This window comes from Bradyrhizobium sp. Ec3.3 (genome assembly GCF_000472925.1).
Classification (GTDB): Bacteria; Pseudomonadota; Alphaproteobacteria; order Rhizobiales; family Xanthobacteraceae; genus Bradyrhizobium.
This window is the reverse complement of sequence record NZ_AXAS01000017.1, coordinates 1-56,768: the sequence shown is the minus strand read 5'-3', so window position 1 is coordinate 56,768 and position 56,768 is coordinate 1. Positions and strand designations below refer to the sequence as shown.

General features: G+C 62.8%; 55 protein-coding genes and 1 pseudogene (1 of these 56 running past the window's edge). 12 read left to right on the top strand and 44 right to left on the bottom strand.

Annotated features, from left to right (window positions below):
• From YUU_RS0119040 to YUU_RS0119005, 8 genes are all read right to left on the bottom strand, one after another.
• Positions 1-293, bottom strand: partial view of a YcnI family protein gene (locus tag YUU_RS0119040; protein ID WP_027523836.1) — the 5' portion only. It extends 223 nt beyond the left edge of the window; only the first 293 of its 516 coding nucleotides appear in the window; its start codon is at positions 291-293; its stop codon lies off the left edge, out of view.
• 38 nt (positions 294-331) lie between these two features.
• Entirely contained in the window at positions 332-865 is a 534-nt protein-coding gene (locus YUU_RS0119035; protein WP_027523835.1) for a copper chaperone PCu(A)C, read from the bottom strand.
• A 41-nt stretch (positions 866-906) separates the two neighbouring features.
• Positions 907-3,372: a TonB-dependent receptor gene (locus YUU_RS0119030; protein WP_035662742.1), complete on the bottom strand. Its 2,466-nt coding sequence runs from the start codon at positions 3,370-3,372 to the stop codon at positions 907-909.
• 85 nt (positions 3,373-3,457) lie between these two features.
• Positions 3,458-3,829, bottom strand: a complete 372-nt coding sequence (locus YUU_RS0119025) for a DUF2946 family protein (RefSeq protein ID WP_027523833.1) — start codon at positions 3,827-3,829, stop codon at positions 3,458-3,460.
• Positions 3,830-3,917: 88 nt separating this feature from the next.
• Positions 3,918-4,847, bottom strand: coding sequence for a copper homeostasis membrane protein CopD (gene copD, locus YUU_RS51125; RefSeq protein ID WP_051389789.1), 930 nt, complete (start codon positions 4,845-4,847; stop codon positions 3,918-3,920).
• A 14-nt stretch (positions 4,848-4,861) separates the two neighbouring features.
• On the bottom strand, positions 4,862-5,185 hold the full coding sequence (locus tag YUU_RS0119015; protein ID WP_245288039.1) for a copper resistance CopC family protein: 324 nt from the start codon (positions 5,183-5,185) through the stop codon (positions 4,862-4,864).
• A 39-nt stretch (positions 5,186-5,224) separates the two neighbouring features.
• A complete protein-coding gene (locus YUU_RS0119010) occupies positions 5,225-6,226 on the bottom strand; it encodes a hypothetical protein (protein WP_027523831.1) in 1,002 nt (333 codons plus the stop codon).
• 55 nt (positions 6,227-6,281) lie between these two features.
• Positions 6,282-6,668 (bottom strand): DUF2946 family protein, encoded by a 387-nt coding sequence (locus tag YUU_RS0119005; RefSeq protein WP_035662736.1) that lies wholly within the window; start codon positions 6,666-6,668, stop codon positions 6,282-6,284.
• Positions 6,669-7,138: 470 nt separating this feature from the next.
• Here YUU_RS0119005 and YUU_RS0118995 point away from each other — a divergent pair, with 470 nt between their 5' ends.
• From YUU_RS0118995 to YUU_RS0118980, 4 genes are all read left to right on the top strand, one after another.
• Positions 7,139-7,543 (top strand): globin, encoded by a 405-nt coding sequence (locus tag YUU_RS0118995; RefSeq protein WP_027523829.1) that lies wholly within the window; start codon positions 7,139-7,141, stop codon positions 7,541-7,543.
• Positions 7,544-7,682: 139 nt separating this feature from the next.
• Positions 7,683-8,705 carry a sugar ABC transporter substrate-binding protein gene (locus YUU_RS0118990; protein WP_027523828.1) on the top strand — a complete coding sequence of 341 codons (1,023 nt, stop codon included), beginning with the start codon at positions 7,683-7,685 and terminating at the stop codon, positions 8,703-8,705.
• Between the two features lie 7 nt (positions 8,706-8,712).
• Positions 8,713-10,215, top strand: coding sequence for a sugar ABC transporter ATP-binding protein (locus YUU_RS0118985; RefSeq protein WP_027523827.1), 1,503 nt, complete (start codon positions 8,713-8,715; stop codon positions 10,213-10,215).
• A 12-nt stretch (positions 10,216-10,227) separates the two neighbouring features.
• On the top strand, positions 10,228-11,256 hold the full coding sequence (locus YUU_RS0118980) for an ABC transporter permease (protein WP_027523826.1): 1,029 nt from the start codon (positions 10,228-10,230) through the stop codon (positions 11,254-11,256).
• 81 nt (positions 11,257-11,337) lie between these two features.
• Here YUU_RS0118980 and YUU_RS0118975 read toward each other — a convergent pair whose 3' ends face one another.
• Positions 11,338-12,036 (bottom strand): L-2-amino-thiazoline-4-carboxylic acid hydrolase, encoded by a 699-nt coding sequence (locus tag YUU_RS0118975; protein ID WP_027523825.1) that lies wholly within the window; start codon positions 12,034-12,036, stop codon positions 11,338-11,340.
• 48 nt (positions 12,037-12,084) lie between these two features.
• Positions 12,085-12,471 carry a RidA family protein gene (locus tag YUU_RS0118970; RefSeq protein WP_027523824.1) on the bottom strand — a complete coding sequence of 129 codons (387 nt, stop codon included), beginning with the start codon at positions 12,469-12,471 and terminating at the stop codon, positions 12,085-12,087.
• Between the two features lie 133 nt (positions 12,472-12,604).
• Between YUU_RS0118970 and YUU_RS0118965 the strand changes: the two genes are divergently transcribed.
• The gene (locus tag YUU_RS0118965) at positions 12,605-13,234 is read left to right on the top strand and encodes a LysR family transcriptional regulator (RefSeq protein ID WP_027523823.1); all 630 of its coding nucleotides are present in this window, start codon (positions 12,605-12,607) and stop codon (positions 13,232-13,234) included.
• Positions 13,235-13,321: 87 nt separating this feature from the next.
• Here YUU_RS0118965 and YUU_RS61235 read toward each other — a convergent pair.
• Positions 13,322-13,565, bottom strand: a pseudogene (locus YUU_RS61235) (oligopeptide/dipeptide ABC transporter ATP-binding protein); the annotation flags it as partial.
• A gap of 355 nt (positions 13,566-13,920) precedes the next feature.
• On the opposite strand from YUU_RS61235, the gene YUU_RS0118960 reads away from it, so the two are divergent.
• Together YUU_RS0118960 and YUU_RS0118955 are read left to right on the top strand one after the other, a co-directional pair.
• Positions 13,921-14,139, top strand: a complete 219-nt coding sequence (locus YUU_RS0118960; RefSeq protein WP_027523822.1) for a hypothetical protein — start codon at positions 13,921-13,923, stop codon at positions 14,137-14,139.
• A gap of 171 nt (positions 14,140-14,310) precedes the next feature.
• Positions 14,311-15,147 carry a hypothetical protein gene (locus YUU_RS0118955; protein ID WP_027523821.1) on the top strand — a complete coding sequence of 279 codons (837 nt, stop codon included), beginning with the start codon at positions 14,311-14,313 and terminating at the stop codon, positions 15,145-15,147.
• A gap of 22 nt (positions 15,148-15,169) precedes the next feature.
• Here the strand turns inward: YUU_RS0118955 and YUU_RS0118950 are convergent, their stop codons facing one another.
• The 7 genes from YUU_RS0118950 to YUU_RS0118915 all read right to left on the bottom strand — a co-directional run bounded on the left by YUU_RS0118950 (position 15,170) and on the right by YUU_RS0118915 (position 24,815).
• Positions 15,170-15,859, bottom strand: coding sequence for a bifunctional 2-polyprenyl-6-hydroxyphenol methylase/3-demethylubiquinol 3-O-methyltransferase UbiG (locus YUU_RS0118950; protein ID WP_027523820.1), 690 nt, complete (start codon positions 15,857-15,859; stop codon positions 15,170-15,172).
• Positions 15,860-15,868: 9 nt separating this feature from the next.
• Entirely contained in the window at positions 15,869-19,219 is a 3,351-nt protein-coding gene (locus YUU_RS0118945; protein WP_084801479.1) for an adenylate/guanylate cyclase domain-containing protein, read from the bottom strand.
• A 183-nt stretch (positions 19,220-19,402) separates the two neighbouring features.
• Positions 19,403-20,455 (bottom strand): ABC transporter ATP-binding protein, encoded by a 1,053-nt coding sequence (locus YUU_RS51120; protein WP_035662732.1) that lies wholly within the window; start codon positions 20,453-20,455, stop codon positions 19,403-19,405.
• Positions 20,448-21,428 (bottom strand): ABC transporter ATP-binding protein, encoded by a 981-nt coding sequence (locus YUU_RS0118930; RefSeq protein WP_027523818.1) that lies wholly within the window; start codon positions 21,426-21,428, stop codon positions 20,448-20,450. Before YUU_RS0118930 ends, YUU_RS51120 begins: the two co-directional genes overlap by 8 nt.
• On the bottom strand, positions 21,425-22,246 hold the full coding sequence (locus tag YUU_RS0118925) for an ABC transporter permease (protein WP_027523817.1): 822 nt from the start codon (positions 22,244-22,246) through the stop codon (positions 21,425-21,427). Before YUU_RS0118925 ends, YUU_RS0118930 begins: the two co-directional genes overlap by 4 nt.
• Positions 22,243-23,166: an ABC transporter permease gene (locus tag YUU_RS0118920; protein WP_027523816.1), complete on the bottom strand. Its 924-nt coding sequence runs from the start codon at positions 23,164-23,166 to the stop codon at positions 22,243-22,245. The genes YUU_RS0118925 and YUU_RS0118920 overlap by 4 nt, the downstream gene beginning before the upstream one ends.
• A 59-nt stretch (positions 23,167-23,225) precedes the next feature.
• Positions 23,226-24,815 carry an ABC transporter substrate-binding protein gene (locus YUU_RS0118915; protein WP_027523815.1) on the bottom strand — a complete coding sequence of 530 codons (1,590 nt, stop codon included), beginning with the start codon at positions 24,813-24,815 and terminating at the stop codon, positions 23,226-23,228.
• 326 nt (positions 24,816-25,141) lie between these two features.
• On the opposite strand from YUU_RS0118915, the gene YUU_RS0118910 reads away from it, so the two are divergent.
• A complete protein-coding gene (locus YUU_RS0118910; RefSeq protein ID WP_027523814.1) occupies positions 25,142-26,026 on the top strand; it encodes a hypothetical protein in 885 nt (294 codons plus the stop codon).
• A gap of 58 nt (positions 26,027-26,084) precedes the next feature.
• Here YUU_RS0118910 and mtnK read toward each other — a convergent pair whose 3' ends face one another.
• From mtnK to YUU_RS0118780, 26 genes are all read right to left on the bottom strand, one after another.
• On the bottom strand, positions 26,085-27,374 hold the full coding sequence (gene mtnK / locus YUU_RS0118905; protein ID WP_027523813.1) for an S-methyl-5-thioribose kinase: 1,290 nt from the start codon (positions 27,372-27,374) through the stop codon (positions 26,085-26,087).
• A gap of 32 nt (positions 27,375-27,406) precedes the next feature.
• Complete coding sequence (locus YUU_RS0118900; protein WP_027523812.1) at positions 27,407-27,754, bottom strand: hypothetical protein; 348 nt, start codon at positions 27,752-27,754, stop codon at positions 27,407-27,409.
• Positions 27,755-27,785: 31 nt separating this feature from the next.
• Entirely contained in the window at positions 27,786-28,061 is a 276-nt protein-coding gene (locus YUU_RS0118895) for a DUF1467 family protein (RefSeq protein WP_027523811.1), read from the bottom strand.
• Between the two features lie 9 nt (positions 28,062-28,070).
• Positions 28,071-28,475, bottom strand: a complete 405-nt coding sequence (gene mce, locus YUU_RS0118890; RefSeq protein WP_027523810.1) for a methylmalonyl-CoA epimerase — start codon at positions 28,473-28,475, stop codon at positions 28,071-28,073.
• Positions 28,476-28,565: 90 nt separating this feature from the next.
• The gene (locus YUU_RS0118885) at positions 28,566-30,236 is read right to left on the bottom strand and encodes a ribonuclease J (protein WP_027523809.1); all 1,671 of its coding nucleotides are present in this window, start codon (positions 30,234-30,236) and stop codon (positions 28,566-28,568) included.
• Complete coding sequence (locus tag YUU_RS0118880) at positions 30,236-31,042, bottom strand: biotin--[acetyl-CoA-carboxylase] ligase (RefSeq protein ID WP_027523808.1); 807 nt, start codon at positions 31,040-31,042, stop codon at positions 30,236-30,238. Before YUU_RS0118880 ends, YUU_RS0118885 begins: the two co-directional genes overlap by 1 nt.
• A gap of 2 nt (positions 31,043-31,044) precedes the next feature.
• Positions 31,045-32,481 (bottom strand): NADH-quinone oxidoreductase subunit NuoN, encoded by a 1,437-nt coding sequence (nuoN, locus tag YUU_RS0118875; RefSeq protein ID WP_027523807.1) that lies wholly within the window; start codon positions 32,479-32,481, stop codon positions 31,045-31,047.
• Positions 32,482-32,503: 22 nt separating this feature from the next.
• Positions 32,504-34,012 (bottom strand): NADH-quinone oxidoreductase subunit M, encoded by a 1,509-nt coding sequence (locus YUU_RS0118870; RefSeq protein ID WP_027523806.1) that lies wholly within the window; start codon positions 34,010-34,012, stop codon positions 32,504-32,506.
• Positions 34,013-36,091, bottom strand: a complete 2,079-nt coding sequence (gene nuoL / locus YUU_RS0118865; RefSeq protein WP_027523805.1) for an NADH-quinone oxidoreductase subunit L — start codon at positions 36,089-36,091, stop codon at positions 34,013-34,015. It abuts the gene before it with no gap.
• A gap of 7 nt (positions 36,092-36,098) precedes the next feature.
• Positions 36,099-36,407, bottom strand: a complete 309-nt coding sequence (nuoK, locus tag YUU_RS0118860; protein ID WP_027523804.1) for an NADH-quinone oxidoreductase subunit NuoK — start codon at positions 36,405-36,407, stop codon at positions 36,099-36,101.
• Positions 36,404-37,042 carry an NADH-quinone oxidoreductase subunit J gene (locus YUU_RS0118855; protein ID WP_027523803.1) on the bottom strand — a complete coding sequence of 213 codons (639 nt, stop codon included), beginning with the start codon at positions 37,040-37,042 and terminating at the stop codon, positions 36,404-36,406. Before YUU_RS0118855 ends, nuoK begins: the two co-directional genes overlap by 4 nt.
• Before the next feature lie 9 nt (positions 37,043-37,051).
• Positions 37,052-37,540, bottom strand: coding sequence for an NADH-quinone oxidoreductase subunit NuoI (gene nuoI, locus YUU_RS0118850; protein ID WP_026232873.1), 489 nt, complete (start codon positions 37,538-37,540; stop codon positions 37,052-37,054).
• Between the two features lie 14 nt (positions 37,541-37,554).
• Entirely contained in the window at positions 37,555-38,622 is a 1,068-nt protein-coding gene (gene nuoH, locus YUU_RS0118845; RefSeq protein ID WP_027523802.1) for an NADH-quinone oxidoreductase subunit NuoH, read from the bottom strand.
• Positions 38,623-38,632: 10 nt separating this feature from the next.
• Positions 38,633-40,708 (bottom strand): NADH-quinone oxidoreductase subunit NuoG, encoded by a 2,076-nt coding sequence (nuoG, locus tag YUU_RS0118840; RefSeq protein WP_027523801.1) that lies wholly within the window; start codon positions 40,706-40,708, stop codon positions 38,633-38,635.
• 5 nt (positions 40,709-40,713) lie between these two features.
• Positions 40,714-42,039 (bottom strand): NADH-quinone oxidoreductase subunit NuoF, encoded by a 1,326-nt coding sequence (gene nuoF / locus YUU_RS0118835; protein WP_027523800.1) that lies wholly within the window; start codon positions 42,037-42,039, stop codon positions 40,714-40,716.
• A gap of 15 nt (positions 42,040-42,054) precedes the next feature.
• A complete protein-coding gene (locus tag YUU_RS55120) occupies positions 42,055-42,261 on the bottom strand; it encodes a hypothetical protein (protein WP_027523799.1) in 207 nt (68 codons plus the stop codon).
• Positions 42,261-42,872 (bottom strand): NADH-quinone oxidoreductase subunit NuoE, encoded by a 612-nt coding sequence (gene nuoE / locus YUU_RS0118825; RefSeq protein WP_027523798.1) that lies wholly within the window; start codon positions 42,870-42,872, stop codon positions 42,261-42,263. The genes YUU_RS55120 and nuoE overlap by 1 nt, the downstream gene beginning before the upstream one ends.
• A gap of 12 nt (positions 42,873-42,884) precedes the next feature.
• Complete coding sequence (locus YUU_RS0118820) at positions 42,885-43,847, bottom strand: FkbM family methyltransferase (RefSeq protein ID WP_027523797.1); 963 nt, start codon at positions 43,845-43,847, stop codon at positions 42,885-42,887.
• Positions 43,847-45,043 (bottom strand): NADH-quinone oxidoreductase subunit D, encoded by a 1,197-nt coding sequence (locus tag YUU_RS0118815; protein WP_027523796.1) that lies wholly within the window; start codon positions 45,041-45,043, stop codon positions 43,847-43,849. The genes YUU_RS0118820 and YUU_RS0118815 overlap by 1 nt, the downstream gene beginning before the upstream one ends.
• Positions 45,044-45,045: 2 nt before the next feature.
• Positions 45,046-45,657, bottom strand: coding sequence for an NADH-quinone oxidoreductase subunit C (locus tag YUU_RS0118810; protein WP_027523795.1), 612 nt, complete (start codon positions 45,655-45,657; stop codon positions 45,046-45,048).
• An 11-nt stretch (positions 45,658-45,668) separates the two neighbouring features.
• A complete protein-coding gene (locus YUU_RS0118805) occupies positions 45,669-46,259 on the bottom strand; it encodes an NADH-quinone oxidoreductase subunit B family protein (protein WP_027523794.1) in 591 nt (196 codons plus the stop codon).
• Positions 46,250-46,615 carry an NADH-quinone oxidoreductase subunit A gene (locus tag YUU_RS0118800; RefSeq protein ID WP_008136158.1) on the bottom strand — a complete coding sequence of 122 codons (366 nt, stop codon included), beginning with the start codon at positions 46,613-46,615 and terminating at the stop codon, positions 46,250-46,252. Before YUU_RS0118800 ends, YUU_RS0118805 begins: the two co-directional genes overlap by 10 nt.
• 264 nt (positions 46,616-46,879) lie before the next feature.
• On the bottom strand, positions 46,880-47,089 hold the full coding sequence (locus tag YUU_RS51115) for a hypothetical protein (RefSeq protein WP_035662730.1): 210 nt from the start codon (positions 47,087-47,089) through the stop codon (positions 46,880-46,882).
• Positions 47,086-48,222: a PepSY domain-containing protein gene (locus tag YUU_RS51110; RefSeq protein WP_035662727.1), complete on the bottom strand. Its 1,137-nt coding sequence runs from the start codon at positions 48,220-48,222 to the stop codon at positions 47,086-47,088. Before YUU_RS51110 ends, YUU_RS51115 begins: the two co-directional genes overlap by 4 nt.
• A gap of 22 nt (positions 48,223-48,244) precedes the next feature.
• Positions 48,245-50,506, bottom strand: a complete 2,262-nt coding sequence (locus YUU_RS0118785) for a TonB-dependent siderophore receptor (protein ID WP_027523793.1) — start codon at positions 50,504-50,506, stop codon at positions 48,245-48,247.
• Positions 50,507-50,700: 194 nt separating this feature from the next.
• On the bottom strand, positions 50,701-51,216 hold the full coding sequence (locus YUU_RS0118780) for a MarR family transcriptional regulator (protein ID WP_027523792.1): 516 nt from the start codon (positions 51,214-51,216) through the stop codon (positions 50,701-50,703).
• Positions 51,217-51,390: 174 nt separating this feature from the next.
• Here YUU_RS0118780 and YUU_RS0118775 point away from each other — a divergent pair, with 174 nt between their 5' ends.
• From YUU_RS0118775 to YUU_RS62570, 4 genes are all read left to right on the top strand, one after another.
• Positions 51,391-52,581, top strand: coding sequence for an aromatic ring-hydroxylating dioxygenase subunit alpha (locus tag YUU_RS0118775; protein ID WP_027523791.1), 1,191 nt, complete (start codon positions 51,391-51,393; stop codon positions 52,579-52,581).
• A gap of 45 nt (positions 52,582-52,626) precedes the next feature.
• Complete coding sequence (locus YUU_RS0118770) at positions 52,627-53,922, top strand: MFS transporter (protein WP_027523790.1); 1,296 nt, start codon at positions 52,627-52,629, stop codon at positions 53,920-53,922.
• 125 nt (positions 53,923-54,047) lie between these two features.
• On the top strand, positions 54,048-54,251 hold the full coding sequence (locus tag YUU_RS0118765; RefSeq protein WP_027523789.1) for a hypothetical protein: 204 nt from the start codon (positions 54,048-54,050) through the stop codon (positions 54,249-54,251).
• A 1,912-nt stretch (positions 54,252-56,163) separates the two neighbouring features.
• On the top strand, positions 56,164-56,768 hold a 605-nt coding region (locus YUU_RS62570; RefSeq protein WP_198031776.1), incomplete at its 3' end, for an Ig-like domain-containing protein.

Sequence of the window (56,768 nt, the reverse complement as noted above, 5' to 3'; positions counted from 1 at the left end):
TCCTTCGGCCCGGACGAGACCTTGTTGCCATGGTAATCGTATTCGCCAGTGTATTTGCCCTCGACGACGTCGACGCTCCAGCCGGACTTCGGCATCGGCTTCACGGCGATGACGCCTTCGGGGATCTGCACGCGAATCTTCACTGTCGGTGAGCCGGCGCAGCCATGCGGCACGGTGAACACGGCTTTGTAGGAGGCGCCGACTGTTGCCTGCTTGGTCTCCAGCGAGACATGCGCTGCCGCCGGCGATACGGCCAGCGCGGCAATCAGGATCAGGCAGGATCGCATTGACATGTTCATGTTCGGTCTCCCGAAAGAGCAGATCAAGCTCATCACATCTTCATTCCCGAATGATCCGGCATTTTTTTCATATCCATGTGTCCGCCATGCTCGCCGCCACCCGGTGCCTGCGCGCCGACGGCCTGGACGTCGAGCGTAATGGTCACCTTGCCGGCCTTCTCAAACTGAAGCGTGACCGGGACCCTGTCGCCCTGCTTGAGCGGTCCCTTCAGCTCCTGCATCATCAGATGATAGCCGCCCGGTGCGAGCTTGACGGTCTTGCCCGGTTCGATCGCGAGGCCCTTATCGAGCGGCCGCATCTTCATCACGCCGTTGTCCATCGCCATCTCGTGGACCTCGATCTTGCCGGCGATCTCGGCCGAGACGCCGACCAATTTATCCGGCGCACTCCCCTTGTTCTCGATCGTCAGATAGCCGCCGGCGACCTTTGCGCCGCCGGGCGTGGCACGGCTCCATGCCTGCGTGATGACGAGATCGCCGGCCTTGACGTCGTCGGCGCGGCCGAGTGCGACGAAAGCCAGTGCCGAGAGCGCTGCTAGCGCAAGGATGCGTGAGAGCTTGTTCATGTGGCTAGCCTTTCTTTTCATCGTTGCGTCCATCCCACCCGTCAGAACGTGTACTTGCCGGCAAGAACGAAGGTACGTCCCGGGAACGGATGGAACAGGAAGTACTGGTAGTTGAAGAGATTATCGATGCCGAAATCGAGCGAGAAATTCTTCGTAGCATTGTAGTGGATTTTCATGTCGACGACGAAGAACGGATCGAACGCCTGGTACACGTGGGGAACGACGTCGGTATTGTCGAGGGTCGCATACTGCTTGCCGGTGTAGCGCGCGGCAACGGTGTAGACCCAGCCCTCGTTCGGACGATAGCTGACGCCGACTTTCGCGCGCCAGTCCGGAACATACGGCACGCGCTTGCCGACGACGGTGGTCGTTCCCGTCCAGCTCGGATCCGAGATGATCCTGGAATCGACGTAAGTGACGCTGCCAAAGAGCTGCAGCCCGCTGATCAGGACATTGTCCTTGTCGGCCGACAATTCGACCCCTCGCATGCGAATGGCGGCGACGTTGCTGACCGCCGTCTGGAACGACTGGTTTCCGGCCACATCAGTCACGGTGGTCGTCTGCGAGATCAGCGCGTCGTTCGTGCGTTCGCGGAAGACCGTGAACCTGATCCGGCCGTCCTGCCAATGTCGTTCAAGATTGAGCTCGCCGGTGAAATCCTGCTCGGGCGCAAGCCGCGGGTTGGCAAGGTAAGTAACGTTGCTGACGGAGATGTTCTGATAAAGCTCCGTCACCGTCGGGTAGCGATATGCCTCGCCGAAATTCGCGGTGATGTTCCAGTCCTTGTTGGGATCATACGACAGCGAAGCCTTCGGCGAGAAATTGGTCGACGAGAGCGAGGGCTGATGCCTCGTCGTCACCGAGGTGATGGCGCCGGCGCCCGTCGCCGTCGTGTTGACGTTGAGGCCGTCGAGCGCCTGCCAGGTCTCCAATCGTCCACCGAGGGTCAGCTTGACGTTCGGCGTGATCTTCCAGGCGTCCTGAACCCAGAGTGCCTCGGTCCGCGTCTCGCCGACGCCCGTTGAGTAGAGCAGCCCGTTCCCCGTCGAAGGAGCCGTATACCAAACTGTGGAGGCGTAGACGGGGTTCTCGAGCCTGTAGCGGTCGCCGTGAACGCCGAAGCTGACCTCATGTGAACCGTCAATCCCGTCGGGACGCCAGACGCCCTTGGCATCGGCGTTCTGCCAGTTGGTACCGTCCATCCGCGTGACCTTGCCGTTCAGCGAGTAGCCGAGCCCGGGCGACGCCACGACGGTGTACGGATTGAGAAGAATATCCTGGAGGTAATTGTAGCTCGATGCCGAAAGATCAAAATCAAAGTCGCCCTTGGTATCGCTCCGGAGTGAGAACGCGTTACTCACATGAAGCTCATCCCAGGTGAATTTGTTGGGAGCAAATCCCGAGAGACCTGCAAATGTCGGCTGGCCCGTCACGGTCGATCGCAGATAGGTCTGCGGCTCCGAGGTCTGGTGATTATTCCAGACCGCGAACGAATAGGTCGCCTGCACCAGCGGGGTCAGGTCGTAAGCCAGCCTGATATTCGCTGACGTCTGCTGCGAGTGTGCCACCGCGCCGGCGCCGACGACGTCAGCCACCCCGCCGGTCCGACTCGGTGCGATGAAGGTGCCTGTCGTCTTGGCCGGGACCGAACCATTCGTCACGTAGCTCAGCGGCTGCTGATAGCCGTCGCGATAGTTGGCGCTGATGAGCCACGAGAGCGCACCATCGCGGTTGCCTGCGGCCGCACTGGTCTGGCTGGTGACGTAGGTGCTCTTGGTGCCGTACTGACTCCAAGGCATCACCGAGACCGTTTCCTTGGCTGTCGCAAACGACTTGTCCGGCATCTTCGAGGTCATCAGCAGCACGCCGCCGATCGAATTGCCCGGATAGGCCGCGGCGAACGGACCGTTGAAGTAATCGACCCGGCCGATCGCCTCCGGCACGATCAGATTCCACTTCGGCGAGGCGCCCGAGTTGTTGTTGCCGATCAGCGCCGAGATCAGGAGCTCGTCGTAGTAGACGAGCGTGCGCGCGCTGGAATTCAGCCCCCAGCTTCGAGTCGCCAGCACCGCCTGGTTATCGCCGTCGTGCCGTTTCCGCACGAACAGGCTCGGCATGTATTTGACGGCATCCTCGGGATCCCTGAGGTTGATCGTCTCGTCGATCTCCTTGGCGGTGATGCTGAACGAACGCTGAGGCAGTTGATAACGCACCACTGCCGGCGGGATCTCCAGCGAGGCACGCGCGGTGCCGGCGGCCTGCCCGCTGGTGGCGACGGCCGCAGGAGGCGCTCCCGCGGAGCTTGCAGGTTTCGCGCTCCGGTTTCGCGCTGCCGCGGATTGGACGGCCGGCTTGCGCGGCTTATGTGGTGCCACAATTGGCGCATCGACCGTCACCGGCGGCAGGGCCCTTTCGCTGCTCTGGGCGGAGGCTCCACCCGTCGACGCGAGCAGCGCGACCTGAACGGCAACGACACTCACACCACAGCGGGCATGACGAGGTAACATGGGAATTTCCTGACGCCGGCTTTCTCTCCGGCCCTTCGGCGGCATCAATCGCCGGCGGACGAGCCGCGGCGGTCACGAGGGGTCTTCAGGAAAATTGAGGGGGTGCGCGCGCCTGCGCGTTGGAGCCGGCGTGGGGCAAGGCGACACGATCTGCCACGTCGTGCCACGCCACGCATTCGGCAGGTCGGACAGGTGGTGCGAAGACGGTCTGCGGCGCATCGAGAGACGCGCTCGCCTGCAGGCAGCAGAGCGAGCAAGCGCCAGCATGTGAGCCGGGCACACTGGTCCGGTGGTCAATGCCCGCGCCTGAATCGCCACTAGCGTGGCAGATGACGGCGTTCTGAAGGGGATCGGCGACCGCAATACCGGCTGCCCAGCAGGCGGCGATCGGCGCCAGCACCTGCATCGCCAAGGCGATCAGGACGATAGGTAAGTATTTTTGAAGCCGCGCCCGCATCCGCCGAACCATTCGTTCGCTTACTACCTAGACACGATCCGCCGTGGAGTCGAGATCGCTCTTTCACCAGATTGACGCAGAACAACCATCAGTTCACCAGGTGTATCGCGGGATGCATCGTGCCAAGCATCCCAACAATGGTGAGGATGGCAAGGCCGAGAGCAAGCTCGATCGTGCTACTGCCCGTAAGCCAGCGCAACGCGTGCCCGTCCTGGACAAGCCGCGGCGTCAGCACAAGCCGGTTGACCAAAGCAAGCACCAGCATAATCGCGAACAGGACAAGCTTGAGCAGCAGCAGCCGTCCATACTCGGTGACGACCAGTGCGTGCACCGAGCCCACCAGGATGGCAGCATTGATGAATCCCGTGAGCAGCAGCGTTGCCACGCTGACCATGCCCATGATCGAAAATCGGCTCACGACGTCGCGGGCGAGCGCAATCGCCTTCTTTCGGCAGGCCGCAGCCAGGAACAGGATGAATGGCGCCAAGCCACCGATCCAGGCCGCGCTGGCCGCCAAATGCAGCGCATCCGCGGCAAGATGCAGGTACCCTGCCTCGCCGGTGGTCGAGCCGGCATGGCCGCTCCAGGCGAGGCTTGCGGCAAATGCGAGCGCAGCGGCAAATCCACCCCACCGCGCGATCGCCATGCGATCATAGGTCAGGCAAGCCGCCAGACAGATCGCAAGACCTGCTCGAAGCGTCGTCACCAGGCCAAATTGCGTTTCGTTGATCACCGTCGACAACACATCCGCCGACATTGCTTCATCGAGCGGCATCCCGCTCATCGAGGCAGCCTGAAGCAATAGCCAGATCGCGCCGGAGATCACCGCGAAGCCAAGACCGAGCCACGAAACCCACAAGGTGGGAGCCTCGAACGACACGGCCGCGGCCCGCTCCGAGCGGGCGACGGGCGCAACGATGACGGTCCGAAACATGACGTCTCCAACCGTGATCGCGGTTGCCGCGAAGTGCACGGCGCGCGTCGCGACCAACGGTGCTTCCGCTGCTGACCAGTCCATCGGCGGTCAGGCCTTCATGGACCGACCTGGAAGGTGAAGCTGCCGTCCGTCGTGTGGGCGTCCACGGACAGCACGCGCCAGTTCACGTGGTACGTGCCTGCCCCTCCAGACTTCAGCGGGATCGACATCTGGTTACCGCTGACGCGCGCCTTGCCGGCTTCGACGCGTTGACCGGAGGGACCCGTGACGCTTATCGAGCTGAACGCGGCCTCCAGCTTCTGCGTGAACCAGAGCGTGACCTCTCTCGGGGGACTTGCCACCTTGTTGCCGACGCGCGGCTCGGCGTGGTCGAGTTCGGCATGGGCGCTTGCTTGGCCAGGCGTCAGCAGGAGGACCATGAACACTATCATTGAACTGAAAGATGAGCGTCGCATCGGTCAATTCCTTGCGAAGGGGTTGGCAGATTGGACCGGGCCACCGAAAAGCGGCTTGCCGATGCCGCGAGGATCAATGTCGTCGAGATAGAAGTGCAACTGTCCGATCACGCCGACATGCGTCCCACTTTGCCGATTGATCGGAATAAGCGCCTCAATACCCACCTGATACTTGTTGCCGATCCAGAGCACGCCGGGATTAATGGTGCCTGTCGTCATCGTACCCGAGGTGAGCGTGTTCGCCACCGGCGTTTGCAGGTTGAACTCGACTAGCGGGATCAGATGATTGATGAATTCCGGAAGACCGAGATCGATGACCGAAGATTTCAGGTACGGCATGCTGTACTGGATCGTTCCGCCCCAGTTCAAAACGCGGGGGTGGAATTCGGTATCGGCTGTCAGGTCGCCCGTATCGGGGTCGATCCCGAACGTCGTCGTAAAATTCCTCGCCGGAATCGCGTAACCGAACTGGCCGGTGATAGCCACCGGGCGCAGCCACGAGAACGTGTCCGGCAGGTCGCCAAAGCCTTTGCCGAACCACAGCATCGGCGAGTAGGTGTGGAACGGATCGGCGCCGACGTTTTGCGCGCCGGTGCCGCCCCATTCGACGCTGAGGCCGACCGACATCACGAACTCATGGGTGGGATCTCTGAAGACTCGATATTTGAACGTCGTCTCCAGGTTCTGAAAGCCATTGGCTCCGGGGATAGTTGGATCGGTAGGATTCAGGAACGTGTAAGTCGAGCCGAACGAGATCGCGAAATCTTCGGTGATGCGTTTGGAGAACTCGCCGGAGATGTCGTGCTGCCGAACGGGCGGGACATCGCCGGTCTTGAAGCTGTCGACCGTCGGAATCGACAGTTCATCGTTGACGCCGGGATCATCGATGCCCAGCGTTGCCGGAAAGAAGCGATTGCCAACGATCTCGTGGGCAACGCTTCCCGAATGAGGGACGAGCGCAAGGGCGAGCCCCAGAAGGCCCGCACGCGTATGACAGGTGGACATTTGAGAACCTCCGCGATGCTGACGTGCGAATTCGGCGGCCGGTTGGCCGCCAGGCTCACGTCAATTGCGGAGGCGCTCGTGCGCGTGCGTTGGATCCGCCGTGCGATGTGACCGCGGGTGCAGCCTGCTCATGCCACACCACAGTCTCAGCGAGCCGGAACGGATTTGCGAACGTGGCCTGCCGCGAATCAAGCGACGCATTGGGCTGCGCCAGGCAGCAGATCGAACAGCTTCCGGCATGTGTCGCCGGCACATTGGTTTGGCCGGCCGCGCCTGCGCCCGATGCATCGGTGCTGTGGCAGATCACCGCATTCTGGAGCGGATCGGCGACTGCAAGACCCGCGGCCCAGCAGGCGGCAATCGGCGCGAGCACCTGCATCGCGAGAGCCAGCAGGACCAGGGGCAGGAATTTTTGCAGCCGCGCGCGCATTTGCCGAACCATTCGTTCGCCTAACAACTAAACACCGCGCCGATCCCGAGTCGAGGTCACTTCGCCGGTCTGCTTGCGCGATCACAAATTTCTGGAAAACTGTGTTCGCTCCGCCCGCCCGACGGGTGACGGTCGGGCATTTGGGGCAGAAGCGAGGCCGCCCTATATCCACAGATTTCATATAGTTGTCATATACTTAGGGGGCAAAAAGCCCGATCATTTCGTGAACTGCTCGAATTTTGAACAATCGTTGCCGAAAATGATGACAAGTGAGAAAAGTTGATCTAGCATCTCTTTGCTCAGGCTGGCCGCGAGGTCGAAGTCTGGTGGTCCAAGTCTCGGGAGGAGCCCCTGGCGCGCAAAACGCAGCGTCGCCCCGTCAATCAAGATCAAATCTCAGAGATCGGGGATAATAGGGTCGACACAATTTTTGAGCGGGGCTAGGGCCCCGCTCTCTTTTTTTGTGCGGGCACCCAACGCGGATGAACGCTTCAGCCAGTCCGATCGAGAGAAGCTTCGAACTTGCAGCGACGCGCTGCGACGATCTGACACCACTCGTCTATCAGCGGCTGTTTGCCGAGCATCCCGAAGCACAGGCGATGTTTCGCAAAGACGGCGGCGACCTGGTCCGGGGATCGATGCTTGCGCTCACGATCGAGGCGATCCTCGATTTCGCCGGCGAGCGCCGTGGACATTTCCGCATGATCCAGTGCGAATTATCCTCGCACGACGCCTACGGCACACCCCAAGAGTTGTTCATCGAGTTCTTTCGCGTGATCCGTGATGTGCTGCGCGAGCTGCTGGGCAACGAATGGTCCCCTGATACGGATGAGGCCTGGAAGAAACTACTCTTGGAGATCGCGGGCCTTGTCGGCAGTCCCGCGTAACTCTCTTTGCGTTGCACCAAGGCAGGCGTCGCTGTCGCCATTGCAGAACGGGTAGCGTGAACTCGTCGATTGTGAGACACTGCCTGCCTTGGTAGCGCAAACAATGACGCTGCCAACGATAAAGTCATGGGAGCGAGCGATGTCCGAGACGAAAGATTTCTCGACAACCAGGCGCGATCTTCTTCAGGCGGCAACGACCGCCGGCGCCGCGGCGGCCATCCTCGGCGGCATGGGGATCAACCCTGCACTTGCAGCCGAGATGGGACGTTCGGAGAAGCCGTTGAAGGCGGCATTCTCCAATGCAGGCCTGCAGGCCACATGGTGTGCGCAGGGCAAGCAGGCAGCGGAATTCTGGGGCAAGCTGTTCAACGTCGATGTGACCTGGTTCGACGGTCAGCTCGATGCGGTGAAGCAGCGCGCGGCGATCGACAACATGGCCTCGCAGAAGTGGGACTTCGTGGCGATCCAGGCCTTCGGCATCGGCACGCTCACCCAGCCCGTGCAGAAGATGATCGATGCCGGCACGCCCGTCATCGACATGGACACGCTGATCGCCCCGCTCGATCAGATCAACGTGCATTCCTTCCTGGCGCCGGACAACGAGTTCATGGGCGCATCCGTGACGCAGGCGCTGTGCAACGCCATGGGTGGCAAGGGCAAGATCATCATGACGCAAGGCGCGCTCGGCCATACCGGCGCGCAAGGCCGTGCCAAGGGTTTCAACTCGGTCGTCAAGCAATTCCCCAACATCGAGGTGCTCGACACCCAGCCGGCCGATTGGGACGTCTCCAAGACCGCGCGCCTGTGGGAGACGTATCTGACGAAATACCCGCAGATCGATGCGGCCTTCTTCCACAATGACGACATGGCGCTCGCGGCCGCCAACATCATGAAGGCGCACAACCGTGCAAACATCCTGATCGGAGGCGTCGACGCCATGCCGCCCGCGATCCAGGCGGTGAGCGAGGGCCGCATGTTCGCGACCGTGCGCAATCCCTCCTGCCGCATCCATGGCGGCGCCATCATCGCTGGCGTCGCCGCGGTCGTCGGCGGGGAGAAGAGCGGCCAGGGCATTCCGAAGAGCGTGGTGACGGATGGCCCGGTCGTGACCAAGGCGAATGCCGCCGGCATGCAGTGGATGGAGGATCACTTCCTGATCTGATTCCTCCATGCCTCAAGGCCGTTCGCCGATTCTGGAACTACAGGGCATCACGAAGAGCTTTGGCGGCGTCGAAGCGCTTCGTGGTGTCGACTTCGCGCTGTACGCCGGCGAGATCCATGGTCTCGTCGGCGAGAACGGCGCCGGAAAAAGCACGCTGATGAAGATCATCGCCGGCGTGCACCCGGAATTCTCGGGGCGCTTCCTCGTCGAAGGGAAGGAGACCCGGTTTCGCTCGGCCCGCGACGCGCACGCGGCCGGCATCGCCATGGTGCATCAGGAGCTCAGCGTCGCACCCGACCTGACGGTCGCCGAGAACGTCTTCCTCGGCAACCAGCCCACCAGCCGCCTTGGCCTCGTGCAATGGCGGCGGATGGCGCGCGAGGCCGGCGAGCAGCTCGCCCGCTTCGGCATCGACGTCGACCCGATGTCGCGGCTCGGCGACCTCCCGATCGGCCTCCAGCAGCTCATCGAGATCGCCCGCGTGCTGTTCTCCGGCGCGCGCATCGTCATCCTGGACGAGCCAACCTCCGCCCTCTCCCCGCCCGAGGTCGAGCGCCTGTTTGCGACACTCCGCCGATTGCGCGACGAGGGCACCGGCATCGTCTTCATCTCGCATTTCATCGAGGACATCTTGCGCGTGTCCGACACGGTGACCGTATTCCGCAACGGACGGAAGGTCGCCGAGACTCCGGCTTCAACAACCACCAAGGGCGCCCTGATCGAAGCGATGATCGGCCGCGGCGGCGAGGCACTCGAGCACAGCTATACCGACGATCTCATGTTGCCGGCCGCGAACGGGGGCCCGGTCGTCCTGAAGGTCGATCAGCTTTCGCTGGCGCGCAGCCTCCAGGACGTCTCGTTCGAGGCGCGTTCAGGCGAGGTGCTCGGCATCTACGGCTTCATGGGCTGCGGACAGCAGGAGCTGTCGCGCATCCTGTTCGGCAAGCTCAAGCCGGACTCTGGCGCGCTGATCGTCGACGGATCGCAAAAATCGTTTGCCTCGACCGCGGCCGCGCGGCGCGCGGGCGTGGCGCTTGTGCCCGAAAGCCGGCGCGCCATGCTGTTCCACCAGGAGCCGGTCTACAAGAACATCTCGATCAGCATTCTGGATCGCATTTCGGCCATGCTGCTCAAGCCCGCGCAGGAGCGCGACATCGCTCAGCGTCAGGTCGAGCAGTTGCAGATCAGGCCGCCGGTGGTCGGCCTCGACCTCGGCATGCTCTCTGGAGGCAATCAGCAGAAGGTGGCGCTGGCAAAATGGCTGACCTATCCGCCGCGGCTCCTGGTTCTCTGCGAACCAACGCGCGGCATGGATGTCGGCGCCAAGAACGACGTCATCAACATCGTGCGCGACCTTCGCGCCAAGGGCCTTGCTATCATCGTGCTCTCGACGGAGCCGGAGACGGTGCTGTCGCTGGCCGACCGCATCCTCGTGCTCAAGCGCGGCGCGGTGGTGCGCGAATTCAAGAACGAGCCGGTCAGCAAAGACCGCCTTTTGGAGGCGGCGTGACGGAGAAGCACAATGGCGAGCAGTGAAGCAGTTTCCGGAGCGGCCCGCCGGCCTCGCGGCATTGGCTCCTTCCTGCGCTCGCAGATGCGCAACATCGCGCCGTTCCTGACGCTGATCTTCCTCAGCCTGTTCTTCGCCTTCGCGAGCCCCTCCTTCGCCACGCTGGACAATCTCGGCAATATCCTCACGCAGGTCTCCGTGACCGGCGTCATCGCCGTCGGCCTCACTTTCGTGATCCTCTGCGCCGAGATCGACCTCTCGATCGCCAGCATCGCCAACGTCACGGGCATTGCGGTCGCCTATTTCACCGTGCAGGAATCCTACGTCAACATCGCCAACATCCCCCTCCCCGGCGCAGCCGCAATCCTCCTCTCGCTGCTGCTCTGCGCGACTCTCGGGTTCGTCAACGCGCTGGGGCTGACCGTGATCGGCATCCCCTCCTTCATCATGACGCTTGCGATGATGCAGATCGCGGCCGGCATCTCCGCGCTTCTGGTGCGCGGCCAGATCGCTTACAAGGTGCCTGACCTGATCGCTACCCTCGGCTCCGGCTCGATCGGCGGCATTCCCTGGATCGTCATCGTCGCCGCGGTGATGCTGCTCGCCGGACACCTCGTGCTGACCTACACGCGCTTCGGCCGCTACGTCTACATGGTCGGCGGAAACCGCGAGGCGGCCGAATATTCCGGCCTCAACGTCAAGCTGATCCTGGGCGTCGTGATGGTCATTTCGGCGGTCTGCTCAGGGATCGGCGGCATGCTCGGCGTCGCCCATTTCGGCAGCGCGCAGCAGAACGAGTTCGACACCTATCTGCTCGATTCCATCGCCGCGGTCGTGGTCGGCGGTACCAGCCTGTTCGGCGGGCGCGGCGGCATCGGCAACACCATCGTCGGCCTGTTCGTGCTGGGCGTGCTCAACAACGGCCTCGACCACGTCAACATCGACAGCTTCCTGAAGATCCTGATCCGTGGCCTGATCCTTCTGGCGGCGCTCATCATCAACGTCTACGCGCAGCGGCTCAGGGAGAAAGCGGCGGAGTAGCGGCGCGATCGGCGTCACTTCAAAATGTCGAAAACAACCCCATGCAAAGTAGCGAGTGACGGTAGAGGCAAATTTCGTATTTTACGAAATAATTTGACACGTCAGCCGGGAGAATCGGAAATTGCAGTGGTTCGCGCCGCCAGCCAACGTTTGTGTCCTTTCCAGGCGGATGCCACGCGTTGCATAGGCGTCAAAATCAAGCCCACAAATGTTCGGCAGAATTTCTGCATCTCCATGGCGAGCCGCGAATTTGCAAAAGCCGCAAACTTTGTAGTTGATGCCGAATTCAAAGTTGTCGCCCGGGCCCGGCTCGACGAAATCGTAGACGAAGTCTTCCGGAAACTCTTCCTGATGGCTATTGGTGGTGCTTTTTGTCGCCTGCTCGCGCAGCAATGCCTGATTCTCTGACGACATGAACTGACGCCCTGAGGCGAGGCGTTCCGCTTCGGGTACGGTGAGCAATTGAGCCTTGTAGGTTTCCCGCTCGATTTCGCCGATCACGGACAGCGGCACGCCGTGTCGCCGGAGCACTCGGCTGATGGCCATAAAGCCCATGAGACGCATGAAAAAATCGCTCATGCGACTTGCCGCGCCTCCGACATAGGGCATCTGGGTGAGCACGATCTCGAATTCGTCCATCACCTCCTGCCTAATCCCATCGATATTGGATAGATGCGCACGCTCGCACAACATCGCTTCGGCAAGATCGAGGCGATGGCGCATGGCGGCCTCCATTGCACCGCGATGCGACTCGTAAAAAGGATGAATGATCTCAGTCATCGGACACCTGACACAATTGGCCTATTGCAAAGTCGGCGAGAGCTGGCTTCATTCCGCAGCAATCGCCTCGATCTCCAGCAACCATTTGCTGTCGACGGTTTCAGCGATCATGACCGTCGACGCGGGTTCATGTCCCTTGAGCATCTTGCGGCGAACCGTGCGGTTGGCCACCACCTGATCCCGGTCGGTCAGAAACGTATTGATCTTCACCAGATGCTCGACGCCGAGGCCGGCGGCGGCGAGTACCTCGATGACGTTGCGCCAGGCTTGCTCACATTGCGCCTCAAAACCTTCAGGCACGGTGCCTTCGGATGTCTCAGGCACCTGGCCGCTGATGAACAGCAGGCGGCGATGCTGCTTCAGTTCAAGTCCCATGCTGTAGCCACCGGCGGGAGCGTGGACCGTTGCGGGATTGTGGCTGACGATATGAGCCATGTCAGTTTGCCTCCTGTTCGACGAATTCCAACCTATTCGGCGACATCGCCGCGGGGCAAAGCATTGTTGCTGCGGTTCAGCACTAGAAAATCTATTGCAAGGCCACAGCTCATCCGTGTCAAACTGCAGCGCGATGACCTACGCCCTTCCGCCGCTTAACGCGCTCCGCGCATTTGAGGCCGCCGCGCGGCACCTCAGCTTCAAACTGGCCGCGCATGAGCTGCACGTCACGCCCGCCGCCGTGGGGCAGCAGGTGAAGGCGCTGGAGGCGCGCCTCGGCGTACGGCTCTTCGAGCGATTGCATAAGCAACTCATCCTGACCGCGGCCGGTCAGGCCTATCTGCCCGGGATATCCGATGGCTTTCGTCGCATTGCGGAGGCAACCTCGCAATTGAAGCCGGCAGGCGCGGTGCTACTGCAGTTGGGGGTCCATGGCAGCCTCGACCTGCGCCGCCTCGAATTGGCGGAGTTTCGCAACGCGCATACGGACATCGGTTTGCAGGTGCTGCAGCCTGCCGGCTTGCACGAGTTGGTCGAGGGCAAGATCGACCTGCTGATTGCTCGCGGTCTCGGCCACCATCCGGGCTATCGCTGCGACCGTGTCAATGAGGGATCCGGTCTGGGCGATTGGCTGATCGCCCCTGAAGGCACCGCGGATTGTCCCGAGATCGTCAGCTTCCGCGAATGGCTGCGCGCCCTGCCAGCCAAGGCCCCGCTCGCAAACCACCGCGGCCCTCGTCTCGTGGGCGTTGTCGGAAGTTGAGACGATCGCCAAGCAGTAGGAATTCGGCATCGAAGATCCGGAAGTGCACCACAACGGACGCCCCTCTTTCCCACGGACGTCCCCCTCGCTCGAAGCCAATGCCGTCTGACCAGCATTCTCCTCACTTCGCCAACACCTCACCGAATGCCCGTCGGGACGCGTTTCAAGCGATGGGCCGAGCTCGCGACGACACACGCCTTCGGCGCAACGACAGCGAGGGCTGAACGCACATCCGTCCGGCGGGCTGAGCGGATTGGGAAGGTCGCCCCCCTGTCGTCGCGAGCGGTGCATGGCGCAGCGGATCGGGGATGGCGGAGATCAGGGCTTGCGTGGACATCGGCCACGACCATTCCACAATATCCGTCAGGCTCTCAGCGCTCCCACCGTTCGCCAGGCCGAGACAACGTCGTCATTTGAATCTCCCTCAAACTAGCATATTATCGCTCAAGGGTTGCGAATGTATTCGCTTCTCGCATAGCATGACGCACAAAGATAGATCAACTTATACGTGCTCACCTTTCCACTGTGAGGAACCCCCGCACTATCGATTGTACGGCTCAGGCGACGAAGACGGAGCTGGGCCACGACTACCTTTGCGGCGCAGCGAACGTTAGGTCGACGACGGGGTATTCCTCTGCGAGCAGAGGTCATAGTATCTTTAGGCGACATTCAACCATGAGGGGAATATGGCGAAGGTAAAAGACGAGGGCGGCAGCCCCCTAGCCAAGGATTTCGTTGCAGTTCGTGTCAATGTGACCTCGTCTCAACTGGACCAGGTCCTGACGGCGCTCGGCATTGCAAAGAAGCATAGGGCCAATTTTGCTGCTGGCAGCGTGTTCATCGTGCAAAAGAGGAAGGCGGCGGCGAGAAAGAAATCGCAACGGCGACCAGCAAAAAAGAAGTAGGCGTGACCGAAATTGACGAGTGACTGGAAGCTTACTTCGGTTCTTAGACGCTCGGGATCTCTCAAACGGTCTCGATGGATAAAGTCTCCAGCCTTTGAGGGAGATGTTGGCGCGTTCAAGCTGCTATCGAGTGAAGCGCCCATCTCTTTGGAGCATCCATCCGGCAGGTCGATGGCAATCCTGCCGGGTGACATTTTTCTTGCGACGCCAGGCCATCGAGAGTCGACCCGATGGGTCGTGGGCGGCGTTCCCAAGGAAGGGCTTCTTCCAGACAAGGAGTATTCGATACTATCGAGCTGCGGAATTATCGGCGAGCTCGTCGGCTCGTCTTCACAAAGGAAAAACCCCCTCGGTAAAGTCGAATTTCTTGGAACGTTGGGATCGAACAAAGCAAATATTCGGGATTTCTCGGCAATCAGCAGCGAGGAAAGCTCGGACAAAGGCGCCGAGCTCTACCTGATCGTCGGCACTTCCGCAGAAGTCGGAAAAACGACGGCCGGGCTCACGATCTTGCGGTCGCTTCTTCATCAGGATTATTCAAAGGTCGCAGTCCTCAAAGCCACCGGGACCTCGTCCATCGTCGAGCTCCTGACGTATCGGGATTTCGGCGCTTACAGCGCACTGGATTGCGTCGACTTTGGCCTTCCGACGACCTACCCCTCCGAGAGAAAGGACATTGCACCGGTATTCGATCGCGCAATTCAGTACATGCTCGGATTGCCCGCTCAAGCCGTGTTGATTGAGTGCGGTGGAGACATCCTGGGCGCAAACGTTCCGATCTTCCTCGAACGTCTCAAGCGAACGCGGGCCGTTGATAAGCTCGTGCTCGCCGCGCCGGACTCATTGGCGGCGTTTGGCGGGCTCCGTATCCTGGATAAACTGGGCTTCGCGGTGGATCTGCTGACCGGCCCCTGCACCGACACGCCGACTCTGCTGGAGAGGACACAGAAACTGTGTGGGATTAGAGCGATGAACATGTTGGGCCACGTCTCTGGCGGCGCTCTTTGATGTCGGCTCAGGCTCCTCGGGCCTACTGACGCACCTTGACGCGTGCACTGATCGCCCAGAAATGTCTTAGTCGCGTGATGCGTACTTGGTCGCAATGATCTGAAAGTGCGCGCTTCAGATCATCATCGGCAGGATAGTTCTTAACAATTTCGTAGAGAACATCGTCCTTACCCACCCTTATCTCGTATCTATCTCCGAAGCGATCAAGCCTCGAGATTGGGTTCTTCGCCGTACCTCTGCGGTAGACTTCATCAACCAGCAGGAGCTTTGCGCCCGGCGCAAGCCGCGACAAGAATTGCGCAATGAACTTTTCTTGCTCCCGTTGCTTCAGATGCGACCACCAAAGGACGGCCATTCCGACCTCGAATCTGGTCTCGAATGCGGGCAAGCGAAATGCATCGGCGGTTACAAACGAGACCTGCGAACCGAGGCGCCGCCCAGCTGCAACGGTCAATGTATTGGCGTTGTAGTCGGTGGCTACCACCTGCCTGGCCGATCGAGAACACACTTGCGTCCAATAGCCCGTGCCTGCAGCTACCTCCAACACGGTCTTCCCCTTGACGTGCCGCGTGACCCATCTCCGTAGCCAGGCAAGATCTGCCTGACGCCGGCGCAGTTTGTAAATGTCATCGTACTCAAACGCTCGATGCTTGTAGTACGTCTTGATTGCGTCTGTGCCGCTGCGGATCATGACTCCTGTCGATTTCAGCATGGGAATGCCTCAATCCTCGGCAGGATTTCTGGACAAGCGCGGTGCGCCAATGACGGCCGTTATATCTGCGAGAAGCTTTGAGGCCGTTTTGAAATCCGTCGTCGATTGACCTTCGGTCAGGCCGGATAGAGCCGGCAAAAGGACGTTGTACGCGGCGTCGTCTTTGCCTTCCGCATGCCAGCATGTTGCCTGGGCGGCGGCGGCCCTCAACTCCCAGAGCCTTGCTCCCTGCTTCCTGGCCATCGCTGCAGCTTCGGCAAGCCATTGGTCTCTTTCACCGGCATTTGCGGAGCAAACCAGAGCCCGCATCCGCATGATTTCTGACTTGCACCAGATCTCACCCGTTTCCTCCGCCAGCTGGAACGCTCTCTCCAACAGCATGAACGCTTCGGCACCCTGCCCCTGCTCGTGGTGCACTTCCGCAGCTGCTGCCATGAAGAACGGCAGGATCACCGAGTGACCAGCCTCATGCAGCTCCTCAATATGGCTCCTCATGGCTTCCAGGTGACTTACAGAGGCTTCAGCCCGCGACAATGCCCACGAGTGAAAAAAGCCACCTTCACGCGTCCCCAGAAAGGTCTCGTGGTCTCTGTTTACTTCCAGAAGTCGTCCGGAAAGCGCTGCGCAGCCTTCCACGTCTCGCCACATGATGCGCTGTACGCAAGCCCTCCTTAGGGCAAGCACCAGCGTTATGACATGTTTGAGCGATTCCGCATGCCTTACGCCTTTCATTGCCGTTTCGCAGCCGGATTCCGGATAGCCCATGGCGGTCTGCGACATTCCGACTATCGTATACATGGACGCCTTCATGTCCCTGCTGGCCAAATTGGCATCAGGGCCATCCCGATCGACTTCGTAGTCGGTCAGCAACCTGGAGAGGATGTCGCAGGTTTCGCCAAACTGTCCACGAATGAAATGCGCCAATCCGGCGGCCCGGAACGACATCATTTTCGATTGGGAGTCGGCTAGTTTTGCATCCTGGTGAAGCTCGCGAATATCAGCGGCGCAGCGAGACAAGCTCTCTGCATCCGAGTGAGTGAAATGATAATTGATCAGACCGTCATAGACTCTCAGGAGAGATACGGTGTCACCGGTATGCAGGCTCAGTGTGCGAGCTCGCTCATAACAGGTCAGGACCTCTTCGCTGCCCGATCCTCGAAGATCTATGAGTGCCCGCCCGAGCTGCAATCGCAAAAACAGCTCTCGCTCAGCGCTCTCTGCCCCCGATGGAAGCAGGTCTTGCTGACGAAGCGCATTCTTCAAATGGCTGGCTTTCTCGGCCAGCGCGGAGCGACCGGATGCTTTTTCCGCGGCGAGCAAGCAGTATTTTATCGATCGGTCCGGCTCACCGGCCTCTTCAAAATGAAGCGCCAGAACCTCGGCGTTGGTCATCGGACTATGTTCAGCGGCTCTTTCCAAAAGCGTAGCAAGGCGTAGATGCAGGTGGCGTCTGCGGTTACGCAAAATGGAGTCATATGCCGCATTCTGAACCAAAGCGTGCTTGAATGAATACGAGCTGTCGGGCGCGCGCCCGCGACCATTCACAAGCCCCGCCGCCGTCAGCTCGTCGAGCGCCGCAATCAGAATGCTCTCATCCAAGTCACTAATGCTTCTTAGAACTTCGAATGAAAACTCCCGTCCTATGACCGATGCCGTCTGAGCCACTTCTTTGGCATTTGGATGACGATCCAATCGCGCTGTCAAAGATGCATGGAGCGACGGAGGGACCAGCGCCGAACGCCTCACACCAACTTTAAGCCAGTCTAGTTGGCTTTCCAAAACTGACTTGGTCAGCTCCTCAATATGCAACGGCACGCCATCAGAGCGGGATATGATTTCATCGACCACCTCTGCCGATAGAGCATGCTCGCCAGATACGGCATCGACGAGCAAAGCTGCGTGCCGCCGATCAAGCCCCGTCAGGATCAAGTCGGTTACCTGTGGACGGGTAATCCAGGGCGGCCGGAACTCCAAACGACTGCTGGCGATCAACATCAGAGGAAATTGGTCTATTTCATCGATCAGCCTGTCTATCAGATCCAACGTAACTTGATCCGCCCAATGCAGGTCTTCAAAGACAGCCAGCCTGGCGGATTGAGACGTCTGCATTCTTAGCAACCGAATAATCGAAGCCAAGGTCATGTCTCTTTTCCTGCGCGCCGATAAATCGAGCGGCAGGCCTGGCGTTGGCATGGCAATCGAAAGGAGATCACCAATCAAGAAACCATCAAGCTCCGTAGCACCGTATTCCTCGAGGAGAAGCGCCAGTTTCTCCGACCTTACCGGCATGGAATCTCCGCCTTCAATCTTCGCTGCGAGCTCGATGTGGCGGATGATTGGGTAAAGCGGCGCGTCCTGCTGGTGGGCTGAACACGAAAACTGCAGCGGAGGAAGTCGATCTCCTCCCTGACTTGCATCTTCAAGGACTGAAATGAGCCTGGATTTCCCAATCCCTGCTTCACCGATCAAGAAACACACCAGCCCTTGACCGGCGATAACCCGCTCCCATCGACGCAGAAGCAGGCCCTTCTCTTCCGCGCGGCCGATCAGAGGCGTCTCACTCGAACGAAGAGCTTTGAAACGACTCTCGATGATATTTTCCTTGGTCACCGCCCAGGCAGTTACTGGCCCCTTCAGACCTTTCAGATCCAAGGGGCCCAGGCGTCGGTACTGAAACATCTCACCGGTAAGTCGACGTGTCGCCTCGTCGATAACCACCACGCCTGTCTCGGCGATGGATTGCAGTCGCGCTGCGAGATTCGGAGTTTCGCCGACCGCAGTTTGAGAATCCCTGTCCCCGTCGACGATAGCACCGATAACGGCGATACCCGTCGCGATTCCGACACGACAGTTAAGCGAACCGGGAGGCCCCGCCGGGCTGCTCAGACGATGAACGGCCTCAACCGCGAGCAAGCCACTTCGCACGGCGCACTCGGCGTCGTCCTCGTGTGCGCGTGGATAGCCAAAATACGCGAGTATGCCATCGCCAATGTAGCGAGCGACATATCCTCCATTTTTTGAGACCAGATTCGTAACACATTGGTGGTGAGCGGAGATCACTTCGCGCAGATCTTCTGGATCCAATCTCGTTCCAAGCGCGGTCGACCCGACCAGGTCGACGAACATGACCGTTAGCCGACGCCGCTCAATCTGGGGCTTTGCGCCGTCTTCGGGAGCACCGGCTGCACCGCGTTCTTCGGGGAATTCTTTGGCGCTCGTCTGACCGCATTCAGAGCAAAATCGCGCGCCCGCAGCGTTTTGGTGTCCGCATGAACCGCATTGCCATGAAAGGGGCATACCGCAGTCACGGCAAAACTTTGAGCCAGTAGCAACACGCAATCCACAGCGGGAGCAGAGCATATCCACCTGCTAATCCGGACCGTGCTGTGCCCAGTTTGGTCCTAGCCGAAAGTCTAGAGTCCTGCTGACCTGCTGTCACGTGCCAGTAAGGGCGCGGGGTGCAAATCATTGCGCCTCGGCAACACCGCATCCAAAGTGGTGGGACTGGCCTGACAATGGCCTCAGACCGGCGAGCCGCGCAGATCAGGATGCTCCGTGCTCAGCATGTCCGCTTTCGCTCGAGGCCAAAGCCGTCTGACCGGCAATCTCGTCACTCCGCCAGCACCGGACCGAGTGTCCGTCGGGACGCGTTTCAAGTGACGGACCGGGCTCACGGCGACACACGGCTTCGGCGTGACGACAGCGCGGGCTGAAGGCGCATCCGTTCGGCGGATTGAGCGGATTGGGAAGGTCGCCGCCTGTCGTAGCTAACGGTGCGTGACGGAGCGGATCGGGAATGGCGGAGATCAGGGCTTGCGTATAGGGGTGCGCCGGCCGTTCGAAGATTTCGCGCCAATCGCCGTTCTCCACAATGCGGCCGAGATACATAACGGCGACCCTGTCGCTCATGTGTTCGACGACGCCGAGGTCGTGGCTGATCATGATGTATGAGAGGCCGAGAGTTTCCTTCAATTCCAGCAGCAGATTGATGATCTGGGCGCGGATCGAGACGTCGAGCGCCGACACCGGTTCGTCGCAGATGACGATCCTGGGATTGAGGATCAGCGCGCGCGCAATGCCGATACGCTGGCGCTGGCCACCCGAGAATTCATGCGGGTAGCGGTCGGCCTGTTCGGGCCGCAGGCCCACATGCCGGAGCATCGTCGCAACACGGTCCTCGATCTCGCTTGCGGCGGTCACCCCATGCACGCGCAGGGGATCTTCGAGCGTGCGACGAACGGTCTGGCGTGGATTGAGAGAAGCGTAGGGATCCTGAAAAACCATTTGCACGATGCGGGCGAGCGCCTTGCGATCGCCGGATTGCCGGCCGGTCACGACCTGTCCGTCCACCACGATGCGGCCGCGCGTCGGCCTCAGCAGACCAAGGATCGAAAGCGCGACCGTCGACTTGCCCGAGCCGGACTCGCCGACGAGGCCGAGGCATTCGCCTCGCCTCAAGCTGAGATCGACGCCGTCGACGGCACGGAGCAGCCGCCGGCCGCGGCCCAGCAAGCCGCCTCCCACCGGAAAATGGACCGCGAGATCCTCGACGCTGAGAACGATATCGTCGTTCGGCCTGCCCCGTGGCTCATGCATGGTGATGGCACCTGACGAAACCGCCCGCTTCCAGCAATGTCGCCTCCGGCGCGACTGTCCGGCAAATATCGGTCGCCTGCGCGCAACGCGGATTGAAACGGCACCCGGCCGGGAAATTCGTGATGGCCGGAACGACGCCCGCGATCTCCTTGAGCCTGTTACGGCCAAGCGCCGCGCGGCTGCCCAGCCGCGGCAGCGAGTCGACCAGGCCCTGCGTATAGGGGTGCGAGGGCGCCCGGAAGATATCGGCCGAGCCGCGCTCCTCGACAATGCGGCCGGCATACATGACGGCAACGCGGCGACAGACGTTGGCGACCAGGCCGAGATCGTGGCTGATCATCAGAATAGCCGTTCCTCTCTCGGCGCACAGATTGCGCATAAGCTCGATGATTTCCGCTTGCACGGTCACGTCGAGCGCGGTGGTCGGCTCGTCGGCGATCAGAAGATCCGGACCGCATGCGAGGGCGATGGCGATCATCACGCGTTGCCGCATGCCGCCCGAAAGCTGGTGCGGGTAATCGTTCACGCGCCGCTCCGGCGCGGGGACGCGGACACTTGCCAGCGCTTCGACGGCGAGCTGGTTGGCCTCGCGCCAGCTCTTGCCCTTGTGGAGCACGAACATCTCGGCGATCTGCCGTCCCACCGGCGAGACCGGATTGAGCGCCGTCATCGGCTCCTGGAAGATCATGGCGATGCGATTGCCACGCAGATCCCGTTGGGCGGCGGCCGAAAGGTGCTGAATTTCTCGCCCGTCGAACCGGATGACGCCACCTCCGATCTGCAGCGGCTGCCGCAGCAGGCCGATCAGGGCCAGCGCCGTGATGCTCTTGCCGCAGCCGGATTCACCGACCAGGCCGAACGTCTCGCCGCGATCGATGCGGAAGGAGATGCTCTCCGCCGCCGCAACGCGCCGCGATCCATCGTCGAGATCGATGCGGAGGTCTTCGACCTCGATCAGCGGTGTGCCGGTCATGTCCGCCGGCTCCGCGATTGGGGATCGAGGATGTCGCGCAGGCCGTCGCCGAGCAGATTGAGCCCGAGCACCGTCAGGAAGATCGCGAGACCCGGAAAGACCGAGAGCCATGGCGCCGTCGTGATCTGGTCGCGGGCATCCGACAGCATGCTGCCCCAGCTCGGAAACGGCGGGCGGACGCCGAGGCCGAGGAACGACAAGGCGGCCTCAGAGAGGACCGCGCTGCCCATGCCAAGCGTACCAATGACGACGATCGGCCCGAGCATGTTCGGCAGGAGCTGCGTGATCATGATGCGCAGATCGCCGTAGCCGAGCACGGTGGCGGCCTGCACATAGCCCTGGCTTCTGAGCGACAGTGCTGAGGCGCGTGCGATCCGGCAGGTGAAGGACCAATTGGTCAGCCCGAGTGCGATCAAGAGACTGGTCAGGCCCGGTCCAAGCACCGCCATGATGGCGAGCGCGAAGATCAGCGAGGGGATCGCGAGCATGACATTGGTCAGTGCGTTGACGAAATCGTCCCACCAGCCGCCCCAATAGCCGGCGCTCAGACCCAGCGCTACGCCAATGACGCTGTTGATGAGCTGCGAGGCGATGCCGACCGTCAGCGAGACCCGCGCCCCGTAGACGACGCGGGAATAGATGTCGCGCCCCTGGTCGTCGGTGCCGAACCACCAGGTCCAGCTCGGCGGTTCCTCCGCATTCATCAGATTGGCGTCGAGGACGGGATCGGTGTGCGCGAGCCAGGGCGCCAGTACCCCGACCACGATCGCGAGCGCGAACAACGCGCCACCGATGATGAGATTGGCGCGGAGCTTCATGCGTATCTGATCCTGGGATCGATCACGCCGTAGAGCACGTCGACCAGCAAGTTGATCGCGAGAAAGGCCAGCACCACCACGAGAATGGAGCCCTGGACTGCCGGAATGTCTCGCTGCAAGACGCTGTCTACCAGCAGCGAGCCGATGCCCGGCCAGGAGAATAGTTTTTCGACGACGACCGCCTGCCCCATCAACCCGCCGAACTGGAGGCCGACAGTGGTGAGAATGATGACAAGCGCGTTGCGCATCACGTGCCACTTCACCACCCGGGTCTCGCTCATGCCTTTGGAGCGCGCGGTGCGGACGAAATCAGCCGTCATGATCTCGAGGACCGCAGCACGCGTCGTCCGGGCAAATAACGCCATAGGTGAGACGCCGAGTGTCACGGCCGGCAGCAGCAGATATTTCAGGCCGCCATCGCCATAGCCGAAACTCGGCAACCAGCCGAGCTTCAACGCAAACAGATACATCAGCACCAGTCCGAGCCAGAATTTGGCGATGGATAGCCCCGACACCGCCACGACCATTGCCGCGCTGTCGACGAGACCGCCCGGCCGCAATGCAGCGATGAAGCCGAGCGGCACGCCGACCACAACGGAAAACGCCATGGCCGTGAAGATCAATTGCAGCGTCGGCCATGCTCGCTTGGCGATCATCGTCGTCACAGGCTCGCGCGTCCGGAACGACGTGCCGAAGTCGCCGGTCGCGAGCTTGGCGATGTAGTTGCCAAAGCGCACATAGACGGGATCGTTCAGGCCGAGTTGCTGCTTCAGGCGCAGCTCGACCTGGGGATCGACGTCGTCGCTCATGGTCGAGGCGATGCTGCCGGGAACAACGCTGAACAGCACGAAGACCAGCAGCACGACAGCGAGCACCGTCGGAATGGTTTGCAGGAGGCGACGGATCAGGAAGGAGAGCATCGGCACTTTCTTCCCTCCCTCCATCGCTCATCGCGACGGAGGGAGCACGAGAACGCGTGTCACTTCGCGGGCGAGGTCTCGTCGACCCAGACGTCCTCGACGTTCTGGTGGGTCAGCTCTGTCGCGTTCAGCTGAATTCCGTGCAGCCAGGGCTGCACGGCCATAACAGCCTTGTTGTAGTTGAAGAACCAGACCGGTGCCTCGTCATAGAGCAGCGCATTGGCCTTTTGCAGCAGCTGGGTGCGCTTGGCGGTGTCGTCGGCCTGCCCGGCCTCGTCGAGGATCTTGTCGAAGTCGGCGTTTTTGAAGTTCATGTAGTTGCAGGCCGATTGCGGCGTCGACGAATGGAAGCATTTCAGCGCGGCCTGGGGATCCGGGCCGGTCTGCTGGGAATAGATGAAGGCCTGGTAGTCGCCGGAGCGAACCACCTCCGCCAGCACCGCGGCCTCGACCTGCTTGACCTTGGCCTTGATGCCGACCTTGTCCAGCATCGGGATCACGGCCGCGACGATCGGCAGGCCCCAGCTTTCATTCTGGCTGGTGGTCCATTCGAATTCGAAGCCCTGGGGATAGCCTGCCTCGGCGAGCAGCTGCTTGGCCTTGGCGGGATCGTAAGCGTACGGTTTCATCTTCTTGTCGTAGGCCGGCGAAGTCAGCGGCAGCCAGCTTGTAGCGCGATAGGCCTTGCCCTTGACCAGCTTGTTGATGATCAGGTCGGTATCGATCGCGTAGTTGATCGCCTGCCGGACACGCTTGTCGGCGAACGGCTTGAATGCCGGATTCATCCCCATGTAACGGGTAAAGACCTCGGCGACCTCGGCGATGGTGCCCTTGAGGTTGGGATCGGCCTGATAGGCGACATATTGCGCGGGCCCGAGCACGGAGGTGTCGATCTCCTTGTTGCGGAAGGCGACGTCGCGCGCAGCCGCCTCGGCCATGATCGACACGACGACCTTGTCGGCATAGGGCTTGCCCGGCTTGTAGAACTTATCCCACCGCTCCATGACGATGCGCGATCCCGGCACGTGCTCGACGAACTTGAATGGCCCAAGGCCGATCGGATGCTGGATGAAGCTGTCCTTGGCGGCCTCGTCGGCGGGATAGATCGACGTCAGTGCGGTGAAGAAATAGAAGCCGGGATCGACCTTCTCGGTCAGCTTCATCTCGACGGTGAAGTCGTCGATCTTCTTCAGACCGGAGATCTCCTTGGCCTGCCCCTTCTCCAGCGCGGCCGCGCCCTCGATGATGCGGACATAGCGCGCGCCGGGATAGGCCTTGGCGCCGTCCATGATGCGATTGAAGGACCAGATGACATCGTCGGCCGTCATCTTGCGGCCGTTATGGAAATAGGCGTCGTCGCGGAGCTTGAAGGTCTGAACGAGACCGCCGCCCGAGACGATGACCTCCTTCGCAAGTTCAGGAACCGGCTTTCCTTCCGCGGAGTCCCAGATGTAGAGCGAGCGATGCAGGGCCTTGGCGTAGATTTCGTCCTGGGCGCGCTGGGTGGTGTGGATGTCGAGGCTGGTGAAACTCGAACCGTAGGGCGCGGTCATGCGGATGGTTCCGCCCTTGCGCGGTGTCTGGGCCTCCGCCGTGGCGGCGAGCGCCAGCCCTAAACCCGCGACGATTGCCATTATCCTGAACATCATATTCCCCTCCGACACTGCAGGCCTATTCCGAGTTGACCATTCGCGGCACGCCAAACGCAAGCTCCTCTTTTCGTCTTGATCGAGACCAAACCTTGCGCAGTCGCGGCACGCGCTCCGTCCTGAATTCCTGAAGCCGGAGCTCGGGAGACAAATGACAGTCGCCAGGAGCGACGCCGGTTCCGAACGACGGCCCGGGCCGGGCGCGAACTCAAAATCAGCTGAAAAAACAACGCTATACGAGCAGTGAACGTCTTCCGAGATCGATGCGACCAAGCTCAGGACGAGGGCCATTAGCCCAGGGATCTCGTAGAGATGGAAATCCGGAGATGAAAAGCCGAACGCTGGGCATTTTGCTCGTCGGCAGCTTGGTCGCGGCGACGGCTGTGCTGGCAATCCCAGTCACGCCAAGCCCTGCCGGGGCGAGTCCGACGGGCGAAATCCACACGGGCTGGACCCGCACATCGGGGTCGGACGACCACGGCGACGTGACGTGGTGGGCGGTCAAGGGCCGTTGCACCCCGGAATACGTCGCCCAGCGCCTGCTCTGCGCCGCCATTTCAGTCCTGACAGAGGCCACAAGCCGGGGGTTCGAGGCCAAGGTTTCCGCAGACACCGGTCTGCCGCTGCCCGAGGGCTGGGTCCTCACGACGGCGAAGAATTCGCCGCAGATCAATTCGGTCTACGCCGAGACGCCGCGCGATCTCGCCGCCGTGCTCGACTTCTACCGCGACGCACTCGGCAAGCGTGGCTGGGCCGAGAATGACGGAGCGGTCGTCGCACCTGATAGGGCGGTGATCACCTTCACGACGGCCGCACGACCGGTCCTGCTCCGGCTCTCCCGTCAGAATGACAAGACAGTCGCAGAGCTGTCGAGGCGCAAATTCGCCCCGGCGACTGCCGGCCTTCTGCCGAAGCCGGGGCAAGTGAGGCTGCTGCTCGGCAACAAAACGGATGAAGCGGCAGTCATCACCGTTGCCGAGCAGGCGATCAGGCTTGCGGCGCACGCCGGCGAGAAATTGACTGACTCCGACGCCGCTGCAGGCGAATTGCCGGACGGCCAAAGGATCGACCTGCCGCCCGGCAAGTACGAGGTCACCCTCAAGGTCGAGGGCGGCAAGGTCCAGAGCCGGGAGTTCGAGGTCGCGGCCAGTGAGACCTGGGGTCTGCTGGTCGGCACGGACGGCGCCCTGCTGCCGATGCGCCTGTATTAGCGTTCCGCAACAGCCCCTCCCGTCATTGCGAGCGGAGCGTGCGCCTCGCGCGACGTCTTTAGCCTGACAATTCCGCCTGCCAATCGCGCAGCTTTCGCGCAGCGCCGGTAACGTCCGCGATAGCAGGAAACGCTGCCGTCTCCACCATCATTCCGCGCGCGAGACGGACGGCGCGGGCTTCGCTGATCGCACGCCGCTTCGGATCCTCGATCAGCTCGAAATCGATGTTGTGGGCAAGACCGAAGATGCGGCGAATGGTTTTTGCGGCGGCGAAGCCGACGGTGTCGGCGAACAGGCGCTGCATGTAGGTTTGCCGCTCGGCCTCCAGCCGCGCGGCGCCCTGCTCGCCAGCGAACAGCGAGACGGGATAGGCATCGCCCGTGGCGCCGGCGCGCCAGAGGTCGAGGAATTTGCGGGCGAACCCGTTCCAGACGCTTTCGACCGTCTCCAGCACCCAGGCCTCGAAGGCGGCGCGCTCGCCAGGCGCGCGCTCGTGGCCGGCGGAGGCAAAATAGGCCATCAGGAGATTGGCCAGCACGGCGCCGACGTCGAACCCCATCGGGCCGTAGAACGCGAATTCGGGATCGATCACCCGCGTCTCGCTCCCCGTCACCATGATCGAACCGGTGTGGAGATCGCCATGGATCAGCGCCTCCGGGCTCGCCATGAATTTCAGCTTCAGCCGGGAGATCGCGACATGCAGCTCCATGTCATCGCGCAAGGCCGCGGCCGTCGCGTCGAGGTAGGGCGCGGTCCATCGGTTCTGCTCGGCCACGCGATAGGGATCAGTGAAGATGAGGTCTTCGGTGATCTTGCAGAGCGCGTGATTGCCGGCAAAGGCCGCGATGCCCTCCTTCTTCTCCGCGGCGGTAAGCGCGAGATCGGAGGTGAAGAACAATGTTTGCGCCATGAAGGTGGTGACGTCATCGACGAAGCGCGGATATTGCGTGCCGGCGATCAGCCCTTTGCGCATGATGATGTGCGGCTCGAGCAGCTCCATCACCGTGAGCGCAAGCGCGTCATTGTGATGCAGCACCGACGGCACGAGGCCAGGCGCAAGCTCGGCCTGTCGCGTCAACGCCAGGTATTCGTAATGCGCGCGGGACAGCGGCAGCGGCCAGCTTTCCCCGACCAGGCGGACATAGGGCAGCGCCTGCTTCACGGCAACGCCACCGCGCGCTCCCTTCACGATGAAGACGAGATTGAGATTGCCGTCGCCGACTTCCGTGATCGACCAGTCGCCCGGTGCGCCACCCAGCACCGTCACCAGCTTCGGACGGCCCGCGAGATAGTCCCGCAGATCCACCTCATGCAGAATCCGATAGCTCTCCGCCTGCCCCTGCGTCATGACGATTCCTGCCCATGATTTTGGCCGGATCGTCAGTCGCGCTCCAGGAAGCTCGAACCGATATCGGCCTTTCTTTTGATCGGATCGTAATCGCAATAGACGCCGTCCGCTACCAGCGTGTAGCTCGCAACGACCGTATATTTGTCGAGCTTGATCGAATGCAGTCCGGCGATCGCGGTGCTCTTGCCGCCGTTCCATTTGAACGGCGTCGAGCTCTGCGCCTGCTCACAAGCCATCACCGCCTCGTTGAAGACGTAGCCCTCGACGAAGGCCTTCATGGTGCGGACCTGCACGGCCATCCTCCATTCGAAATAACCTATCGCGGCAAGCCCTGCGACGATCAATATCAAGAGCGCAATGACGATCCGTTGAAATGTCATTTTCTTCCCCCAAAGCGTCGTCTCGAAAACTCTAGAACGGCATTCCCATCAATTTCGACAAGCGTTCGATCGAGAGATAGCCGGCATGATAGGCGGCCATGCCGATCGCAAAGACGACCGCCGAGATCAGCGTGGTCCAGATCAGCTTGCGGCGCATCCCGGTCAGGATCGGCGCGCCGGGATCGGTGCCGGGGGCGCCGACGCCGTCCTCGTGTTGGCTGCGCACGCCGAACGGCAGGGTCACGAACAGCGTGACCCACCAGAGCACGAAGTAGATCGCGAGCGCGGTGGAGATCTGGTAGGCCATCGCCCTGCCCTACGCCTGTTCGATCTCGACCAGCGCGCCGGAAAAGTCCTTCGGATGCAGGAACAGCACCGGCTTGCCATGCGCGCCGATCTTCGGCACGCCGTCGCCGAGCACCCGCGCGCCCTCCTTCACCAACACGTCGCGCGAGGTGATGATGTCGGCGACCTCGTAGCAGATATGATGGATGCCGCCGTCGGCATTGCGCTCAAGGAACTTTGCGATCGGCGACGCTTCGCCCAGCGGCTCGATGAATTCGATCTTGGTGTTGGGGAGCGTCACGAATACGGTGGTCACGCCGTGCTCGGGCAGAGCCACGGCCTCGGAAATCTGCGCGCCGAACGCCGCGCCATAGATCTTTGCCGCCTTGGCGGCGTCCTTGGTCGCGATCGCGACATGGTTGAGCCGGCCCAGCATGGTTCTCTCCCTTAGAGCATGATCCGGACCCGAAGGGCCGCGTTAGCGCAAAGTGTGACGCGGTTTTGCGAAGGGATCTGCTCAAAAAATTCAGACTGTCAGTACATGTACCAGACAGGGGGGCTTTTTGCCCCAATGTTCATTGATCACGGCCCGGACCGCCCGTCGCACCGACTCGCCCAATGCGTCCGGGTCGCGGCGGCGCGGCTTTGGCAGGCCTTCGATCGTCGAGACCACGGCGTCGAAGACCAGGTCGTCGAACAGCTCGCCCGCCTTGTTCTTCTCGGGGATGCCGACGAGATCGACCTCGGGTTCGTCGGCAAGCTCGCCCTGCGCGGTCATGGCGATGGCGACGAAAGCACAACCGGAGAAAGCCATCCGCCGCCGCTCGACCACCGCGCGCGACTTGGAATCCTCCAGGATCGTACCGTCCTTGTAGAGGCGGCCCGAAGGCACCTCGCCGACGATGCCGGGGTCGCCCGGGCCGAGCTTGACCAGATCGCCGTTGCGGCAAACCAGCACCCGCGGCACGCCGGCGGCGCGCGCGAGCTTGGCGTGCTCGTGGAGATGCAGGGCCTCGCCATGGACGGGGATCAGGAGCTGCGGCCTGGTCCAGGCGATCATGTCGCGCAATTCGTCGCGGCGGGGATGGCCGGAGACGTGGACCAGGTGGTCGCGGTCGGTGATGACCTCGACGCCCTGGAGGACCAGATTATTGATGATCGAGCCGACCGCCTTCTCGTTGCCGGGAATGGTGCGCGAGGAGAAGATCACGCAGTCGCCACGGTTCAGCGTGATCTCGGGATGGTCATCATTGGCTATGCGCGCCAGAGCCGCGCGCGGCTCGCCCTGGCTGCCGGTGCACAGCGCCAGCACCTTGTTCTGCGGAAGATGGCCATAGACCTCGGGCGAGCGGAAGTTCTGGACGCCCTCGAGATAGCCGGTCTCGCGCGCGACCTGCACGACGCGGTCCATGGCGCGGCCGACCACGACGACCTCGCGGTCGGCGGCGCGAGCCGCCTCCGCCACCGCCTTGATGCGCGCGACGTTTGAAGCAAAGGTCGTCACCGCGACGCGGCCCTTGGCTTCCTTGACGAGCTCGATGATGGTCCTGGCGACTTCGGCTTCCGAGGGCGAGCGGCCCTCGCGCACCGCGTTGGTGGAATCGCCGATCAGGGCAAGCACGCCCTCCTCACCCAGCTGGCGCAGCCGCCGCTCGTCGGTGGGACGGCCGATGATCGGGGTCGGATCGATCTTCCAGTCGCCGGTGTGCAGCACCGTGCCGGCCTCGGTGTGGATCGCCAGCGCATGAGATTCCGGAATCGAATGCGCGACCGGGATGAACTCGACGTTGAACGGGCCGATGTCGACGCGACCGCCGGAGGGGATCACGGTGACCGGGATCTTTGGCGGATTGCGCTCGGCCGCGCATTTGGCCTCGAACAGCGCTGCGCTGAACTGCGTCGCGTAGATCGGACATTGCAGCTTCGGCCATAGATCGATGATCGCGCCGAAATGGTCCTCGTGGGCATGGGTCAGCACCAGACCCATCAGGTTCTTGCGTTCCTTCTCCAGGAAGCTGATGTCGGGCATGATCAGATCGATGCCCGGCAGGTGCTCCTCGTCGCCGAAGGAGACGCCGAGATCGATCGCGAGCCAGGCACGCTGGTGGCGGTTACCGAGGCCGTAGATCGACAGGTTCATACCGATCTCGCCGACGCCGCCGAGCGGGGCAAACACCAGTTCGTCGGGCCTTGCCATCATGCCGCTCCCATGGATGCGGCCGCGCCGAAGAACACCTCGCCGGCGGCCACCGGCACGCGCCGGCCGTCGGCGGTGCGGACGATCAGGCAGCCGGTCTCGTCGATGGTGTCGAAGATGCCCTCGAGCGTCGCTTTCCCGGTCTGGATCGCGACCTTCTCACCGAGGCCGGCGGCGCGCTCCAGCCAGAGGCGGCGGATCTCCGCAAAGCCGCGGCCAGCGTCCCAGATGCCCCGGAATTCAACCCAGGCGTCCGACAGGGCGGCGAACAGCTCTTCCGCGCTGATATGGATCCCGAGGGCGGCCAGCGATACCGCAGGCGTCGGCATGCCTTCGGGGGCCGCGACGACGTTGGTGCCAATGCCGACCACGATGGCAAGGCGGTTGTCGATGGCCTCGGCTTCGAGGCCGATGCCGACGAGCTTCTTGCCGCCGGCAAGCACGTCGTTCGGCCATTTCAGGGTGTATCGGGGCCGGTCGGGACCCAGGCGAAGCGCGGCCTCGACGCTGACCCGCTCCAGCGCCGCCTCCTCCGCCAGCCCCGCCGCAAAGCCGAGCGTGGCGGCAACGGCCGGCGCGACGTCCATCACCTCGAGGATGCTACAGGCGAGATTGCCCCGCGGCGCGAACCAGGCGCGCTGGCGGCGGCCACGCCCCGCGGTCTGCTCTGAGGTCGCGAACCAGATCGGGCCGCGCTCGCCTTGGCGAGCGCGCTCAAGGGCTTCCGTATTGGTCGAGCCGATCTGGTCGAAGGCTGCGAGGCGGTAGCCCGCGTTGAGAGCGCGATGACCGAGCGCGAAGCCCATCCCTAGAACAGCGACTTTGCCGCTGCGCTGGCGACACTCACGACGGGTCCCGCAAACAGCGCAAACAGGATGGTGAACAGGCCTGCCACCGCCAGCACGGCCCTCACCTCGATGCGTACCGGATCGATCTGCCCGGCAGGCTCGTCGAAGTACATCGTCTTGACGATGGCGAGATAGTAGTAGGCGCCCACCACGCTCGTCAGCACGCCGATGACGGCGAGCGTGAACAGGTTGGCCTTGATCGCTGCGACAAACACGTACCACTTGGCGAAGAAGCCGGCGAGCGGCGGAACGCCCGCGAGTGAGAACAGCAGCATCGCAAAGAAGAAGGCGAGCAGCGGGTTGGTGCGCGAGAGGCCGGCGAAATCGCTGATCTGCTCGACCGCCTGGCCGTTGCGCTTCATGGCGAGAATGACGGCGAAGGAGCCGAGCGTCATCGCAATGTAAATCACGAGGTACATCAGCACACCCTGCGCGCCCTCGACCGTGCCGGAGGCAAGGCCGACCAGCGCAAAGCCCATATGGCCGATCGAAGAATAGGCCATCAGGCGCTTGATGTTGGTCTGGCCGATCGCGGCAAAGGAGCCGAGCGCCATCGAGGCGATCGCCACGAACACCAGGATCTGCTGCCATTGCGAGACGATGCCGGGGAACGCCGTCAGCGTCGCGCGCGTGAAGACGGCCATGGCCGCCACCTTCGGCGCCGACGCGAAGAAAGCGGTCACTGGCGTCGGCGCGCCCTCATAGACGTCGGGCGTCCACATGTGGAACGGCACCGCCGAGACTTTGAAGCACAGGCCGGCGAGCAGGAAGACGAGACCGAAGACCAGGCCGACGCTGGCGGTCGTCGCAGATGCCGCGATGCCGGTAAAGCTGACCGTGCCGGTGAAACCGTAGATCAGCGAAGCGCCGTAGAGCAGCATGCCGGACGACAGGGCGCCGAGCACGAAGTACTTCAGGCCGGCTTCGTTGGACTTTGCGTTGTCCCGGTTCGAGGCCGCCACGACGTAGAGCGCCAGCGACATCAGCTCGAGGCCGAGATAGAGCGAGATCAGGTCGCCGGCCGAGATCAGCACCATCATGCCGAGGGTGGAGAGCAGGACGAGGATCGAATATTCGAAGATGCGGCGCGACGGATCGGACAGGAACTCCGTCGACAGGATCAGCGTCACCGCCGAGCCGATCAGCGCCAGGATCTTCAGGAAGCGCGCGAAGTCGTCGACGATGAAGCTGCCGCCGAAGGTCACCTGCTTGCCCGCTGGCACCAGCAACACCAATATGCCGGTCACGATCAGGAGGAGGATCGCGAGCGTAGTGACCGCCTTCGTGGTCCCCTGCCCGCGATACGCACCCAGCATCAGAAGCGCCATGCTGCCGACCGCGAGCACAAGCTCGGGCACGACCGGCGCCAGTTGATAACCTGCAGTCTCAAAGCTCATGGCGATATCCTGACCTGCCCGCTCACTGGAGCAGAGCGGCGGCCTTCACGGCCGTCACCGCGGTGTTGTAATTGTTGACGAGTTGCTGGACCGAGGCGGCCGACATGTCGAGCACCGGCTTCGGATAGACGCCGAACAGGATCGTCAGCGCGATCAGTGGAAACAGCGTCAGGCACTCCCGGAAGGTGAGGTCCTTGATGGTCGTCAGCGACGGCTTCACCAGCGCCCCGAACACGACCTTGCGGTAGAGCCAGAGCGCATAGCATGCCGACAGGATCACGCCTGTCGTGGCGAAGAACGCGGTCGGGAGCGAGACCTTGAAGGTGCCGAGCAGCGTCATGAACTCGCCGACGAAACCGCTGGTGCCGGGCAGACCGACATTGGCCATGGTGAAGACCATGAAGGTCAGCGCGTAGAGCGGCATCCGGTTGACGAGGCCACCATAGGCCGCGATCTCGCGGGTGTGCATGCGGTCGTAGACGATGCCGACGCAGAGGAACAGCGCGCCGGAGACGATGCCGTGCGAGATCATCTGGAACACGCCGCCTGCGACGCCCTGCATGGTGCCGGCGAAGATGCCCATGGTGACGAAGCCCATATGCGCGACCGAGGAGTACGCGATCAGCTTCTTCATGTCCTCCTGCATCATCGCCACCAGCGAGGTGTAGATGATGGCGATGGTCGAGAGCGTGAAGATCAGCGGCGCGAAGTCATGCGAGGCCAGCGGGAACATCGGCAGCGAGAAGCGCAGGAAGCCGTAGCCGCCCATCTTCAGGAGGATCGCGGCCAGGATCACCGAGCCCGCGGTCGGCGCCTCCACGTGCGCGTCCGGCAGCCAGGTGTGCACCGGCCACATCGGCATCTTCACCGCGAAGGAGGCGAAGAAGGCCAGCCACGCCCAGGTCTGCAAGCTGCGCGGCACCGCGGTATGCATCAGGGTCGGGATGTCGGTCGTGTTGCCGTTCCAGTACAGCGCCATGATGGCGAGCAGCATCAGCACTGAGCCGAGGAACGTGTAGAGGAAGAACTTGAACGAGGCATAGACCCGGCGCGGACCGCCCCAGACGCCGATGATCAGGAACATCGGGATCAGGCCGCCCTCGAAGAACAAGTAGAACAGCACGAGATCGAGCGCCGAGAAGGTGCCGATCATCAGCGTTTCCAGGATCAGGAACGCCATCATGTACTCGCGCACCCGGTTCTGGATCGCCTTCCAGCTCGCGATGATGCAGAGCGGCATCAGGGCGGTGGTCAGGATCACGAAGGGCAGCGAGATGCCGTCCACACCCATGTGATAGGTGATGCCGGCGGCGAGCCAATTGGCCTTCTCGACGAACTGGAAGTCGGCGATCGAGGGATCGAAGCGGGCGACCAGGAGCAGCGAGACCGCGAAGGTGATCAGCGTGGTCCACAGCGCGATCCAGCGCGAGTTGCGCTTGGCCGCTTCATCCTCGCCGCGGACGAGGTAGACGAGCAGCGCGCCGACCAGCGGCAGGAAGGTGGTGACGGAGAGGATGGGCCAGGTTGTCATTTACTGGCCTCCAAAGCCGAACATGAACCAGGTGATCAGGCCGGCGACACCGATCAGCATCGCGAATGCGTAGTGATAGAGATAGCCGGTCTGGATCTTCACGACATTGCGGGTGACGTCCAGGACGCGCGCGGAGACGCCGTCCGGGCCGAAGCCGTCGATGATGAAGCCATCGCCCTTCTTCCAGAGCTGGTAGCCGATCCACTTCGCCGGACGAACGAAGATGGTGTCGTAGAGCTCGTCGAAGTACCACTTGTTGAGCAGGAACTGGTACAGCATCGGCTGGGTGTTCGCGAGCTCGACCGGCAGATAGGTCCAGCGGATGTAGAACAGGTAGGACACCACGAAGCCGCCCACCATCATCACGAAGGGCAGCCATCCCAGCAGGGGCGGCATGTGCTCCATGTCCTCGAGGATATGCGGATTCATCTTCACGGATTCGCGGAAGAACTCTTCCACGCCGTGAGGTCCGGTGAATATCTCCTTGAACGGGAAGCCCGAAAGGATCGAGCCGGCTGCTAGGACACCGATCGGGACCAGCATCCACATCGGGCTCTCATGCGCCGCCTCGTAGTGCTTCTCGTCGTGCGGCTCGCCGAAGAAGGTCTTGAAGATCAGGCGCCAGGAATAAAAAGAGGTCAGGGCCGCGGCTGCGACCGTCAGGAGATAGGCATAGGTCGCGAACGGGTTGTGCGAGGCATAGGCGGACTCGATGATCGCATCCTTCGAGAAGTAGCCCGCGAACAGCGGGAAGCCGGTCAGCGCCAGCGTGCCGACGGTCATCACAGCGAACGTATACGGGATCTTCCGCCACAGGCCGCCCATGTTGCGGATGTCCTGCTCGTGGTGCATCGCGTAGATCACCGAGCCAGAGCCCAAGAACAACAGCGCCTTGAAGAAGGCGTGCGTGAACAGGTGGAACATGCCGACCGAGTAGGCCCCCGCCCCCATCGCCACGAACATGTAGCCGAGCTGTGAACAGGTCGAGTAAGCGACGATGCGCTTGATGTCGTTCTGAACGAGGCCGATGGTCGCGGCGAAGAACGCCGTCGTCGCGCCGAAGAACATCACGACGGCCTGCGCGTTCGGCGCCAGCTCGAACAGCGGCGACAGCCGCGCCACCATGAAGACGCCCGCCGTCACCATGGTCGCGGCGTGGATCAGCGCCGACACCGGGGTCGGGCCTTCCATCGCGTCCGGCAACCAGGTGTGCAGCAGGAACTGCGCCGACTTGCCCATCGCGCCCATGAACAGCAGCACGCAGGCAAACGTCAGGGCGTCGGCGTGCCAGCCGAAGAAGTTGATGGTCTTGCCGGTGAGGCCGGGCGCCGCATGGAAGATGGTCTCGAAATCGGTCGAGCCGACCAGCGCGAACACCGCAAAGATGCCGAGCGCAAAGCCGAAGTCGCCGACGCGGTTGACGACGAAGGCCTTGATCGCCGCCGCGTTTGCCGACGGCTTCTGGTACCAGAAGCCGATCAGCAGGTAGCTGGCGAGGCCCACGCCTTCCCAGCCGAAGAACAGCTGCACGAGGTTGTCGGCCGTCACCAGCATCAGCATGGCGAAGGTAAACAGCGAGAGATAGCCGAAGAAGCGCGGACGGTACGGATCCTCGTCCATGTAGCCGATGGAATAGAGGTGCACGAGCGAGGACACGGTGTTGACCACCACCAGCATGACGGCGGTGAGCGTGTCGACCCGCAGCGCCCAGTAGACCTGGAGGTCGCCGGAGAGAATCCAGGGCAGCAGCGGAATCCGCGCGTCGTGGTGCATGAAGCCGACGTCGACCAGCGTGAACCAGGACAGGGCCGCCGAGACGAACAGCAGCCCGGTCGTGATCAGCTCGGCCGCACGCGAGCCCTGAGCCGGCGGCTCGGAAACGTGGTGGTCGTCGTGGCCGTGATCGTCGTGGGCGTGGTCATCGTGGGCGGCCGCAGCATGGGCGTCGCCATGACCGTGATCGTCACCGTGATGCTCGACCGTATCGCCACTGGGGTTGCGGGCATGCGCGCCGAAAATGGCGATCAGGCCGGCGAGAATGGCGCCCAGCAGAGGCAGAAAGACAATTGCCTGGACCATAGCTGGGTTAACCCTTCATCAGATTGACGTCCTCAACCGCGATCGAACCGCGGTTGCGGAAATAGACCACCAGGATGGCGAGACCGATCGCGGCTTCGGCAGCTGCGACCGTCAGCACCAGCAGCGCGAAGACCTGGCCGACGATGTCGCCGAGGAAGGTCGAGAACGCCACGAAGTTGATGTTGACCGAGAGCAGGATCAGCTCGATCGACATCAGGATGACGATGATGTTCTTGCGGTTCAGGAAGATACCGAGGATGCCGAGCGTGAACAGGATCGCGCCGACGGCAAGATAGTGTCCGAGCCCGATCGTCATTTCACCCACTCCGCCGCATCGGCATCCTGGAGCCCCTGCCCCGGCGCCACCTTGCGCAGCGCCATCGCCATGTCGGGCGTGCGCGCGTTCTGAACGTTGATGTCCTGCCGCTTGACGCTGGCCTTGTGGCGCAGGGTCAGCACGATGGCACCGATCATCGCGACCAGCAGCACCATGCCGGCGAGCTGGAAGTAATGGATGTACTTCGTATAGAGCACGAGCCCGAGCGCCTCGGTGTTGGAGACGTTGGTCGGGATCGCCGCCGTGATCGTCTTGGACACGGTCGGGTTGATCACCCAGGCGCCGACGACCAGCAACAGCTCGAACATGAAGATGCCGCCGATCACGAGGCCAACCGGCAGGTACTCGATGAAGCCCTCGCGCAGCTCGAGGAAATCGACGTCGAGCATCATGATCACGAACAGGAACAGCACCGCGACCGCGCCGACATAGACGACGATCAGGATCATCGCCAGGAACTCGGCGCCCATCAGCACGAACAGGCCGGAGGCGTTGACGAAGGCCAGGATCAGGTACAGCACGGAGTGCACGGGATTGCGCGAGACAATCACCATCACCGCCGAGGCGACGCAGATGCCGGCGAACAGATAGAAGAACAGCGCGGGAAGGATCATGCCCTCACCTCACCGGTACGGCGCGTCGAGCTCGATCGCTTTCGCGATCTCGCGTTCCCAGCGATCGCCATTGGCGAGCAGCTTGGCCTTGTCATAGAACAGTTCCTCGCGGGTCTCGGTCGCGAACTCGAAGTTCGGGCCTTCGACGATGGCGTCGACCGGGCAGGCCTCCTGGCAGAGGCCGCAATAGATGCACTTCACCATGTCGATGTCGTAGCGCACGGTGCGGCGGGTGCCGTCGTTGCGGCGCGGACCGGCCTCGATGGTGATGGCCTGCGCAGGGCATACCGCCTCGCACAGCTTGCAGGCGATGCAGCGCTCTTCGCCGTTCGGATAGCGGCGCAGCGCGTGCTCGCCGCGGAAGCGTGGCGAGATCGGGCCCTTCTCGAAGGGGTAGTTCAGCGTCGGCTTCGGCTGGAAGAAGTAGCGCATGGCGAGGAAGAACGCCGAGACGAATTCCGACAGCAGAAGCGAGCGCGCGGTGGCGTTGATGTTGATACCCATGGCGGACCTCACTTCGGCGCGATGCCGGCGAAATGCAGCACGCCGGCCACCACGACCACCATCGCGAGCGACAGCGGCAGGAACACCTTCCAGCCGAGGCGCATCAGTTGATCGTAGCGGTAGCGCGGCACGATCGCCTTTGCCATCGCGAACAGGAAGAACATGAAGAACAGTTTGAGCGAGAACCAGATGATCCCCGGCACCCAGTTGAACGGCGGCAGATCGACCGGCGGCAGCCAGCCGCCCAGGAACAAAATGGTCGCCATCGCGCACATCGTGACGATCGCGACATACTCACCGAGCATGAACAGCAGGTACGGCGTCGAGCCGTACTCGACCATGAAGCCGGCGACGAGCTCGGACTCGGCCTCGACGAGGTCGAACGGCGGGCGGTTGGTTTCCGCCAGTGCCGAGACGTAGAACACCACGAACATCGGGAACAGCGGCCACACATACCAGTTCAGGATGGTGAGCTGCGGCAGGCCGATCAGGCTCGCAAAGCCGTGCAGCTTCTGCGCCTCGACCACGGCCGAGAGGTTCAGCGTGCCGGCGCAGAGCAGAACGGTGATGATGACGAAGCCGATCGAGACCTCGTAGGACACCATCTGCGCCGCCGAGCGCAGCGCAGCCAGGAACGGATATTTCGAGTTCGACGACCAGCCGGCCATGATGATGCCGTAGATCGACAGCGACGAGATCGCGAAGATGTAGAGGATGCCGACGTTGATGTCGGAGATCACCCAGCCGAGGTTGGTCGGGATCACCGCCCAGGCCGCGAGCGCGAGCACGCACGATACCAAGGGAGCAAGGAGAAAGACGCCCTTGTTGGCGCCGGCCGGGATGATCGGCTCCTTCAGCACGAACTTCAGGAGGTCGGCGAAGGACTGGAACAGGCCCCAGGGGCCGACCACGTTCGGGCCGCGGCGGATCTGCACCGCCGCCCAGATCTTGCGGTCGGCGAGCAGGATGTAGGCGATCGCGACCAGCAGGACGACGAGCACCAACACGCTCTCCGCGACCATGATGATCAGCGGCCAGAGGAACCCGGTCCAGAATGCGCTTTCGAAGAATGCCATCAGATCACGCTTACTCCGCTGCGGTCAGCATCTGCCCGGAGGCAAGCCGCGAGCATTCCGCCATCACGGCAGACGCACGCGCGATTGGGTTGGTCAGGTAAAAGTCCTCGATCAGGGCCTTGAACGGCGCCTTCTCCGGCGCGCCGCCCTTGCCCGCGAGCGCCTTGACCTGGTCGGCACTGCCCGTCTCGATCTGGTCCAGACGGATCAGATGCGGCACCGCCTTGAAGATCGCCTGGCGCAGGGCTGCGAGCGAGTCATAGCCAAGCTTCTTGCCGAGCGCTTCTGACAGCGCGCGGACGATCGCCCAGTCCTCGCGGGCCTCGCCCGGCGGGAACGCGGCGCGTCCCGTCATCTGCGCGCGGCCCTCGGTGTTGACGTAGATCGCCGACTTCTCGGTGTAGGCCGCCGCCGGCAGGATCACGTCGGCGCGATGCGCGCCACGGTCGCCATGGGTGCCGATATAGACCACGAAGGTGCCGTCCGGCGCCTTGATCTCGTCGGCGCCGAGCAGGAACAACAGGTCCAGCGTGCCGAAGGTCGTCATCTGCGCGGCGTTCAGGCCGCCAGCGCCCGCCGAGAAACCGATATCCAGCGCGCCGACGCGCGACGCCGTCTCATGCAGCACGCCAAAGCCGTTCCAGCCGTCCTTCACCGCGCCGACATCGAACGCGATCTTGGCCGCCTGCGCGAGGATCGCCGCGCCGTCGTGACGCGAGGTCGCACCCGCGCCGACCAGGATGACCGGATGCTTGGCGTTCTTCAGGACGTCGGCGAAGGAGTGCTTGCCGGCTGCGAGGTCGGCGAGCGTCTCTGTACCGGCACCGAGATGATCGTAGTCGTAGGTCAGATCGGCCTTGGCGCCGATCAAGCCGATCTTGAAGCCGCCCGCGCGCCAGCGCTTGCGGATGCGGGCGTTGAACACGGCCGCCTCCTTGCGCGGATTGGCGCCGATGATCAGGAGCGCGTCGGCCTGCTCGATGCCGACCAGCGTCGGATTGAAGATGTACGAGCCGCGGCCGAGCGCGGGATCGAAGCCATCGCCGCCCTGCACCGCCAGATTGGCCGAGCCGAACTTGGCGAGCAGATCCTTCAGCGCGAACATCTCCTCGACGCCGGCGAGATCGCCTGCGATCGCACCGATGCGCTTGCCGTCGGTGCGGCCCGCCTTGGCGGCAATCGCGGCGAAGGCTTCGGTCCACGAAGCCGCACGCAGCTTGCCGGCCTCGCGGATATAGGGCCGGTCGAGCCGCTGGGTCCGCAGGCCATCGACGACGTGACGGGTCTTGTCGGAAATCCACTCCTCGTTCACGGCCTCGTTGACGCGCGGCAGGATGCGCATCACCTCGCGGCCACGGGTGTCGACGCGGATCGCCGATCCGATGCCGTCCGTCACGTCGACCGACTGCGTCTTGCCGAGCTCCCACGGCCGCGCCGCGAAGGCGTATGGCTTCGAGGTCAGCGCGCCGACCGGGCAGATGTCGACGAGATTGCCCTGAAGCTCGGACGTCAGTGCGTGCTCGAGATAGGTCGTGATCTCCATGTCCTCGCCGCGGCCCGTGGCGCCCATCTCGGGGGCCCCGGCAACTTCCGCCGAGAAGCGGACGCAGCGCGTGCACTGGATGCAGCGGTTCATCGATGTCTTGACCAGCGCACCGAGATATTTGTCCTCGACGGCGCGCTTGTTCTCGGCGAAGCGGCTGGTGTCGACACCATAGCCCATCGCCTGGTCCTGGAGGTCGCACTCGCCGCCTTGGTCGCAGATCGGGCAGTCCAGCGGATGGTTGATGAGAAGGAACTCCATCACGCCTTCGCGCGCCTTCTTCACCATCGGCGAACGCGTGGAGATCTCCGGCGGCTCGCCCTTGGGACCCGGACGGCAATCGCGCACGCCCCAGGCGCAGCTCGCGACCGGCTTCGGGCCGCCCTTCACCTCGACGAGGCACATCCGGCAGTTGCCGGCGATCGACAGCCGCTCGTGATAGCAGAAGCGCGGAATCTCGGCGCCCGCAGCCTCGCACGCCTGGAGCAGCGTGTACTCCGGCGGGACATCGATCTCTTTGCCGTCGATGATGAGCTTTGTCATTCTTCCTACTCCGCCGCGACCATGTTCACGGGATCGCGGACGCCGGCATCGTCGATGTCGGCCTTGTGCGAATACTGGTCGATGCGCGCTTCGATCTCATGACGGAAATGCGCGATCAGGCCCTGGATCGGCCAGGCGGCTGCGTCGCCGAGCGCGCAGATGGTGTGGCCTTCGACCTGCTTGGTGACTTCCAGCAGCATGTCGATCTCGCGCTTGTGGGCGCGGCCCTCGGCCATGCGGGTCAAGACGCGCCACATCCACCCCGTGCCCTCGCGGCACGGCGTGCACTGGCCGCAGCTCTCATGCTTGTAGAAATAGGAGATGCGGGCGATCGCGCGGATCAAGTCGGTCGACTTGTCCATCACGATCACGGCCGCGGTGCCGAGACCCGAACGCAGCTTGCTTAAGGAGTCGAAATCCATCGGCGTGTCGATGATCTGCTCAGCCGGCACCATGCGAACCGACGAGCCGCCAGGAATCACGGCCTTCAGATTGTCCCAGCCGCCGCGGATGCCGCCGCAATGCTTCTCGATCAGCTCACGGAACGGAATCCCCATGGCCTCTTCGACGTTGCAGGGCCGCTCGACATGGCCGGAAATGCAAAAGAGCTTGGTGCCGACATTGTTGGGACGACCGATGCCAGCGAACCACGCCGCACCGCGCCGCAGAATGTCTGGCGCCACCGCGATCGACTCGACGTTGTTGACCGTGGTCGGGCAGCCGAACAGGCCGACATTCGCCGGGAACGGCGGCTTCAGCCGCGGCTGGCCCTTCTTGCCTTCCAGGCTCTCGAGCAGCGCGGTCTCTTCGCCGCAGATATAGGCACCGGCGCCGTGGGCGACGTAGAGGTCGAACGGCCAGCCGTTGACGTTGTCCTTGCCGATCAGCTTGGCGTCATAGGCCTGGTCGATCGCGGCTTGCAGGTGCTCGCGCTCGCGAATGAACTCGCCACGGACATAGATGTAGCAGGCATGCGCGTTCATCGCGAAGCTCGCGATCAGGCAGCCCTCGATCAGGAGATGCGGATCGTGCCGCATGATCTCGCGATCCTTGCAAGTGCCGGGCTCGGACTCGTCGGCGTTGACGACGAGATAGCTCGGCCGGCCGTCGGTCGATTCCTTCGGCATGAACGACCATTTCAGGCCCGTCGGGAAGCCGGCGCCGCCGCGGCCGCGCAGGCCCGATGCCTTCATCTCGTTGATGATCCAGTCGCGGCCCTTGTCGATGATGGCCTTCGTGCCATCCCAGGCGCCGCGGCGCCGCGCGCCCTCGAGCCCCCAATCATGGAGGCCGTAGAGGTTCTTGAAGATGCGGTCCTTGTCCTCGAGCATTTCAGTGCTTTCCGATCAACGGTTGGCTTGCTTGTAGGCAAGCCCGGCGGCGCAGACAGCGAAGGTCAGCGCCCAGAGCAGACTGGTTTCCAGCGACGCGTTCAGGGTGAAGCGCTGCAGCAGGAAGATGAAGGCGGCCGCGACAGCGGCATGCATCGCGATGAAGCCCCACTTCTTCACGGCGCCGCTCCTCTCCGCTGCCGGTGACGCGAGATCACGCATCAGGTGGTCTCCTTCAGCGTGGTCGGTCCGGTGATGGGGGCCGAGAACTGACGGCCGTTCTGCGGGCCGGGCTTGGGCGGATTGCCCGAGGCAAAGCCGTCGAGCACCTTACCGAAGCTGTCCTTGGTCAGATCCTCATAGGTGTCCTTGCCGATCAGGACCATCGGCGCGTTCACGCAGGCGCCCAGGCACTCGACCTCTTCCCAACTGAAATTGCCGTCCTTGGAAAGGTGGAAGGGCTCGTGATGGATCCGGCTCTCGCAGACGTGGATCAGGTCTTCGGCGCCGCGCAGCCGGCACGGCGTGGTGCCGCAGACCTGGACGTGGGCCTTCTTGCCGACGGGCGCGAGCTGGAACATCGTGTAGAAGGTCGCAACTTCCAGCACGCGGATGTAGGGCATGTCGAGCATGTCGGCGATCACGCGGATTGCGGCTTCCGACACCCAGCCGTCGTTCTGCTCCTGCGCGCGCCACAAAATCGCAATCACGGCGGAGGCCTGGCGACCGGCCGGATACTTCGCGATCTGCTGCTTCGCGAACGCGAGGTTCTCCTCCGTGAACGCAAAGCTCGCGGGCTGGACTTCCTTGGGCGCTAGGCGGCGAACGGACATCTCTTCAATCTCTCACTGGATACGGCGCACAGCCTTCGCATTCAGGGCATCGATCCTGTCCTGCCAGAATGCGCTTGCGGTGCCGAAAACGTTGTAGCCGACGTGGGTGGAGACCTTGATGCGATCGAGGATCGAGAGTTCGGTCACCGTCTCCATGCGATTGGTGCTGGGATCGTAGACAATCAGCTTAAGCGGGGTCTGTTCGAGGATGTAGCGCGACACCGCGTGCGAACGGTCGCTGCCGTGCTCCTCGCAGATGATCACGCTGTCGCCTTCAAGAAGCCGCTTGCCGCCCTTGATGGCCTCGATCTCGACGCCCTCGACGTCGAGCTTGATCAGATACTTGCCGCCACCCTCGACCTTGCCGTCATCGAGCAGATTGTCGAGCGCAATCACCGGCACTTCCTCGCCGCCCGCCGAGGGGGCGCCGGCGATGCTGAAGGCCTCGTGCTTGGTGCCGGACAGCCGCGCGGTACCGCGCTCGGCACCGATCGCGCATTTCATGGTCTCGAAACGGTTGCCGTTGATGCGGGCGTTGTTCGCAAGCTTCGGATAGTTCTGACCCGACGGCTCGATGGCGATCGCATTGTGCGAGCCGAACGGCTTGCTCGACACCAGCACCGACCAGTAGCCGTAGTTCGCGCCGCAATCGAGCAGCGTGTAATCGACGTCGACGGAGTCCGCGAACAACAGCTCCAGCTCGTCCTCGTAATTGTAGGAGCGGTTGAGCAGCTTGCTCCAATAACCGTCGCCGTAAGGAAATTCGAAGACGGCGTCTGGGTTGAGCTTGATCGCGATGTTGCGCTCGGGCAGCGTTTTCCGCAGCAGGTTCGCGCAGGCGATGTAGCCCATGTGGGAGAAGTGCGAGGAGATCTTCGATCCCGTCACCAGCGCCAAGGCAGCCGTCCGCTCCCACAGGTTGGCCCCTTCAAGGGCCCCCGAGCCGCGGTCAAACTGGATTGGCGCCTGCGCCATCACCGATCGACCTCTCCGAACACGATGTCGAGCGAGCCGAGGATGGCCGAGACGTCGGCGAGCAGATGGCCCCTGCAAATGTGATCCATAGCCTGCAGATGGGCAAATCCCGGCGCGCGGATCTTGCACTTGTAGGGCTTGTTGGTGCCGTCGGAGACGAGATAGACGCCGAACTCGCCCTTCGGCGCCTCGACCGCGGCATAGACCTCGCCGGCCGGCACGTGGACGCCTTCGGTGTAGAGCTTGAAGTGATGGATGAGCGCTTCCATCGAGCGCTTCATCTCGCCGCGGCGCGGCGGGAAGACCTTGTTGTCCTCGACCGCGACCGGCCCCTGCCCGTCCGGCGCCTTCAGCTTCTCGATGCACTGCCTCATGATCCGCACCGACTGGCGCATCTCTTCCATGCGGATCAGGTAGCGGTCGTAGCAGTCGCCATTCTTGCCTATCGGAACGTCGAATTCCATCTCGGCATAGCATTCATAGGGCTGCGCCTTGCGCAGGTCCCAGGCCGCGCCCGAGCCGCGCACCATCACGCCCGAAAAACCCCACTCCCAGGCTTCCTTCAGCGGCACCACGCCGATATCGACGTTACGCTGCTTGAAGATGCGGTTGGCGGTGAGCAGGCGGTCGAGGTCGTCGACCACTTTCAGGAACGGATCGCACCAGGCCTCGATGTCGTTGATCAGCTTGGGCGGCAGGTCCTGGTGCACGCCGCCGACGCGGAAAAAAGCTGCGTGCATACGGCTGCCCGAGGCGCGCTCGTAGAACACCATCAGCTTCTCGCGCTCTTCGAAGCCCCACAGCGGCGGGGTCAGCGCGCCGACGTCCATCGCCTGCGTGGTCACGTTGAGAAGATGCGAGAGGATGCGGCCGATCTCGCAATAGAGCACGCGGATCAACTGGCCGCGGCGCGGCACCTCAATGCCAAGCAGCTTTTCCGCCGCAAGGCAGAAAGCGTGCTCCTGGTTCATCGGCGCGACGTAGTCCAGGCGATCGAAATAAGGAATCGCCTGCAAGTACGTCTTCTGCTCGATCAGCTTTTCCGTGCCGCGGTGAAGCAGACCGATATGGGGATCGACGCGCGCGACGATTTCACCATCCAGTTCGAGCACGAGGCGCAACACGCCATGTGCCGCCGGATGCTGCGGACCAAAGTTGATGGTGAAATTACGGAGGTTCTCAGGTTGTTCGTTCATGATCAGACCTTCGGCCCCGCCTTCTCATCGCCGGGCAGCGGATAGTCCGCCCCTTCCCACGGCGACAGGAAATCAAACTTGCGGAATTCCTGGTTGAGCCGGACCGGCTCGTACACAACCCGCTTCTCCTGGTCGTCGTAGCGGACCTCGACGAAACCGGTGAGCGGGAAGTCCTTGCGCAGCGGATGCCCCTCGAAACCGTAATCGGTGAGGATGCGGCGCATGTCGGGATGGCCGACGAAGATCACGCCATAGAGGTCGTAGGTCTCGCGCTCGAACCAGTCGGCGCCGGGAAACACCTCGATCAGCGACGGCACCTGCGTGGTCTCATCGGCCTGCGCCTTGAGCCGGATCCGGGTGTTCAGGGTCGGCGACATCAGATGATAGACGACGTCGAAGCGCTTCTCGCGCGACGGGTAATCCACCGCCGTCACGTCGGTAAAGTTGACGAAGCGGCAGTTCGGATCGTCGCGGAGGTACTTGACCACCTCAACGATCTTGGCGGCCTCGACGTCCACCGTGAGCTGGTTGAAGGCCACCGCGTGACCGGTGGCGGCGCCCGGAAGCGCGCTAACGATCGTTTGCCCAAGGGCGTCGAGCTTGCCGTCGTCCATGACGTAAAACCTTAGCGTTCGATGGTGCCGGTGCGCCGGATCTTCTTTTGCAACAGCAGCACGCCATAGAGCAGCGCTTCCGCCGTGGGCGGGCAGCCCGGCACGTAGATGTCGATCGGCACGATGCGGTCGCAACCGCGCACGACCGAGTAGGAATAATGATAGTAGCCGCCGCCATTGGCGCAGGAGCCCATGGAGATGACGTAGCGCGGCTCTGGCATCTGGTCGTAGACCTTGCGCAGCGCCGGGGCCATCTTGTTGGTCAGGGTGCCTGCGACGATCATCACGTCGGACTGGCGCGGCGAGGCACGTGGCGCAAAGCCGAAGCGCTCGACGTCGTAGCGCGGCATCGAGACCTGCATCATCTCGACCGCGCAGCAGGCGAGACCGAAGGTCATCCACATCAGCGAGCCCGTGCGCGCCCAGGTGATCAGATCATCTGTGGCCGCAACGAAGAAGCCCTTGTCGGACAGCTCGTGATTGACCTCGAGGAAGAACGGATCGTTGGCTCCGACCGGCTTGCCGGTCGACGGGTCGAGAATGCCCTTGGGGGCCGGCGCTAGAACCGGACCGGAGGACTGTGTGGCAGGGTTCAATCCCATTCGAGTGCCCCTTTCTTCCATTCATAGGCAAACCCCACCGTCAGCACGGCGAGGAACACCACCATGGACCAGAAGCCTGTCGCACCAAGCTTGCCGAACGCTACCGCCCAGGGGAACAGGAACGCCACCTCGAGGTCGAAGATGATGAAGAGGATGGCGACCAGGTAGAAGCGGACGTCGAACTTCATCCGGGCGTCGTCGAAGGCGTTGAAACCGCACTCATACGCCGACAGCTTTTCCGGATCCGGCTGCTGGAACGCCACGATGAAGGGCGCGATCAGCAGCACGAGGCCAATCAGGCCCGCTACCCCTATAAAGACCACAAGTGGAAGATAGTTCTGCAGAATGCCGCTCATTGGCGAGCCCTTTTTCCCGCAAGCCTCGGGTGGCTCGCGGATTCGTCCCAATTTGGAATTGTTCTGAGCCTTAGCGCAGTGCACCAAAGGGTGCAAGACGCGCTGTTTTTAGGCCCTTTGCCGCCCCCAGAACAGTGGTAATCCCGGAATCGCCCCGCGGTTGGTATGGAGCAGAACGGCCGCCCCAGCAAGGGCATCCATGTCAGTCTCCCCGCCGTCGGCGGATGCTCCGCGCGGAGCACGTCGGACCGCGTCTCGGGGTGTCTAGGACGGCTTTGCTGTCCTGCCGCGGCGCAGCCAGGCCCAGGGAATGACGAGCACGGGAAAGCCGACCGTCACCCAAGCGACATATTTGCCGATCTCGCCCCAGAGCAGCGCCGCCAACAGGCCGATCGAGGTCGCCACCGCAATCAGAATCGGCGCGCCGAAGACCCGTATCCACGGACGCGAGCGGCCGGACGAGCCATGCATCATGACGGGACCGGGGCTCGTTTGGCGAATGCGTCGGCGCGGGCGGGTCCCCGCTTCCGCCGCCGCGCCAGCCAAAGGTAGAGGCCGCTGCCGATCACGATCATCGTGAGCACGTCGAGCGCGGCCCAGATCACCTTCAGCGGCATACCGCCATAGTCGCCGAAATGCAGCGGTTGCGAAATCAAGAGCGCCTGGAGATATGCCGGCAGCGCCCGGCTGTCGGCGACCTCCCCGGTCTCCCCGTCCAGCAGCACAGGCTTCAGCAGGCGCGCCGTAAGCGCGGTATCGCCGCGCATGAACGCCGCGAAATGGTGCGATGACGTGAACGGGGTGCCCGGGAAGGCGATGAAGGCGATGTCCATGCCGGGTGCGGCCGCCCTGGCGCGGGCGACGACGCCGTCAAGCGAGGCCAGACGCAGCGGCGGCGGCTTGCCGGCATAGGGCCCGACCATGCTCGCCAGTTCGGTCGCCTTCCATTGATCGAGCATCAGCTCGGCCCAGGTGTTGATCACGCCGGTCAGCCCGACCACCAGCGCCCAGACAACCGTCACCACGCCGATCAGATTATGCCAGTCGAGCCAGACCACGCGGCGCGCGGCGGAAGCGCGGATGGTTGCAAAGCGCAGGCGGCGGGTGAACGGCCGGTACAGCACCACGCCGGAGATGATCGCGACCGCGAACATGAGCCCCATCGCGCCGAGAAACAGCTTTCCGGCCTGGCCGGCGAACATGTCCGTGTGCAGTTTGAGCACGATCAGCATCGGCCCGACGCCGACGGGTCCGAGCAGCCTGGCCGAGACCGCATCGACGGCACGCACGGTGGCATTGTCCGGCGGGCCGTCCGGCGCGCTATTGGTGAATGCGAACACGATCCCGGGTTCGTCCTTGTCCCAGGAGATATACTGCAGCACCCGCCCCGGATCGGCTGCAAGCGCGGCGTCGGCGACCTCCTGGGTGGTCGCACGCGCCGCGCCCGCATGAGCTTCGGGGCGGGGGGCATAGCCCAGAAGCTCATCGATCTCGTGATGGAAGATCAGCGGCAGGCCGGTCAGGCAGAGCAGGAGCAGGAACACGGTCGAGATCAGGCTGGTCCAGGTGTGGACCACGGACCAGACCCTGACGGTGCGCGCCTTCACGACGCGATCCCCTCGCCTGCCCTCACCATTTGTACGACACGCTGGCTGTGACGCGCCGGCGATCGCCGTAGAAGCAGGACGTCGCCGACGCACAACTGGCGACATAGTTCTTGTCGGTCACGTTGATCACGTTCAGCGCGGTGCGCCAATTCTGCCATTCGTAGTGAAGCGCGAGATCGCCGAGCACGACGGCGGGAACCTCGAGCGTGTTGGCGGTGTCAGCCCAGGACGAGCCGACATAGCGCACGCCCCCGCCGAAGCCGAACCCCGCCAGCGGTCCCTCCTTGAACGTGTAGTCGGCCCAGCCCGAGGCCAGGAGCTCAGGCGTGTTGGTCGGCGTCTTGCCGATTAGCGATGAATCGAGATCCTTGCTGGTGAAGAGATGATAGCTGGTGAAGGCGCCGATCAGCTTCAACTCCTTCGTGACATTGGCTACCGCCTCGAGCTCGATGCCGCGCGAGGTGACCTCGCCGGTCTGGTTCTGCAACAGCGCATTTGACGGATCGGTGGTCAGCGCGTTCTGACGCTTCAGGTCGAAGGCCGAGACCGTGAAGTAACCGTCGAACCACTTCGGCTGCACCTTCAGGCCGACCTCGACCTGCTTGCCGGTTTCCGGCAGGAGCAACTGGTTGTTGGCATTGAGGCCAATGACCGGATTGTAGCTCGTCGCATAGGACACGTAGGGCGCAAGGCCGTTGTCGAAATTGTAGATGAGGCCCGCGCGCCCGCTGAACCTGCTGTCATCGCGGCTGGCGACTATGGCCCCCGTGTCGCGAGCGGCCTGGGTCGTCTCGACCCAATCATTGCGGCCGCTCACCACGAGCGTGAAATTGCCGAGCTTGATCTGGTCCTGAAGGTAAGTGCCGGCCTGCTTCTGCGTGATTAGGAAGTTGCGGAACGGCCCGTTCGTAAATGGCACATTGAGACCGTAGACCGGACTGAAGACATTGATCGACGGCGTGGTGCCGAACTGGAACTGCTGGTAGTCGTCGATCTGGTAGCCCCGCAAATCGACGCCGAACAGCATCGTGTGCTTCAACAGGCCAGTGTCGAAACGATACTCCAACTGGTTGTCGAGATTGGCCTGGTTGGCGGTGTCCTTCGCATACCAATTGTAGCGCGCGATATCGCCCGTCGTGGCGTTGGAATAGCCGTTGGCGACGAGGCCGCGATAGGTCACGTCGACATGCGCAAACCGCGCATTCTGCCGGAAGGTCAGGCTGTCGTTGAGATTGCGCTCGAACTGATAGCCGAGCATCTCCTGCTCGCGCGTGAACTTGTCGATGCTGGGATCGCCGAGGAACGTGCTCGTCGGGATGCGGCCGAACGCTGCGTTGGTCACCGTGCCCTGATACGGCAGGAAGTTGATGCCGCGGGTATCCTGCTTCGACGCCGAAGCCAGGACGGTGAACGTCGTGTCGGCATCCGGTTTCCAGGTGACCGACGGCGCGATGAAGTAGTTGTTGTCGGGCGTGAAGTCGACCTGGGTGCCGCCGTTCTGGACCTGACCGACGACGCGATAGAACAGCTTTCCGTTCTCAGGGCTCGTCGCGACGGGACCACCGACATCGAAGCCGACATAGGCGTTGCCGAAATTGTTGACGCCGGTCTCGATGTAGCGGATCGGCTCGCTGGGCGGCATCTTGCTGATGACGTTGACGATGCCGCTCGGGCTCGAGCCGCCATAGAGCACTGCCGAGGGACCGCGCAGCACCTCGACGCGCTCCATGTTGAGGGGCTGGAGCTTCCAGCTTGCATAGGACGTGTAGAAGAGCTGCATGCCGTCGAGGAACAGGCCGACATCGTCGGATTTGAAGCCGCGGATCAGCCACCAGTCATTGCGGGTGTCGGCACCGAAGGTTCCGGCGCGCACGCCCGCCGAATAGCGCAGCACCTCATCCAGCTTGTTCGGCTTCTGGTCGCGGATCTCTTCGGCGCCGATGACCGACACCGATTGCGGCGTCTCCATGATCGGCGTGTTGGTCTTGGTGCCGGACGAGCTGCGGTTAGCGACATAGCCGTGGACCGGACCGCGCGGCGTCTCGACGAATCCGACGTTGCGCTCAGGCTGCGGCTTTCTCTCGCTCGCGCTCTGCGCCGCCGCGCGCGGCGTTCGACGCGGCGCCGCGGCGGCCGCGCGGCGGCGGGGCTCAGGCGAAGCCACGGTAACCGGCGGCAAGGCTTGCGCACCGCTCTGCGACGAGGATCCCGAGGATTGAGCGATCGAAACTTGCGGCAACAGCACCAAAGCGGACGCGGTCGCAAGTCCCGCCGACCGCAGCATTCCAAGACAGTTCAACGCACCACCCCAACCTGCAACGTTTGTTGTTCCATGCCGTCAGTGCGAATGACGACATGCGTTGCGGCGACGCTTAAGCGCGCGCGTGCGGGAAACCTAATTGAATACCTCTTAGAAAATTTCTTAGAGATCCTCCAAGAACTCTTCCAAAATGGGCGCTTCGAAAATCGGCGCGGCGATCAGTCGGGATCCTTTTCCGCCTCTAACATCGCTTCGGCGGTGACCGTCAGGTGATCGATCTGCACCAGCAGCGTATCGAGCTCGTCCTTGCTCAATTGCTCAAGCAGGCGCCGATTGCGCTCTTGCGCGCTGGCAACGATCGCGTCATGGGCGGCGAGTCCCGCCTTGGTCAGCGAGATCAGCACTTCGCGACTGTCGTGCGGATTGGCCGTTTTCGCGATCAGCTTGCGTGACGACAGGCCCGCGAGTGCGCGGCTGATCTGCCCCTTGTCCTGACCGACGGCTTCGGCGAGCCGCGCCACGCTCATCGGCGGACGCCGGCCGAGCGAGGCGACGAGACCGAACTCCACCGAATTCAGTCCGACGAGACGCTTGTAGCGGAGGATGGCGCCGCGCCTGAGCAGATTGGCGAGCACCATCAGCCGCGACGACAGCATCACGGTGATCGGTGCCGGCGGCGCCTCGTCCTCAACGTCAGGCGGCATTCGCCCGCCCCTGCTCGGCTTCTGGCTCATGCGCCACCTCTGCCAACAAACAAACGGCCTGCCAAGGGGCGCAAGGACCGGTGGTTAAAATGATTGTCAGAGGCATTCGCAAGATCGTTGACACTGTCATCGATCTATCGTTGACTGCCTCAACGGGCAAGAACACGACCTGGCGGCCGACGAGCCGCAGGCGGGAGGAGCATCATGACCATCACCCAGCGGGATCGCGATCTCGGCACGGCCTACGCGATGCGGGAAGCAAGCACGCGCACCGAGCTGACTTCGGTCGCGCGCGGCACGCCGATGGGCGAACTGCTCCGCCGCTACTGGCACCCCGTCGGTCTCGTTAGTGACGCCACCGATACGCCCAGGAAAGTCCGCGCGCTCGGCGAGGACCTCGTCCTGTTCCGCGACAAGCATGGCCGGCCCGGCCTGCTGCACGCACGCTGCTGCCACCGCGGCACCACGCTGTATTACGGCAAGGTCGAGGAGGACGGCATCCGCTGCTGCTATCACGGCTGGAAGTTCGACGCGCAAGGCCACTGCCTCGAGCAACCCTGCGAGCCCGACGGCGGGCAGTTCAAGGACAAGGTGCGCCAGCCCTGGTATCCGGTCCAGGAACGCTACGGGCTGATCTTCGCCTATATGGGCCCCGCCGAGAAACGCCCGGTCCTGCCGGCTTATGAATGCCTGGAGACCATGGACGAGGGTGAACTCGTCGAGGCCGATGATTCCTCGATCGGCGGCGGGGGACCAGCCATCATCCCCTGCAACTGGCTCCAGCATTTCGAGAACGTGGTCGATCCCTACCACGTGCCGGTGCTGCACGGCTCGTTCTCGGGCCCGCAATTCACCAACATGATGGCCTCGATGCCGGAGGTGAAGTTCGAGAAATCGCCGCGCGGGGTCCTCGTGCGTTCGGAGCGCAAGCAGGACGACGGCAAGGTGTTTTACCGCGTCAGCGAGGCGGCGCTGCCGACCTTACGCGTCGTGCCGAACCCGCGCGTCGCGCAGTTCGCCCGCGTCGAATCGATCGGCTGGGTGCTCCCGATCGACGACATTTCTTTCCGCATTTATGTCGCCGGCCGAGTGAAGAATGCCGGCGACATCGGCCGCATGCGCTCGAAGTTCAACGGAAAATTCTGGTGGGACATGAGTGAGGCCGAGCACCAGCAGTTTCCCGGCGACTATGAGGCTCAGGTCGGCCAGGGCCCGGTGACCATCCACTCCGAGGAGCATTTTGGCCAGAGCGACCGCGGCATCCTGATGATCCGGCGCATGCTGACCGATCAACTCGAGGCACTCGCCGCAGGCCGCGACCCGATCGGAGTCTCCTTCGATCGCAGCGCGCCGCCGGTCGCATTCGAAGCAGGGAATTACATCCGCGACGCCTAGACGAGACGTACCAACGACAACAAAATAGACGTATCGGGGGAAGCGATGGTCGATGTGACGTCAGACGTGCCGACGCCGGCGGCCGCCGCCGCAAAGCCGTCCGCGCGGCGCTATTACGTGCTGGGCCTGCTCACCATCATCTACGCGCTGAACTTCCTCGATCGCACCATCTTCAACGTCCTGATCGAGCCGATCAAGAAGGAGTTTCAACTCAGCGACACCATGATGGGTCTTTTGGCTGGCTTCGGCTTCGCGCTGTTCTATTCCCTGCTCGGCATTCCCATCGCGCGCATGGCCGACCGGCTGAACCGGCGCAACATCGTCGCGCTCGCCTTCGCGTTCTGGAGCGCGATGACGGCGCTGTGCGGTATGGCCACGAGCGTGACCTCGCTGGCGCTTGCCAGGATTGGCGTCGGCATCGGCGAATCCGCAGGCTCGCCGGCCTCGCAATCGATCGTCGCCGATCTCTTTGCCAAGAATGAGCGGCCCCGCGCGCTCGGCATCTATGCCATCGGCACCTATCTCGGCGTGTTCCTCGGCTATTTCGTCGGCGGCTATGTCAACCAGCACTATGGATGGCGCATGGCCTTCTACGTCGCGGGCCTGCCCGGCATCCTCCTTGCCGCCGTCTTGTGGCTGACGATCTCCGAGCCGAAGCGCGGCGCCATGCAGGAAACGTTCACGCCCGAGCCGCTCGGACCGACGCTGCGCTTTCTCGCCTCCCAGCAGAGCTTCATCGTCGTGCTGATCGGCTTCTGCCTCACGACCTATACGAATTACGCAACCGCGGCGTGGATCCCGCCGTTCCTGGCGCGCGTGCACCATTTGTCGAGCGCCGAGATCGGCACCTATGCAGGGACCTTCAAGGGGCTCGCCGGGATGGCGGGCACGCTGCTCGGCGGCTTCGTGGTGGCGCAGGTCAGCCGCCGCGACGATCGCTGGAAGCTGTGGGCACCCGCGGTGACTTCGGGGCTGGCCGGCCCCGTGTTCGCGCTGTGCATGCTGACGCAGGATTTCGCGACCATGGTCGCGATGCTGGCGCTGACCTCGTTCCTGGTCGGCTTTCATCTCGGGCCGATCTTTGCGATCGCGCAGACGGTGGCAAAGCCCAGCATGCGGGCGCTCGCCTCGGCCCTCATTGCGCTGACCGCAACCTGCTTCGGCCAGGGGCTTGGCCCGCTCATCGTCGGCGTGATCAACGACGCGCTGAAAGCCGGCTTCGGCGCGGACGCCGTCCGCTACTCCCTGCTGTCGGCGGCGGTCACGACCACCGTGGGTGCCCTCCTCTTCCTGCGGGCTGCCCGGACGATCCGGACCGATATCGCCCGGGCGGCGGCCTGAAACGGCCCTCCGGACGAAACCTGGCAAATGAAACCATTTTGCCGAAGGCGCGAAACCATCCGGAAACAGATCGTCCTTAGAACGTGGGCCAACAGACGGGCGGGAAAGCCCGTCGGGAGGCCCAGATGAACCACTCCATTCACTCTGCCGATCGTGCGACACACCTGAAGATCGTGGTGGTGGCGCTGGTGGCCGGTATCGCAGTGGCAGCCTTCGGGATCGCGGCGCGGACCAGCGTCGACCTCACCGAGACCGCCCAGGCCAACCACACGATCAAGGCCGGCAAGCCGGTGGTGGTGACGAGCTCGGGTACGTCGGAGATCCGGTAAGGAAAAAGGTCCGTTTCGGACAGACGCCAAGGCCGCCTCCGGGCGGCTTTTTCGTTTGCGGCGTTTTGTGGAGAATTTAGGGCTAAGCCATTGATTCAATGGCGCGAGAGACGGGGCTCGAACCCGCGACCTCCGGCGTGACAGGCGGTGTGAAAGTTCAACCAAACCAATAGATGTTCCAACCGATGGCCCGCCCGATCCGGGCCTTTTGGCCTGCATAGTTGGAACGGTAGTCCAGCGCGACGACGGGCTTTGGTCGATCGGCCTCGCCGACGACGGCGCCCTCGGCCCGTTCGAAAGCCGCGCATTCGCAGCGGCAGTAGCGGCGCTAATCGACGACCCACCCGATAAAAGACGAAGCCCCCGCGGTGGCAAACGCGAGGGCTCAATTTCGTCTCATGTGACTGCAGCAACTCGTTCGTATACGAACACCTGGCCAACTTCAATAGCGAAGACCCGCCAGAACACACTCGCAGCGCCCGCGCGCTGACCGAACGAACACGCGTTCGGTTGGCCGTGGTCGCCTGTTGTGGCGCTCGGTGGTCCCGCCACACACAGCCGCTCCGATCAACCGTCCGCTAGTGACGGGTTTTGATCCTGCCTTTCCCCGTCGCCGGCCCCAGGCCGCGATAAACGACAGAACGGTGCCGGCGCCTTTCACCGGCAGGTTTTCGATCACTTGGATCGAATAGTCTGGCCTCGAGGCGAGCATATCGAGGCGACACGTTCGGCGGGATCTTTCTCGGGCGAGCTCATCGCAGCTTAGCGTTCGGCGATGGGCAGGTGACTCCTCAAGTCCGACTTTCCGACCGCGCTTAGGCTGCCATGCCGAAGCGGAAACCACGGCGCCGGTTAAATCCGGCTAGACCCCGCGATCCCAGACAATGGGAAGGGAGATCAGCTTGGCCCCCACTAAGGGCACCGTGGCTATACCGAACGGGAAGATGGTGTTCTCAAGTCCATGCTCTGCTGCGTGGACGTGCCTTCCGAAGAGGGAGGGAGGACAAGCGGAAAGCGGAACTGTGCCCGGAGCAGATGACGCTACTTCCCTCGCGAAGTGAGTCGGCGCCACCAACCAAGCCAAGCGGCGCCCAGGGTTTGTGACGTGAGTCACGGCGCGAACGAACCCAAGAGAGCCACACTCTTCTCTTCCTAAACCCATTGCAGGAGCGAGAATAAGCAACGAACTTCACGAACTATCCACCGGCGATCTCGATGAGGTTAGCGGTGGCGACTTGAGGTACTTCCCCACTGAACCTTCCATTACGCCAACCATCCCCATCCCGCCACCCTTGGTGGGACTCGTGGGGGGCGGCCCGGTCATCCCTGTAGGGTACCCTGTACCGTACGGCTCGCCCGACCCGCGTCTCCAGTAGCGCGCACTTAACGCAGGCGGCGCCTCAAGCGCCATCTGCGCACCTTACCGCGCCTGGGGACATCGCCAGGCGCCCACGAGCGCACGTGATAGGCCGCACATAGACATCGATCGCGGTTAGGTCGCAGCTGCCTCGACATTCGTCCGCAGCCAGCCCAAGGGCAGCGTCGGTGATTGGAGTGTGGTCGCGCGCCGAAACCTCATGCTGCGACAGGGTGCTCCTCGAAGCCTGAAAAGAATTGGGCGGCGCACTCAGCATTCCACCTACGGGGTGACCGTAGGTGACCGTAGGACTACGGCACTGCAAATTATCGCCATGTTCGCCTATTTTTTTTGCCACACTTCCTAATTAGCCATTGTGCCGAGCAGTTGGGGGGGCAATCAAATCCCGCTGTCTTGAAATCTGTTCGCGATGCCAGCAACGCGAGCATGCGGTGAGTTGCGCATGTTCGCGGTGCCAGCCACGCGAGCATGCGTTGAGTTGCGCGCCTTCGCGACGCGCAGCAGTGGATATCTTTAACGGTAAAGGATCAGGGCATGGTTGCGTCCGCACCTGTAGTCAAGTCAATCACCAACTATGCCGGCGCAGTCGTTAGCGGAAGCACCGACGTCAACCAGCTGATATTGAATGGGACGGCTGAGGCAGGCAGCACGGTGAACGTGTTCGACGGCACCACCTTTTTGGGCACCACCACCGCGGCTAGCTCAGGTGCCTGGGCCTTTGCGCCGAGCGCCTTGTCGGCCGGCACGCACAGCTTTACCGCCAGCGACACCGATGCCACGGGCACCAGTGTAGTATCGGCAGCAACGGCCGTGAACATCGTGCCGAACATCACCTCGTTCTCGGCTACCAACATGAGCCATTTTACGGTCGACGGCTCCACTGTCGAAGCCCTGAATGCCAACCAGCCGTGGAGCCTGACCAACCCCGATCCCAGCACGCTGCAGTTTCAGGTCCGCTCCGGCGACTATTGGAGCACCTCGGGCTGGAGCGATCTGACCAACGATGGCGGCGCCAACCGCTCGGAAATCGAGTTTCCTACTTACAATGCCGGCACTCAGATCAACGTCTCCTACGGTCTCACTGTGCAACCAGGCCCGGTCAACAACGCCTCGTTTTTCGAACTCGGCCACTTGGACTC

Coding starts and splice junctions, on each gene's coding strand:
- YUU_RS0119035 (WP_027523835.1), bottom strand. CDS start 865: ATGAACAAGCTCTCACGCATCCTTGCGCTAGCAGCGCTCTCGGCACTG.
- YUU_RS0119030 (WP_035662742.1), bottom strand. CDS start 3,372: ATGTTACCTCGTCATGCCCGCTGTGGTGTGAGTGTCGTTGCCGTTCAG.
- YUU_RS0119025 (WP_027523833.1), bottom strand. CDS start 3,829: ATGCGGGCGCGGCTTCAAAAATACTTACCTATCGTCCTGATCGCCTTG.
- copD (WP_051389789.1), bottom strand. CDS start 4,847: ATGGACTGGTCAGCAGCGGAAGCACCGTTGGTCGCGACGCGCGCCGTG.
- YUU_RS0119015 (WP_245288039.1), bottom strand. CDS start 5,185: ATGGTCCTCCTGCTGACGCCTGGCCAAGCAAGCGCCCATGCCGAACTC.
- YUU_RS0119010 (WP_027523831.1), bottom strand. CDS start 6,226: ATGTCCACCTGTCATACGCGTGCGGGCCTTCTGGGGCTCGCCCTTGCG.
- YUU_RS0119005 (WP_035662736.1), bottom strand. CDS start 6,668: ATGGTTCGGCAAATGCGCGCGCGGCTGCAAAAATTCCTGCCCCTGGTC.
- YUU_RS0118995 (WP_027523829.1), top strand. CDS start 7,139: ATGAACGCTTCAGCCAGTCCGATCGAGAGAAGCTTCGAACTTGCAGCG.
- YUU_RS0118990 (WP_027523828.1), top strand. CDS start 7,683: ATGTCCGAGACGAAAGATTTCTCGACAACCAGGCGCGATCTTCTTCAG.
- YUU_RS0118985 (WP_027523827.1), top strand. CDS start 8,713: ATGCCTCAAGGCCGTTCGCCGATTCTGGAACTACAGGGCATCACGAAG.
- YUU_RS0118980 (WP_027523826.1), top strand. CDS start 10,228: ATGGCGAGCAGTGAAGCAGTTTCCGGAGCGGCCCGCCGGCCTCGCGGC.
- YUU_RS0118975 (WP_027523825.1), bottom strand. CDS start 12,036: ATGACTGAGATCATTCATCCTTTTTACGAGTCGCATCGCGGTGCAATG.
- YUU_RS0118970 (WP_027523824.1), bottom strand. CDS start 12,471: ATGGCTCATATCGTCAGCCACAATCCCGCAACGGTCCACGCTCCCGCC.
- YUU_RS0118965 (WP_027523823.1), top strand. CDS start 12,605: ATGACCTACGCCCTTCCGCCGCTTAACGCGCTCCGCGCATTTGAGGCC.
- YUU_RS0118960 (WP_027523822.1), top strand. CDS start 13,921: ATGGCGAAGGTAAAAGACGAGGGCGGCAGCCCCCTAGCCAAGGATTTC.
- YUU_RS0118955 (WP_027523821.1), top strand. CDS start 14,311: ATGGCAATCCTGCCGGGTGACATTTTTCTTGCGACGCCAGGCCATCGA.
- YUU_RS0118950 (WP_027523820.1), bottom strand. CDS start 15,859: ATGCTGAAATCGACAGGAGTCATGATCCGCAGCGGCACAGACGCAATC.
- YUU_RS0118945 (WP_084801479.1), bottom strand. CDS start 19,219: ATGCTCTGCTCCCGCTGTGGATTGCGTGTTGCTACTGGCTCAAAGTTT.
- YUU_RS51120 (WP_035662732.1), bottom strand. CDS start 20,455: ATGCATGAGCCACGGGGCAGGCCGAACGACGATATCGTTCTCAGCGTC.
- YUU_RS0118930 (WP_027523818.1), bottom strand. CDS start 21,428: ATGACCGGCACACCGCTGATCGAGGTCGAAGACCTCCGCATCGATCTC.
- YUU_RS0118925 (WP_027523817.1), bottom strand. CDS start 22,246: ATGAAGCTCCGCGCCAATCTCATCATCGGTGGCGCGTTGTTCGCGCTC.
- YUU_RS0118920 (WP_027523816.1), bottom strand. CDS start 23,166: ATGCTCTCCTTCCTGATCCGTCGCCTCCTGCAAACCATTCCGACGGTG.
- YUU_RS0118915 (WP_027523815.1), bottom strand. CDS start 24,815: ATGATGTTCAGGATAATGGCAATCGTCGCGGGTTTAGGGCTGGCGCTC.
- YUU_RS0118910 (WP_027523814.1), top strand. CDS start 25,142: ATGAAAAGCCGAACGCTGGGCATTTTGCTCGTCGGCAGCTTGGTCGCG.
- mtnK (WP_027523813.1), bottom strand. CDS start 27,374: ATGACGCAGGGGCAGGCGGAGAGCTATCGGATTCTGCATGAGGTGGAT.
- YUU_RS0118900 (WP_027523812.1), bottom strand. CDS start 27,754: ATGACATTTCAACGGATCGTCATTGCGCTCTTGATATTGATCGTCGCA.
- YUU_RS0118895 (WP_027523811.1), bottom strand. CDS start 28,061: ATGGCCTACCAGATCTCCACCGCGCTCGCGATCTACTTCGTGCTCTGG.
- mce (WP_027523810.1), bottom strand. CDS start 28,475: ATGCTGGGCCGGCTCAACCATGTCGCGATCGCGACCAAGGACGCCGCC.
- YUU_RS0118885 (WP_027523809.1), bottom strand. CDS start 30,236: ATGGCAAGGCCCGACGAACTGGTGTTTGCCCCGCTCGGCGGCGTCGGC.
- YUU_RS0118880 (WP_027523808.1), bottom strand. CDS start 31,042: ATGGGCTTCGCGCTCGGTCATCGCGCTCTCAACGCGGGCTACCGCCTC.
- nuoN (WP_027523807.1), bottom strand. CDS start 32,481: ATGAGCTTTGAGACTGCAGGTTATCAACTGGCGCCGGTCGTGCCCGAG.
- YUU_RS0118870 (WP_027523806.1), bottom strand. CDS start 34,012: ATGACAACCTGGCCCATCCTCTCCGTCACCACCTTCCTGCCGCTGGTC.
- nuoL (WP_027523805.1), bottom strand. CDS start 36,091: ATGGTCCAGGCAATTGTCTTTCTGCCTCTGCTGGGCGCCATTCTCGCC.
- nuoK (WP_027523804.1), bottom strand. CDS start 36,407: ATGACGATCGGGCTCGGACACTATCTTGCCGTCGGCGCGATCCTGTTC.
- YUU_RS0118855 (WP_027523803.1), bottom strand. CDS start 37,042: ATGATCCTTCCCGCGCTGTTCTTCTATCTGTTCGCCGGCATCTGCGTC.
- nuoH (WP_027523802.1), bottom strand. CDS start 38,622: ATGGCATTCTTCGAAAGCGCATTCTGGACCGGGTTCCTCTGGCCGCTG.
- nuoG (WP_027523801.1), bottom strand. CDS start 40,708: ATGACAAAGCTCATCATCGACGGCAAAGAGATCGATGTCCCGCCGGAG.
- nuoF (WP_027523800.1), bottom strand. CDS start 42,039: ATGCTCGAGGACAAGGACCGCATCTTCAAGAACCTCTACGGCCTCCAT.
- YUU_RS55120 (WP_027523799.1), bottom strand. CDS start 42,261: ATGCGTGATCTCGCGTCACCGGCAGCGGAGAGGAGCGGCGCCGTGAAG.
- nuoE (WP_027523798.1), bottom strand. CDS start 42,872: ATGTCCGTTCGCCGCCTAGCGCCCAAGGAAGTCCAGCCCGCGAGCTTT.
- YUU_RS0118820 (WP_027523797.1), bottom strand. CDS start 43,847: ATGGCGCAGGCGCCAATCCAGTTTGACCGCGGCTCGGGGGCCCTTGAA.
- YUU_RS0118815 (WP_027523796.1), bottom strand. CDS start 45,043: ATGAACGAACAACCTGAGAACCTCCGTAATTTCACCATCAACTTTGGT.
- YUU_RS0118810 (WP_027523795.1), bottom strand. CDS start 45,657: ATGGACGACGGCAAGCTCGACGCCCTTGGGCAAACGATCGTTAGCGCG.
- YUU_RS0118805 (WP_027523794.1), bottom strand. CDS start 46,259: ATGGGATTGAACCCTGCCACACAGTCCTCCGGTCCGGTTCTAGCGCCG.
- YUU_RS0118800 (WP_008136158.1), bottom strand. CDS start 46,615: ATGAGCGGCATTCTGCAGAACTATCTTCCACTTGTGGTCTTTATAGGG.
- YUU_RS51115 (WP_035662730.1), bottom strand. CDS start 47,089: ATGATGCATGGCTCGTCCGGCCGCTCGCGTCCGTGGATACGGGTCTTC.
- YUU_RS0118785 (WP_027523793.1), bottom strand. CDS start 50,506: ATGCTGCGGTCGGCGGGACTTGCGACCGCGTCCGCTTTGGTGCTGTTG.
- YUU_RS0118780 (WP_027523792.1), bottom strand. CDS start 51,216: ATGAGCCAGAAGCCGAGCAGGGGCGGGCGAATGCCGCCTGACGTTGAG.
- YUU_RS0118775 (WP_027523791.1), top strand. CDS start 51,391: ATGACCATCACCCAGCGGGATCGCGATCTCGGCACGGCCTACGCGATG.
- YUU_RS0118770 (WP_027523790.1), top strand. CDS start 52,627: ATGGTCGATGTGACGTCAGACGTGCCGACGCCGGCGGCCGCCGCCGCA.
- YUU_RS0118765 (WP_027523789.1), top strand. CDS start 54,048: ATGAACCACTCCATTCACTCTGCCGATCGTGCGACACACCTGAAGATC.